Annotated in this window: 57 protein-coding genes, 2 tRNA genes and 3 pseudogenes (2 of these 62 running past the window's edge); 30 read left to right on the top strand and 32 right to left on the bottom strand. The window is 59.0% G+C overall.

Going from position 1 to position 55,275, the window contains the following annotated elements:
- The 5 genes from glnA to ntrC form a co-directional block, all read left to right on the top strand.
- Window positions 1-370, top strand: partial view of a glutamate--ammonia ligase gene (gene glnA / locus ACA070_RS01615; RefSeq protein WP_438658868.1) — the final stretch only. The gene continues 1,037 nt to the left of window position 1, outside the view; only the last 370 of its 1,407 coding nucleotides appear in the window; its start codon lies off the left edge, out of view; it ends in the stop codon at window positions 368-370.
- A 277-nt stretch (window positions 371-647) separates the two neighbouring features.
- Window positions 648-1,157, top strand: coding sequence for a DUF4124 domain-containing protein (locus ACA070_RS01610; RefSeq protein WP_497449776.1), 510 nt, complete (start codon window positions 648-650; stop codon window positions 1,155-1,157).
- The gene (locus tag ACA070_RS01605; RefSeq protein WP_497449775.1) at window positions 1,154-1,774 is read left to right on the top strand and encodes a DUF4124 domain-containing protein; all 621 of its coding nucleotides are present in this window, start codon (window positions 1,154-1,156) and stop codon (window positions 1,772-1,774) included. Before ACA070_RS01610 ends, ACA070_RS01605 begins: the two co-directional genes overlap by 4 nt.
- A gap of 230 nt (window positions 1,775-2,004) precedes the next feature.
- Window positions 2,005-3,090 (top strand): nitrogen regulation protein NR(II), encoded by a 1,086-nt coding sequence (gene glnL / locus ACA070_RS01600; RefSeq protein WP_109627482.1) that lies wholly within the window; start codon window positions 2,005-2,007, stop codon window positions 3,088-3,090.
- Window positions 3,087-4,523, top strand: a complete 1,437-nt coding sequence (ntrC, locus tag ACA070_RS01595) for a nitrogen regulation protein NR(I) (protein WP_010464563.1) — start codon at window positions 3,087-3,089, stop codon at window positions 4,521-4,523. The genes glnL and ntrC overlap by 4 nt, the downstream gene beginning before the upstream one ends.
- A gap of 613 nt (window positions 4,524-5,136) precedes the next feature.
- Here the strand turns inward: ntrC and ACA070_RS01590 are convergent.
- Complete coding sequence (locus tag ACA070_RS01590; RefSeq protein ID WP_462028963.1) at window positions 5,137-5,577, bottom strand: hypothetical protein; 441 nt, start codon at window positions 5,575-5,577, stop codon at window positions 5,137-5,139.
- Here ACA070_RS01590 and ACA070_RS01585 point away from each other — a divergent pair.
- On the top strand, window positions 5,576-6,031 hold the full coding sequence (locus ACA070_RS01585) for a tRNA (cytidine(34)-2'-O)-methyltransferase (protein ID WP_007949025.1): 456 nt from the start codon (window positions 5,576-5,578) through the stop codon (window positions 6,029-6,031). The two genes, ACA070_RS01590 and ACA070_RS01585, sit on opposite strands and share 2 nt — an antisense overlap.
- A 132-nt stretch (window positions 6,032-6,163) precedes the next feature.
- Here the strand turns inward: ACA070_RS01585 and secB are convergent, their stop codons facing one another.
- From secB to ACA070_RS01570, 3 genes are read right to left on the bottom strand one after another with little or no spacing between them, the layout of a single operon-like run.
- A complete protein-coding gene (gene secB, locus ACA070_RS01580) occupies window positions 6,164-6,649 on the bottom strand; it encodes a protein-export chaperone SecB (RefSeq protein WP_131061261.1) in 486 nt (161 codons plus the stop codon).
- Window positions 6,650-6,690: 41 nt separating this feature from the next.
- Window positions 6,691-6,945 (bottom strand): glutaredoxin 3, encoded by a 255-nt coding sequence (gene grxC, locus ACA070_RS01575; RefSeq protein ID WP_497449774.1) that lies wholly within the window; start codon window positions 6,943-6,945, stop codon window positions 6,691-6,693.
- A gap of 1 nt (window position 6,946) precedes the next feature.
- A complete protein-coding gene (locus ACA070_RS01570) occupies window positions 6,947-7,360 on the bottom strand; it encodes a rhodanese-like domain-containing protein (RefSeq protein ID WP_497449773.1) in 414 nt (137 codons plus the stop codon).
- A 154-nt stretch (window positions 7,361-7,514) separates the two neighbouring features.
- Between ACA070_RS01570 and gpmI the strand changes: the two genes are divergently transcribed.
- The 4 genes from gpmI (at window position 7,515) to ACA070_RS01550 (ending at window position 12,713) form a co-directional block, all read left to right on the top strand.
- A complete protein-coding gene (gene gpmI, locus ACA070_RS01565) occupies window positions 7,515-9,044 on the top strand; it encodes a 2,3-bisphosphoglycerate-independent phosphoglycerate mutase (RefSeq protein WP_497449772.1) in 1,530 nt (509 codons plus the stop codon).
- 241 nt (window positions 9,045-9,285) lie between these two features.
- Window positions 9,286-10,581 carry a murein hydrolase activator EnvC family protein gene (locus ACA070_RS01560; RefSeq protein WP_497449771.1) on the top strand — a complete coding sequence of 432 codons (1,296 nt, stop codon included), beginning with the start codon at window positions 9,286-9,288 and terminating at the stop codon, window positions 10,579-10,581.
- Window positions 10,582-10,615: 34 nt separating this feature from the next.
- A complete protein-coding gene (locus tag ACA070_RS01555) occupies window positions 10,616-11,935 on the top strand; it encodes a S41 family peptidase (protein WP_497449770.1) in 1,320 nt (439 codons plus the stop codon).
- 1 nt (window position 11,936) lies between these two features.
- Entirely contained in the window at window positions 11,937-12,713 is a 777-nt protein-coding gene (locus ACA070_RS01550; protein WP_497449769.1) for a divergent polysaccharide deacetylase family protein, read from the top strand.
- Between the two features lie 127 nt (window positions 12,714-12,840).
- Here ACA070_RS01550 and ACA070_RS01545 read toward each other — a convergent pair whose 3' ends face one another.
- From ACA070_RS01545 to ACA070_RS01515, 7 genes are all read right to left on the bottom strand, one after another.
- Window positions 12,841-13,596 (bottom strand): substrate-binding periplasmic protein, encoded by a 756-nt coding sequence (locus tag ACA070_RS01545; protein ID WP_461978608.1) that lies wholly within the window; start codon window positions 13,594-13,596, stop codon window positions 12,841-12,843.
- A gap of 78 nt (window positions 13,597-13,674) precedes the next feature.
- Window positions 13,675-14,445, bottom strand: a complete 771-nt coding sequence (gene hisF / locus ACA070_RS01540; RefSeq protein ID WP_007972752.1) for an imidazole glycerol phosphate synthase subunit HisF — start codon at window positions 14,443-14,445, stop codon at window positions 13,675-13,677.
- 9 nt (window positions 14,446-14,454) lie between these two features.
- Window positions 14,455-15,192: a 1-(5-phosphoribosyl)-5-[(5-phosphoribosylamino)methylideneamino]imidazole-4-carboxamide isomerase gene (gene hisA, locus ACA070_RS01535; RefSeq protein WP_033058290.1), complete on the bottom strand. Its 738-nt coding sequence runs from the start codon at window positions 15,190-15,192 to the stop codon at window positions 14,455-14,457.
- A 42-nt stretch (window positions 15,193-15,234) separates the two neighbouring features.
- A complete protein-coding gene (locus ACA070_RS01530) occupies window positions 15,235-15,492 on the bottom strand; it encodes a DUF2164 domain-containing protein (RefSeq protein WP_008005317.1) in 258 nt (85 codons plus the stop codon).
- Window positions 15,493-16,131: an imidazole glycerol phosphate synthase subunit HisH gene (gene hisH, locus ACA070_RS01525; RefSeq protein ID WP_461952287.1), complete on the bottom strand. Its 639-nt coding sequence runs from the start codon at window positions 16,129-16,131 to the stop codon at window positions 15,493-15,495.
- On the bottom strand, window positions 16,131-16,724 hold the full coding sequence (gene hisB, locus ACA070_RS01520) for an imidazoleglycerol-phosphate dehydratase HisB (protein WP_003218037.1): 594 nt from the start codon (window positions 16,722-16,724) through the stop codon (window positions 16,131-16,133). Before hisB ends, hisH begins: the two co-directional genes overlap by 1 nt.
- 263 nt (window positions 16,725-16,987) lie before the next feature.
- The gene (locus ACA070_RS01515; protein ID WP_462028971.1) at window positions 16,988-18,652 is read right to left on the bottom strand and encodes an OFA family MFS transporter; all 1,665 of its coding nucleotides are present in this window, start codon (window positions 18,650-18,652) and stop codon (window positions 16,988-16,990) included.
- Window positions 18,653-18,876: 224 nt separating this feature from the next.
- On the opposite strand from ACA070_RS01515, the gene ACA070_RS01510 reads away from it, so the two are divergent.
- From ACA070_RS01510 to ACA070_RS01490, 5 genes are all read left to right on the top strand, one after another.
- On the top strand, window positions 18,877-19,281 hold the full coding sequence (locus ACA070_RS01510; RefSeq protein WP_497449768.1) for an acetyl-CoA sensor PanZ family protein: 405 nt from the start codon (window positions 18,877-18,879) through the stop codon (window positions 19,279-19,281).
- 78 nt (window positions 19,282-19,359) lie between these two features.
- Window positions 19,360-21,579: an AsmA family protein gene (locus tag ACA070_RS01505; RefSeq protein WP_497449767.1), complete on the top strand. Its 2,220-nt coding sequence runs from the start codon at window positions 19,360-19,362 to the stop codon at window positions 21,577-21,579.
- Window positions 21,576-22,643, top strand: a complete 1,068-nt coding sequence (gene mutY, locus ACA070_RS01500; RefSeq protein WP_497449766.1) for an A/G-specific adenine glycosylase — start codon at window positions 21,576-21,578, stop codon at window positions 22,641-22,643. The genes ACA070_RS01505 and mutY overlap by 4 nt, the downstream gene beginning before the upstream one ends.
- On the top strand, window positions 22,640-22,912 hold the full coding sequence (locus ACA070_RS01495) for an oxidative damage protection protein (protein ID WP_497307127.1): 273 nt from the start codon (window positions 22,640-22,642) through the stop codon (window positions 22,910-22,912). Before mutY ends, ACA070_RS01495 begins: the two co-directional genes overlap by 4 nt.
- 103 nt (window positions 22,913-23,015) lie before the next feature.
- Window positions 23,016-23,091: transfer RNA gene (locus ACA070_RS01490), tRNA-Phe, on the top strand.
- A gap of 63 nt (window positions 23,092-23,154) precedes the next feature.
- On the opposite strand, the gene ACA070_RS01485 is transcribed toward ACA070_RS01490, so the two are convergent.
- Window positions 23,155-23,604, bottom strand: coding sequence for a carboxypeptidase regulatory-like domain-containing protein (locus ACA070_RS01485; protein ID WP_497449765.1), 450 nt, complete (start codon window positions 23,602-23,604; stop codon window positions 23,155-23,157).
- Between the two features lie 262 nt (window positions 23,605-23,866).
- On the opposite strand from ACA070_RS01485, the gene ACA070_RS01480 reads away from it, so the two are divergent.
- From ACA070_RS01480 to ACA070_RS01465, 4 genes and pseudogenes are all read left to right on the top strand, one after another.
- Window positions 23,867-24,922, top strand: a complete 1,056-nt coding sequence (locus tag ACA070_RS01480; RefSeq protein WP_497451896.1) for a PDDEXK nuclease domain-containing protein — start codon at window positions 23,867-23,869, stop codon at window positions 24,920-24,922.
- 72 nt (window positions 24,923-24,994) lie between these two features.
- Window positions 24,995-25,969, top strand: coding sequence for an alpha/beta hydrolase family protein (locus ACA070_RS01475; RefSeq protein WP_497449764.1), 975 nt, complete (start codon window positions 24,995-24,997; stop codon window positions 25,967-25,969).
- 38 nt (window positions 25,970-26,007) lie between these two features.
- Window positions 26,008-26,423 (top strand): annotated as a pseudogene (locus tag ACA070_RS01470) (hypothetical protein).
- 5 nt (window positions 26,424-26,428) lie between these two features.
- Window positions 26,429-26,881 (top strand): hypothetical protein, encoded by a 453-nt coding sequence (locus tag ACA070_RS01465; RefSeq protein WP_461978579.1) that lies wholly within the window; start codon window positions 26,429-26,431, stop codon window positions 26,879-26,881.
- 78 nt (window positions 26,882-26,959) lie between these two features.
- On the opposite strand, the gene ACA070_RS01460 is transcribed toward ACA070_RS01465, so the two are convergent.
- Together ACA070_RS01460 and gabP are read right to left on the bottom strand one after the other, a co-directional pair.
- The gene (locus tag ACA070_RS01460; protein ID WP_497449763.1) at window positions 26,960-27,286 is read right to left on the bottom strand and encodes a hypothetical protein; all 327 of its coding nucleotides are present in this window, start codon (window positions 27,284-27,286) and stop codon (window positions 26,960-26,962) included.
- A gap of 363 nt (window positions 27,287-27,649) precedes the next feature.
- Complete coding sequence (gabP, locus tag ACA070_RS01455; protein ID WP_497449762.1) at window positions 27,650-29,041, bottom strand: GABA permease; 1,392 nt, start codon at window positions 29,039-29,041, stop codon at window positions 27,650-27,652.
- Window positions 29,042-29,594: 553 nt separating this feature from the next.
- On the opposite strand from gabP, the gene ACA070_RS01450 reads away from it, so the two are divergent.
- The 8 genes and pseudogenes from ACA070_RS01450 (at window position 29,595) to ACA070_RS01415 (ending at window position 35,653) form a co-directional block, all read left to right on the top strand.
- Window positions 29,595-30,368 (top strand): ABC transporter ATP-binding protein, encoded by a 774-nt coding sequence (locus ACA070_RS01450; RefSeq protein ID WP_027922189.1) that lies wholly within the window; start codon window positions 29,595-29,597, stop codon window positions 30,366-30,368.
- Window positions 30,369-30,381: 13 nt separating this feature from the next.
- Window positions 30,382-31,128 carry an ABC transporter substrate-binding protein gene (locus ACA070_RS01445; RefSeq protein WP_497449761.1) on the top strand — a complete coding sequence of 249 codons (747 nt, stop codon included), beginning with the start codon at window positions 30,382-30,384 and terminating at the stop codon, window positions 31,126-31,128.
- Between the two features lie 78 nt (window positions 31,129-31,206).
- Complete coding sequence (locus ACA070_RS01440) at window positions 31,207-31,902, top strand: ABC transporter permease (RefSeq protein ID WP_010464638.1); 696 nt, start codon at window positions 31,207-31,209, stop codon at window positions 31,900-31,902.
- The gene (locus ACA070_RS01435; protein WP_461956719.1) at window positions 31,899-32,588 is read left to right on the top strand and encodes an ABC transporter permease; all 690 of its coding nucleotides are present in this window, start codon (window positions 31,899-31,901) and stop codon (window positions 32,586-32,588) included. Before ACA070_RS01440 ends, ACA070_RS01435 begins: the two co-directional genes overlap by 4 nt.
- The gene (locus ACA070_RS01430; protein ID WP_497449760.1) at window positions 32,569-33,798 is read left to right on the top strand and encodes a methyltransferase; all 1,230 of its coding nucleotides are present in this window, start codon (window positions 32,569-32,571) and stop codon (window positions 33,796-33,798) included. Before ACA070_RS01435 ends, ACA070_RS01430 begins: the two co-directional genes overlap by 20 nt.
- 343 nt (window positions 33,799-34,141) lie before the next feature.
- Window positions 34,142-34,966, top strand: a pseudogene (locus tag ACA070_RS01425) (FkbM family methyltransferase).
- Between the two features lie 78 nt (window positions 34,967-35,044).
- Window positions 35,045-35,120 (top strand) — tRNA-Thr (locus tag ACA070_RS01420).
- A 320-nt stretch (window positions 35,121-35,440) separates the two neighbouring features.
- Window positions 35,441-35,653 (top strand): hypothetical protein, encoded by a 213-nt coding sequence (locus ACA070_RS01415; protein WP_497451895.1) that lies wholly within the window; start codon window positions 35,441-35,443, stop codon window positions 35,651-35,653.
- Between the two features lie 134 nt (window positions 35,654-35,787).
- On the opposite strand, the gene ACA070_RS01410 is transcribed toward ACA070_RS01415, so the two are convergent.
- The 3 genes from ACA070_RS01410 to ACA070_RS01400 are packed head-to-tail and all read right to left on the bottom strand — an operon-like array spanning window position 35,788 to window position 37,415.
- Window positions 35,788-36,498 carry an SDR family NAD(P)-dependent oxidoreductase gene (locus ACA070_RS01410; protein ID WP_497449759.1) on the bottom strand — a complete coding sequence of 237 codons (711 nt, stop codon included), beginning with the start codon at window positions 36,496-36,498 and terminating at the stop codon, window positions 35,788-35,790.
- 42 nt (window positions 36,499-36,540) lie between these two features.
- A complete protein-coding gene (locus ACA070_RS01405) occupies window positions 36,541-37,197 on the bottom strand; it encodes a DsbA family oxidoreductase (RefSeq protein WP_497449758.1) in 657 nt (218 codons plus the stop codon).
- Entirely contained in the window at window positions 37,194-37,415 is a 222-nt protein-coding gene (locus ACA070_RS01400; RefSeq protein WP_056745525.1) for a tautomerase family protein, read from the bottom strand. The genes ACA070_RS01405 and ACA070_RS01400 overlap by 4 nt, the downstream gene beginning before the upstream one ends.
- A 221-nt stretch (window positions 37,416-37,636) precedes the next feature.
- Here ACA070_RS01400 and ACA070_RS01395 point away from each other — a divergent pair.
- Window positions 37,637-37,961, top strand: a pseudogene (locus ACA070_RS01395) (helix-turn-helix domain-containing protein).
- A 265-nt stretch (window positions 37,962-38,226) separates the two neighbouring features.
- On the opposite strand, the gene ACA070_RS01390 reads toward ACA070_RS01395, so the two are convergent.
- Genes ACA070_RS01390 through ACA070_RS01375 form a run of 4 tightly spaced genes read right to left on the bottom strand, consistent with a single transcriptional unit; the run spans window position 38,227 to window position 42,365 of the window.
- Window positions 38,227-39,000: a DeoR/GlpR family DNA-binding transcription regulator gene (locus ACA070_RS01390; protein WP_497449757.1), complete on the bottom strand. Its 774-nt coding sequence runs from the start codon at window positions 38,998-39,000 to the stop codon at window positions 38,227-38,229.
- A 55-nt stretch (window positions 39,001-39,055) separates the two neighbouring features.
- A complete protein-coding gene (gene pdxA, locus ACA070_RS01385) occupies window positions 39,056-40,057 on the bottom strand; it encodes a 4-hydroxythreonine-4-phosphate dehydrogenase PdxA (protein WP_497451894.1) in 1,002 nt (333 codons plus the stop codon).
- 5 nt (window positions 40,058-40,062) lie between these two features.
- Window positions 40,063-41,355 carry a four-carbon acid sugar kinase family protein gene (locus ACA070_RS01380; protein ID WP_497449756.1) on the bottom strand — a complete coding sequence of 431 codons (1,293 nt, stop codon included), beginning with the start codon at window positions 41,353-41,355 and terminating at the stop codon, window positions 40,063-40,065.
- The gene (locus tag ACA070_RS01375; RefSeq protein WP_077747522.1) at window positions 41,352-42,365 is read right to left on the bottom strand and encodes a 2-keto-3-deoxygluconate permease; all 1,014 of its coding nucleotides are present in this window, start codon (window positions 42,363-42,365) and stop codon (window positions 41,352-41,354) included. Before ACA070_RS01375 ends, ACA070_RS01380 begins: the two co-directional genes overlap by 4 nt.
- 789 nt (window positions 42,366-43,154) lie before the next feature.
- Here ACA070_RS01375 and ACA070_RS01370 point away from each other — a divergent pair.
- Window positions 43,155-44,081 (top strand): LysR family transcriptional regulator, encoded by a 927-nt coding sequence (locus ACA070_RS01370; protein WP_497449755.1) that lies wholly within the window; start codon window positions 43,155-43,157, stop codon window positions 44,079-44,081.
- On the opposite strand, the gene ACA070_RS01365 is transcribed toward ACA070_RS01370, so the two are convergent.
- From ACA070_RS01365 to ACA070_RS01335, 7 genes are all read right to left on the bottom strand, one after another.
- Complete coding sequence (locus tag ACA070_RS01365) at window positions 43,998-44,315, bottom strand: AzlD domain-containing protein (RefSeq protein WP_010464672.1); 318 nt, start codon at window positions 44,313-44,315, stop codon at window positions 43,998-44,000. The two genes, ACA070_RS01370 and ACA070_RS01365, sit on opposite strands and share 84 nt — an antisense overlap.
- Window positions 44,294-45,010, bottom strand: coding sequence for an AzlC family ABC transporter permease (locus ACA070_RS01360; RefSeq protein ID WP_462029006.1), 717 nt, complete (start codon window positions 45,008-45,010; stop codon window positions 44,294-44,296). The genes ACA070_RS01365 and ACA070_RS01360 overlap by 22 nt, the downstream gene beginning before the upstream one ends.
- Entirely contained in the window at window positions 45,007-45,420 is a 414-nt protein-coding gene (locus ACA070_RS01355; protein ID WP_497451893.1) for a GNAT family N-acetyltransferase, read from the bottom strand. The genes ACA070_RS01360 and ACA070_RS01355 overlap by 4 nt, the downstream gene beginning before the upstream one ends.
- A gap of 46 nt (window positions 45,421-45,466) precedes the next feature.
- Complete coding sequence (locus ACA070_RS01350) at window positions 45,467-46,216, bottom strand: 2OG-Fe dioxygenase family protein (RefSeq protein WP_497449754.1); 750 nt, start codon at window positions 46,214-46,216, stop codon at window positions 45,467-45,469.
- A gap of 234 nt (window positions 46,217-46,450) precedes the next feature.
- On the bottom strand, window positions 46,451-47,737 hold the full coding sequence (locus tag ACA070_RS01345; protein ID WP_497449753.1) for an OprD family porin: 1,287 nt from the start codon (window positions 47,735-47,737) through the stop codon (window positions 46,451-46,453).
- Between the two features lie 241 nt (window positions 47,738-47,978).
- Window positions 47,979-48,374, bottom strand: coding sequence for a nuclear transport factor 2 family protein (locus tag ACA070_RS01340; RefSeq protein WP_497449752.1), 396 nt, complete (start codon window positions 48,372-48,374; stop codon window positions 47,979-47,981).
- Window positions 48,375-48,391: 17 nt separating this feature from the next.
- Entirely contained in the window at window positions 48,392-49,063 is a 672-nt protein-coding gene (locus ACA070_RS01335) for a DsbA family protein (protein WP_497449751.1), read from the bottom strand.
- A gap of 243 nt (window positions 49,064-49,306) precedes the next feature.
- On the opposite strand from ACA070_RS01335, the gene ACA070_RS01330 reads away from it, so the two are divergent.
- Window positions 49,307-51,400: a TonB-dependent receptor gene (locus tag ACA070_RS01330; protein WP_497449750.1), complete on the top strand. Its 2,094-nt coding sequence runs from the start codon at window positions 49,307-49,309 to the stop codon at window positions 51,398-51,400.
- A gap of 210 nt (window positions 51,401-51,610) precedes the next feature.
- On the opposite strand, the gene ACA070_RS01325 is transcribed toward ACA070_RS01330, so the two are convergent.
- From ACA070_RS01325 to ACA070_RS01310, 4 genes are all read right to left on the bottom strand, one after another.
- Complete coding sequence (locus tag ACA070_RS01325; RefSeq protein WP_497449749.1) at window positions 51,611-51,823, bottom strand: hypothetical protein; 213 nt, start codon at window positions 51,821-51,823, stop codon at window positions 51,611-51,613.
- 245 nt (window positions 51,824-52,068) lie between these two features.
- Window positions 52,069-53,175: an agmatine deiminase gene (aguA, locus tag ACA070_RS01320; protein WP_497449748.1), complete on the bottom strand. Its 1,107-nt coding sequence runs from the start codon at window positions 53,173-53,175 to the stop codon at window positions 52,069-52,071.
- 4 nt (window positions 53,176-53,179) lie between these two features.
- Entirely contained in the window at window positions 53,180-54,058 is an 879-nt protein-coding gene (gene aguB / locus ACA070_RS01315) for an N-carbamoylputrescine amidase (RefSeq protein WP_497449747.1), read from the bottom strand.
- A 240-nt stretch (window positions 54,059-54,298) separates the two neighbouring features.
- A protein-coding gene (locus ACA070_RS01310) for an aminotransferase (protein ID WP_497449746.1) crosses the window boundary here: on the bottom strand, window positions 54,299-55,275 show its 3' portion. The gene runs 1,936 nt beyond the window's last position; only the last 977 of its 2,913 coding nucleotides appear in the window; its start codon lies off the right edge, out of view; its stop codon occupies window positions 54,299-54,301.

Genomic DNA, 55,275 nt, shown 5'->3' with positions numbered 1-55,275 from the left:
TTACGTGTCCAGCCCTCGCGCTCGCCGTATCGAAGCCCGCTTCCCGGATCCGGCAGCCAACCCGTACCTGGCCTTCGCTGCCCTGGTAATGGCTGGCCTGGACGGTATACAGAACAAGATCCACCCTGGCGACGCAGCTGACAAAAACCTGTATGACCTGCCGCCTGAAGAGGCGAAAGAGATCCCACAAGTTTGCGGCAGCCTGAAAGAAGCCCTGGAAGAGCTGGACAAAGGTCGTGCGTTCCTGACCAAAGGCGGCGTGTTCTCCGATGACTTCATCGACGCTTACATCGCTCTGAAAAGCGAAGAAGAAATCAAGGTACGCACCTTCGTACACCCACTGGAATATGAGCTGTACTACAGCTGCTGATCCGGTAGCGCCTGCGCAAGCGGCGGGACAAAAAAGAGGCCTCCTTCGGGAGGTCTTTTTTATGCCCGCGATCCAGCTGGTGTACATTTCCCCTGTAGGAGCCGGCTTGCTGGCGATAGCGCCCTTGAGAACGCCATCGCCAGCAAGCCGGCTCCTACAGGGGAATTTGCGGCGTTTGGGAAATCCGGAGTAATCATGCCCAAATGTTTACAACTTGGGACAACCGCCACCCCTGACCTATGCTGCAACCCAACGCTTTCGTTTTCTGGTCGATTTTATGGGTCGTGGTTTTCTTTTGATGTTGCTGCTGATCGCCCTGCCTGCCGCAGCGCAGATCTATAAGTACACCGACGCCTCCGGTAACACCGCCTACAGCAATCAACCGCCCGACGGCGTCAAGGCTCAGCCGGTCGAGTTGCCACCGCTTAACAGCGTTGAGCGCCAGCCCCCTCCTGCCCCGCCTGCCGAAGCCACCAACAACGAACAGCCCCGCAGCGCCTACGAGATGCTGGAGTTGACCGGCCTGCCCACCGACGAAGCCCTGCGCGCCAACAACGGCACATTCACGGTCAGCGTCATGATCAAACCGCGCCTTCAAGCGCCGCACTTGTTCAGGTTGTTGCTTGATGATCAGCCCTACGGGCAGTCGAGCAACGTGCCGATCCTGCAACTGGTGAACATTGACCGTGGCGAACACAGCCTGGCGGTGCAGGTGATCAATGGCGAGAACCTCGTTCAGCAGAGCCCGACGGTGACGTTCACCGTGCAACGGGTGCATAAGCCATGAAGTTGTGGCTGCTGATCGCCTGCCTGATCGCGCTGCCGGTGACGGCCGAGGTCTTCACCTACGTCGACGCTCACGGCAACCGGGTCTACACCGACAAGCCAGGCTCGGGCAACGCCAAGCGTGTGCCGCTGGCGACGAGCAATCGCATGTCTGCCAACCCGACCGGGGCGGCGCCGGTAATTGCTACGCAAAAAACCGAAGACAAACCCTTGTTCCACTACGACATGCTCCGTGTGCTGGTCCCGGAACCGGACGCTACGGTCCGTAGCAATGGCGGCGAGCTGATCGTCAGTGTCACCAACGAACCCGGCCTGCAAAAGGGCCATCGCTACCGATTGCTGCTCGATGGCCAACCCACTGCCGAGCCGGGCCTCAGCCCGGTATTTGCCCTGAGCAACATCGACCGTGGCAGCCACAACCTGTCCGTGGAAATCCTCGACGAACAGGGCCGCACCGTCGAACGCACAGCGAATCAACCCTTCCAGATGCTGCGCATATCCCTCGCACAGAAGCGCAAGGTCAAACCCTGCACCCTCACCGACTACGGTCAACGGCCGGAATGTCCGCTCAAAGACAAACCTCCCGAAGAAAAAAATCCGTTCCTGCATTTCTTCTAACCTCGTTCAGGTTTGCGCACTATGTTGGTGCGATAGACTGCACCGTTCCCACATCTCAACCCATTTTGGTTCGTAAGTACCCGCGAAAGCTGGCAGAACGCCACGCGAACGAGCGTCAAACGCCCGTTTCAGGCCTTAAACGCTTCTTTTCGGAGCCTTGGTTTGGTTTTTGCATTTTCCTCGTATCGGCGCGTCATCCACGCGCATGCCCTGCTCCAAAAGAGGTCCTAATGACCATCAGTGACGCACTGCATCGTCTGCTTCTCGACAATCTGACCACCGCCACCATTCTGCTCGACGCCGAACTGCGCCTCGAGTACATGAACCCGGCGGCGGAGATGCTCCTGGCCATCAGCGGTCAGCGCAGCCATGGGCAGTTCATCAGCGAGTTGTTCACCGAATCCACCGAAGCGCTGAATTCCCTGCGCCAGGCGGTTGAGCAGGCCCACCCGTTCACCAAGCGCGAAGCGATGCTCACCGCCCTCACCGGCCAGACGCTGACCGTCGACTACGCGGTAACACCGATCCTGGCCAACGGCGCCACCATGCTACTGCTCGAAGTCCACCCCCGTGACCGCTTGCTGCGGATCACCAAGGAGGAAGCGCAACTGTCGAAGCAGGAAACCAGCAAAATGCTGGTGCGCGGCCTCGCTCACGAGATCAAGAATCCATTGGGCGGAATTCGCGGCGCGGCGCAATTGCTCGCTCGCGAACTGCCGGAAGAAAGCCTGCGCGATTACACCAACGTCATCATTGAAGAAGCCGACCGCCTGCGAAACCTCGTGGACCGCATGCTCGGCTCCAACAAATTGCCGTCACTGGCCATGTGCAATATTCACGAAGTGCTCGAACGCGTCTGTCATCTGGTGGAAGCCGAAAGCCAGGGCTGCATCACTTTGGTGCGCGACTACGACCCAAGCATTCCCGACGTGTTGATCGATCGCGAACAAATGATTCAGGCGGTGCTGAATATCGTACGCAACGCGATGCAGGCCATCAGCAGCCAGAACGAGCTGCGTCTGGGCCGTATCAGCCTGCGCACCCGTGCCATGCGCCAGTTCACCATCGGTCACGTGCGTCATCGCCTGGTGACCAAGATCGAAATCATCGACAACGGCCCCGGCATTCCCGCGGACCTGCAAGAAACCATCTTCTTTCCCATGGTCAGCGGCCGCCCGGACGGTACCGGGCTGGGCCTGGCCATTACCCAGAACATCATCAGCCAGCACCAGGGCTTGATCGAATGTGACAGCCACCCAGGCCACACCACTTTCTCGATCTTTCTGCCACTGGAACAAGGAGCCACATCGACATGAGCCGTAGTGAAACCGTGTGGATCGTCGATGACGACCGTTCTATCCGTTGGGTCCTGGAAAAAGCCTTGCAGCAGGAAGGCATGACCACGCAAAGCTTCGACAGCGCCGATGGCGTGATGAGCCGCCTGGCGCGCCAGCAGCCGGACGTGATCATCTCTGACATCCGCATGCCGGGTGCCAGCGGTCTGGACCTTCTGGCGCGGATTCGCGAGCAACACCCACGGCTGCCAGTGATCATCATGACTGCGCACTCCGATCTGGACAGCGCTGTCGCGTCCTATCAGGGCGGCGCGTTTGAGTACCTGCCAAAACCGTTCGACGTCGACGAAGCCGTATCGCTGGTCAAGCGCGCCAACCAGCACGCTCAGGAGCAGCAAGGCCTGGAAGTCCCGGTCGCCTTGACCCGCACCCCGGAAATCATCGGCGAAGCGCCGGCGATGCAGGAAGTGTTTCGCGCCATCGGGCGCTTGAGCCACTCCAACATCACCGTGCTGATCAATGGCGAGTCCGGTACCGGCAAAGAACTGGTGGCCCACGCCCTGCACCGTCACAGTCCGCGGGCAGCGTCGCCATTCATTGCTCTGAACATGGCGGCGATTCCGAAAGACCTGATGGAATCCGAACTGTTCGGCCATGAGAAAGGCGCATTCACCGGCGCGGCCAACCTGCGTCGCGGGCGCTTTGAGCAGGCGGACGGCGGCACGCTGTTCCTCGATGAAATCGGCGACATGCCGGCGGACACTCAGACCCGCTTGCTGCGCGTACTGGCCGACGGCGAGTTCTACCGCGTCGGCGGTCATACGCCGGTGAAGGTTGATGTGCGCATCATCGCCGCGACTCACCAGAATCTGGAAACCCTGGTGCATGCCGGGAAATTCCGTGAGGACTTGTTCCATCGCCTCAACGTGATCCGCATCCACATTCCACGGCTGTCGGACCGTCGCGAAGACATCCCGACCCTGGCCAAGCACTTCCTCAGCCGCGCCGCGCAAGAACTGGCGGTGGAACCGAAGCTGCTGAAAAGCGAAACCGAGGAATACCTGAAGAACCTGCCGTGGGGCGGCAACGTGCGGCAGCTGGAGAACACCTGCCGCTGGATCACGGTGATGGCTTCGGGACGCGAAGTGCACATCAGCGACCTGCCGCCGGAGCTGCTGAGCCTGCCGCAGGATTCGGCGCCAGTGACCAACTGGGAGCAAGCGCTGCGTCAGTGGGCTGATCAGGCATTGGCTCGCGGTCAGTCGAGCCTGCTCGACAGCGCCGTGCCGGCATTCGAGCGGATCATGATCGAGACCGCCCTGAAACACACCGCCGGGCGTCGTCGCGATGCTGCGGTTTTGCTGGGCTGGGGGCGTAACACCCTGACGCGCAAGATCAAGGAATTGGGGATGAAGGTTGATGGTGGGGATGATGATGAAGGGGAAGAAGGCTAAGCAGCCTTCAGATCTTCGCTGACCGTTAGATCCAATCGCAAGCAAGCTCGCTCCCACAGTGGATTTTCAGTGTTTTCACTATCGAGTGAACACCAATGAACCCTGTGGGAGCGAGCCTGCTCGCGATGGGGCCATTACATCCAACATTGATGCTGGCTGAACCACCGCTTTCGCGAGCCGGCTCGCTCCTACATTTCGGGGTTCCGTGCACCGACTGAATGCACCGTGAACCGCAATCGCGCACAAGCACTGATCTCGAAGCCCGCCATTTTTCGCATTCGAACCTCTACCGAAAAAACACGAAAGCCCCGAATCCCGGGGCTTCCAGCTTTCCAAAGCAGCTTTCTGTTTCAACTTGTTAAAACCTGGCACGCCCCCTGCAATAGTCCATTCAGTGATTCAGTTCACTATCCGGTTTCGGGGACCTTGGTACAGGCAGGCCGGGGATTCCCCTCTTTACATCGGGCTCACACCGCACAGGCGACGAGCCCCCCAGTTTTGGGGCCCTTGATACAGGCAGGTCAGGGGTTCCTTCTTTACACCGGGCTCGACGCGATGCGCGAGCCCTGCCGTTTTGGGAACCTTGGTACAGGCAGGCCGGGGATTCCCTCTTTTATTGCTCCCGGAGATGGATCTCCAGCCGCCAGCGGTCATCAACCTCGCTACCGGTCCACTCGCCCTGCAGTGGCCGGGCCGCCACTACCGTCAGCAACAACCCTCCGTCACTCAAGCGCGTCCGCCAGTTCACGACCTTGTCGTTGAGTTTGAGCTGGCCTTTCTGCGCCTTGCCTTGCGCCTCAAACAGCAACGCGAGGCTGCCGTCGACGAACTCGCCATGGGTCTTGGGTTCGTTGTTGAACCACACCACCAGCCCATCGTCCGTCACTTCGACCTGTTGCAATTCACTGGGGTCAGGCGTGGTCAGGCGACCGATCATCAGGCCCACCATCAGTCCGACAATTGCCAGCGAACCCATTACGCGCGGTAATAGTTTCGAACGTGGATCGACGGGCGGCGTAGAATGCCCGCCATCATTACCTTCGGAGCCGTGCATGTTTCACGTCATCCTCTTCCAACCAGAAATTCCGCCGAATACCGGCAACGTTATCAGGCTGTGCGCCAACAGTGGCTGCCACCTGCATTTGATCGAACCGCTGGGCTTCGAGATGGACGACAAGCGCCTGCGCCGGGCCGGCCTCGACTACCACGAGTATGCCACCCTGCAACGCCACGCGGACCTCGCCAGTTGCCTGGAAAGCCTCGGTCATCCACGGCTGTTCGCCTTTACCACCAAGGGCTCGCGACCGTTCCACGATGCCAGTTTTGCCGAAGGCGACGCGTTCCTGTTCGGCCCGGAAAGCCGTGGCTTGCCGGCCGAGGTGCTCGATGCACTGCCCGGCGAACAACGCCTGCGCTTGCCGATGCGTGAAGGCTGCCGCAGCCTGAACCTGTCGAACACCGTGGCGGTCGCCGTCTACGAAGGCTGGCGCCAGCTCGGGTTCAAGTAACACCCCATAACAAATGTGGGAGTGAGCCTGCTCGCGATAGCGGTGTGTCAGACAACATTAATGTCGACTGACACACCGCTATCGCGAGCAGGCTCGCTCCCACATTGATATTGCTTTGCTGCTTGAGACCGCTTATTGAACGGTCGGAGTCTCGCCAGCCGCCTGCATGCGTTGCAGTTCTTGTGCGTACAGCGCGTCGAAGTTCACCGGAGCCAGCATCAGGGCCGGGAACGAGCCGCGGGTCACCAGGCTGTCCAGGGTTTCGCGAGCGTACGGGAACAGAATGTTCGGGCAGAACGCGCCCAGGGTGTGGCTCATCGAAGCGTCGTCCAGGTTCTTGATCAGGAAGATCCCGGCCTGTTGCACTTCAGCGATGAACGCCACTTCGTCGCCGTTTTTCACGGTCACGGACAAGGTCAGCACGACTTCATGGAAGTCGCCTTCCAGAGCCTTTTGACGGGTGTTCAGATCCAGACCGACGCTCGGTTCCCACTGCTGGCGGAAGATCGCCGGGCTTTTCGGGGCTTCGAACGACAAGTCACGTACGTAGATGCGCTGCAAGGAGAATTGCGGTGCGGTGTCTTCTTCGCTAGCTGCAGTGTTCTGTTGGTCAGTCATCTCAGATCCTTTCTGATCTTGGGGTCTTATAGGGAAGGTGTTCAGGCCTTGAGCATGGCGTCGAGCTTGCCGGCGCGCTCAAGGGCAAACAAATCATCACAGCCACCGATGTGGCGCTCGCCGATCCAGATCTGCGGCACGGACGTACGTCCGGCTTTCTGGGCCATGGCGGCCCGCACCTGCGGCTTGCCATCGACCTTGATCTCGTCGAAGGCCACGCCTTTGTTCTCGAGCAGTTGCTTGGCCCGGGAACAATAACCGCAGTAATCGCTGGAATAGACGACGACGTTGCTCATATCACTTCACCAGCGGCAGGTTGTCGCCTTTCCAGCTGGAAATACCGCCGGACAGCTTGGCGGCGGTGAAGCCGGATTTCATCAGTTCGCGGGCATGGGTGCCGGCGGTCTGGCCCATGGCGTCGACCAGGATGATGGTCTTGGCCTTGTGCTTTTCCAGTTCGGCGACACGAGCAGCCAGTTTGTCGTGAGGAATATTCAACGCGCCCACAATGTGACCGGCGGCGAAATCCTTGACCGGACGGATGTCGATCACAACGCCCGCATCCTTGTTGACCAGCCCGGTCAGTTCACCGGTGCTCAGGCTGCGGCCGCCGCCTTGCATCTGATAAGCGATCAGCAGCGCCAGCAGTACGACGAAGATACCGACGAGCAGATAGTGGTTAGTGGCGAATTGAATCAGGTTAGCAACCATCGAAGGAGGTTCCAGGGCGTTAAAATGTCGGCCAGTATACACAGCCACTATGGTGGGCCAAACCCCGTCCGGCGGTGACGCCGTCGGAACTTAGCTTTAAACTGCCACTCCCTTTTTCATTGCCCCTCTTTTCATTCAGCCACGAGCGGAATCCATGACTACCACGCCTAAACCTTTGGTCCTGATTATTCTCGACGGCTTCGGTCACAGTGAGAGCCCTGAATCCAACGCCGTGTTTGCGGCGAAGAAGCCCGTCCTGGACCGCTTGTGGGCCACTGTGCCGAACGGCCTGATCTCGGGCAGCGGCATGGATGTCGGCCTGCCGGACGGCCAGATGGGCAACTCCGAAGTCGGCCACATGAACCTGGGCGCCGGTCGCGTGGTGTATCAAGACTTCACACGCGTAACCAAATCGATCCGCGATGGCGAGTTTTTCGAGAACCCGACCATCTGCGCCGCAGTGGATAAAGCCGTTGCTGCGGGCAAAGCCGTGCACTTCATGGGCCTGCTGTCCGATGGCGGCGTTCACAGCCACCAGGATCACCTGATTGCCATGGCCGAACTGGCCTTCAAGCGCGGTGCCGAGAAAATCTACCTGCACGCCTTCCTTGATGGCCGCGACACGCCACCGAAAAGCGCCCAGTCGTCCATCGAACTGCTCGACGCGACCTTCCAGGCGTTGGGCAAAGGCCGGATCGCCAGTATCGTTGGCCGTTACTTCGCCATGGACCGCGACAACCGTTGGGACCGTGTGTCCCAGGCTTACAACCTGATTGTCGATGGCAACGGTGAATTCAACGCCGCCACCGCACAGGAAGGCCTGCAAGCCGCTTACGAGCGTGGCGAGAGCGACGAGTTTGTCAAAGCCACCTCCATCGGTGAGCCGGTTAAAGTCGAAGACGGCGACGCCGTGGTCTTCATGAACTTCCGCGCCGACCGCGCCCGTGAACTGACCCGCGTATTCGTCGAAGATGGTTTCAAGGAATTCGAACGTGCGCGCCAGCCGAAACTGGCCGGTTTCGTCATGCTGACCCAATACGCCGCCAGCATTCCCGCGCCATCGGCCTTCGCCGCTGGCAGCCTGGACAACGTGCTGGGCGATTACCTGGCGAAAAACGGCAAGACCCAACTGCGTATCGCGGAAACCGAGAAGTACGCCCACGTGACCTTCTTCTTCTCCGGTGGTCGCGAAGAACCGTTCCCGGGCGAAGAGCGCATCCTCATCCCGTCGCCGAAAGTCGCCACCTATGACTTGCAGCCCGAGATGAGCGCCCCGGAAGTCACCGACCGCATCGTCGACGCCATCGAAAACCAGCGTTACGACGTGATCGTGGTCAACTACGCCAACGGCGACATGGTCGGCCACAGCGGCGTGTTTGATGCGGCGGTGAAAGCCGTTGAATGCCTAGACCTGTGTGTTGGCCGTATCGTCGATGCGCTGGACAAGGTGGGTGGCGAAGCGCTGATCACCGCCGACCACGGTAACGTCGAGCAGATGTCCGATGAGTCCACTGGCCAGGCTCATACCGCTCACACCACCGAGCCGGTGCCGTTCATCTATGTCGGCAAGCGTGACCTGAAGGTGCGGGATGGCGGCGTGCTGGCGGATGTGGCGCCGACGATGCTGATGTTGCTGGGGATGGAAAAACCGTCTGAAATGACCGGCACTTCGATTCTGGTGTAACTCAACCTTCCAAACACCACCAAACCCTGTGGGAGCTAGCCTGCTAGCGAATGCGGAGTGTCAGCCAACATCGATGTTGCCTGACACTCCGCATTCGCTAGCAGGCTAGCTCCCACAGTGGTTTTGGGGTGTTTTCAGAGGCAACGCTGCTCCGGTTATCACACAACCCCAATTGGGCGTTTTTTTTGCGGCGCTTGGCGGGCATACTAGGCCGTCCCTTTCCCTGGTGTCGCCCGCCTCTATGCTTCGCGTCCTGATAGCCCTTGCTCTGACTTGCCTGCTCCAACCGGCCTTCGCTGACGAGCGCGCGCAAACTCAACAACAGTTGGACGCCACGCGTCAGGACATTGCCGAGCTGAAAAAACTGCTGGGCAAGCTGCAGGAAGAAAAATCCGGTGTGCAGAAAGACCTCAAAGGCACCGAGACCGAGATGGGCAAGCTCGAGAAGCAGGTCGATGCCCTGCAAAAAGAGCTGAAGAAAAGCGAATCCGAGCTGCAGCGACTCGATGGTGAGAAAAAAAAACTCCAGAGCGCGCGCACTGAACAGCAACGACTGATCGCCATTCAGGCCCGTGCGGCCTATCAGAACGGTCGTCAGGAGTACTTGAAGCTCCTGCTGAACCAGCAAAACCCGGAAAAATTCGCCCGCACCCTCACCTATTACGACTACCTGAGCCAGGCCCGCCTGGAGCAGCTGAAGAATTTCAACGAAACCCTGCGCCAACTGGCGAATGTCGAAAAAGACATCGCCCTGCAGCAGGCGCAATTGCTGGTGCAGAAGAGCAGCCTCGACAGCCAGCGCGATGAACTCGACAAGGTTCGCAAGGAGCGCCAGCAAGTCCTGGCCAAGCTGAGCGACGACGTGAAGGCCCGCGATCAGAAGCTGGCCGCCCGCGAGCAGGATCAGGCAGACCTGTCTAAAGTCCTTAAAACCATCGAAGAAACCCTGGCCCGCCAGGCTCGAGAGGCTGAAGAGGCGCGACAAAAAGCGCTCATCGCCCAGCAGGAAGCCGAAAAAAAGCGTTTACGTGAGGCTCAGGAACAGGCCGATGCCACGACTGATGCCCCACGCAAACCCGTTAAATCGTCACCCGGTGCACTGGTATCAAGTTCAGGCGAAACCTTCGGCGGTGCTTTTGCTTCAACTCGCGGCAAACTTCCGTGGCCAGTCGATGGTCGACTGCTTGCGCGCTTCGGTGAATCCCGTGGCGACGATACCCGCACCAAGTGGGACGGCGTGATGATCAGCGCCTCCGCCGGCAGCCAGGTGCACGCCGTGCATGGCGGTCGCGTGGTGTTCGCCGACTGGTTGCGTGGCGCCGGTCTGCTGGTGATTCTCGACCACGGCAACGGTTTTTTGAGTCTTTATGGTCACAACCAGACGCTGCTCAAGTCTGCGGGTGACGTGGTAAAAGCCGGTGAGTCCATCTCCACTGTCGGTAGCAGTGGCGGGCAGGACACACCAGCGCTGTATTTCGCTATTCGTCAGCAGGGTCACCCGAGTGATCCGGCGCAATGGTGCCGCGCGCAAGGATAGGCGTTGAGTCACCTACATTAGGAGTTCGTTCGACATGCTGCATTTGTCCCGCCTTACCTCGCTGGCCCTGACGATCGCCCTGGTGATCGGCGCGCCTCTGGCGTTCGCCGCTCAACCGGCCCCGGCTGTCGCGCCTGCGGGCACTGCTGCGACCACCAAGGCGCCGTTGCCTCTGGAAGAGTTGCGCACCTTTGCCGAGGTCATGGATCGGATCAAGGCAGCCTATGTCGAGCCGGTGGACGACAAGACCCTGCTGGAAAATGCCATCAAAGGCATGCTCAGCAACCTCGATCCGCACTCCGCCTACCTGGGCCCGGAAGATTTCGCTGAGCTGCAGGAAAGCACCAGCGGCGAATTCGGCGGCCTGGGCATCGAAGTCGGCGCCGAAGACGGTTTCATCAAAGTGGTTTCGCCCATCGATGACACTCCGGCATCCAAGGCTGGTATTCAGGCGGGCGATTTCATCGTCAAGATCAACGGCCAGCCGACTCGCGGCCAGAGCATGACCGAAGCCGTGGACAAGATGCGCGGCAAGATCGGCCAGAAAATCACCCTGACCCTGGTGCGCGACGGCGGCACCCCGTTCGACGTGACCCTGTCCCGCGCGATCATTCAAGTGAAGAGTGTGAAGGCGCAGTTGCTTGAGTCGGGCTACGGCTACATCCGCATCACCCAGTTCCAGGTCAAGACCGGCGAAGAAGTCTCCAAAGCCCTGGCCAAACTGCGCAAGGACAATGGCAAGAAGCTCAACGGCATCATTCTCGACCTGCGCAACAACCCGGGCGGCGTGCTGCAATCGGCAGTGGAAGTGGTCGACCACTTCATCACCAAGGGCCTGATCGTTTACACCAAGGGCCGCATCGCCAACTCCGAGCTGCGTTTCTCTGCCACCGGTAAAGACGAAAGCGAAGCCGTGCCGATGGTTGCGCTGATCAACGGCGGCAGCGCCTCGGCTTCGGAAATTGTCGCCGGCGCCTTGCAGGATCAGAAACGCGCAGTGGTCATGGGCACCACCAGTTTCGGCAAAGGCTCGGTACAAACCGTGCTGCCGCTGAACAACGAACGTGCATTGAAGATCACCACGGCGCTGTACTACACGCCGAACGGTCGCTCGATCCAGGCCCAGGGCATCGTCCCGGACATCGAAGTGCGCAAGGCCAAGATCACCAACGAGCAGGACGGCGAGTACTTCAAGGAAGCCGACCTGCAGGGTCACTTGGGCAATGGCAACGGCGGCGCCGACAAACCGACCACTTCCAGCGGCAAAGCCAAGGCAATGCCACAGGATGACGATTACCAACTGGCCCAGGCGCTGAGCCTGCTTAAAGGGCTGAGCATCACCTCCGGCCGCTGAGGTGCGCCTGCGGTTCTTGATCGGTCTGCTGTGCTGCCTGGCGGGTGTTGCCCACGCAACGCCCGCCACACCAGCGCCGCAAAAGGCCTACATCACTCTGATCATCGATGACCTGGGGCAGAACCTGCCTCGGGATCGTCGCGTGCTGGCCCTGCCCGGCCCGGTGACCGCAGCGATCATGCCCGACACGCCCCACGCCACCGAATTCGCCCGCGAGGCTCATCGCGCCGGCAAGATCGTCATCCTGCACATGCCCATGGACCCGGCCACCGGCCCGTTCGCCTGGCATCCCGACTTGCCCATCGACGAACTTGAGAAACGCCTGAACGCGGCGTTCAAGGTCGTGCCCTATACCGCTGGCATCAACAACCATATGGGTAGCCGCATGACGGCTCAGCGACCGGCCATGACCTGGCTGATGGCGGACTTGCAGCGCCGGCACAAGCTCTTCGTCGACAGCCGCACCAGCGCGCAGACGGTTGCGGCGGCCGAGGCGCAGAAGATCGGGTTGGCGAGCGTTTCGCGGGATGTGTTTCTGGATGATGAGCCTACCGAAGCAGCGATTTTCACGCAGCTACAGACGGCGATCAGTCTGGCGAGAAAGCAGGGCTCGGCGGTGATGATCGGGCATCCGTATCCGCAGACGTTGGCGGTGCTGGAGCGGGAGCTGCCCAAGCTCAAGGCTCAGGGGATTGAGTGGATCGACATCAAACAGATGATCAGCGTGCGCAGCAATCGCGCGACGGCTGCTCACGGGAAGGACGGCGTGTACCGGTAATCCGCAACAACACAAAACCACTGTGGGAGCGAGCTTGCTCGCGATGGCGGAATGCCAGGCAACATTGATGTCGACTGACACACCCTCATCGCGAGCAGGCTCACTCCCACATTTGAATGCAGTGGTATCAGAGATACCGCGCCATGATGTCATCCACCACGCCTTCCTTGCGCAGCTGATCCAGCGCGGCCTGGAGCTTGGCCACCACTTCATCCGGTACATCTTTGTTCAAGGCCAGATAGAGTTCGGCGCTGTTGAAGCGCAATACCGTTTTGAGGCCGTTAACGCCCTCTTGCCGCGCCAGGTAGCGACCGGCCGGATCGCCCGTGGCCCACAAATCAATCTGACCGCTGACCAGCTTCTTCGCGTTGTCTTGATCGCGCAGCACAACAATCGGCTTCAACCCCTGCTTGGCCAGCGTCTCGGCAATCGCATCGCCCTTGTACGCACCAATCTTGTATTTGCGCGCCTGCTCCAGCGACTCAATGCTGATCTTGCTGTCCGCCTTGGCTAGCATGATCCAGTCATCCGGGCCGATCGGGCCGACCCACTTGAAGAGCTTCTCGCGATCCGGCAATCGCGCCATCACGAATACGCCGTAACCGGGTTTCTCGAGGGCGAGTTTGTAGATTCGCTCCCAAGGGAAGCGCAGCGTCAGGCTGTAGGTGACGTCGGCACGCTTGAACATCTCGCGGACGATGTCCACGGCGATGCCGTTGATGTTCTCGTCCTGAGCGAAGTTCTTGCCGTTCTTCGCCATGTTGTATGGCGGGAAGTTTTCCGTCAGCAACACTAGGTCGGTATCGGGACTTTCTTCAGCGTGTACTCCATTGATGAGCAACAGAGAAGCGCTGGCGAGGACAAGAAGAAGGCGTTTGATCATGTCGGGCTACCGAAATCCATGGCGTGCCCAAGAGTGCCTTGAGCCCGCCATGCTGTCCACTGGCCTGCATGGATTTGTTTAGCGCATTACGATCCCGCGATGCGCCATGTAGGCCTTGGCTTCCTGCACGGTGTATTCGCCGAAGTGGAAAATACTCGCCGCCAATACCGCGCTGGCGTGGCCTTCGATGATGCCGTCGGCCAGATGCTGCAGGTTGCCGACGCCGCCGGAGGCAATCACCGGGATCCCCAGTGCATCGCTGATGGCGCGTGTGACGCCCAGGTCGAAGCCGTTTTTCATGCCGTCCTGGTCCATGCTGGTCAGCAGGATTTCACCGGCGCCGAGGCCTTCCATTTTCTTCGCCCACTCAACGGCGTCGAGACCCGTGGGTTTGCGACCGCCGTGGGTGAAGATTTCCCAGCGCGGGGTTTCGCCCGGGCCGGAGACTTTCTTGGCGTCGATGGCAACGACGATGCACTGCGAACCGAAATGCTGAGCCGCTTCGCCGACAAACTCCGGATTGAACACCGCTGCGGTGTTGATCGAGACCTTGTCCGCGCCGGCATTCAGCAGGTTGCGAATGTCCTGCACAGTGCGCACGCCGCCGCCCACGGTCAGCGGGATAAACACCTGGCTGGCCATGCGCTCGACGGTATGCAGCGTGGTGTCGCGGCCGTCGACGCTGGCGGTGATGTCGAGAAAGGTAATCTCGTCGGCGCCTTGCTCGTCGTAGCGACGGGCGATTTCCACCGGGTCGCCGGCATCGCGAATGTTCTCGAACTTCACACCTTTGACGACCCGGCCGTTATCGACGTCCAGGCAAGGGATGATGCGTTTGGCCAGCGCCATGGTCAGTCCTCAGCCTTTGTACGAATCGCAGAAAGCTTGCGCTTCAGCGACGTCGAGGGTGCCTTCGTAGATCGCCCGGCCGGTGATCGCGCCGATGATGCCTGGCGCCTTGGCGTCGAGCAGCGACTTGATGTCACCGAGGTTGTGGATGCCACCGGAGGCGATCACCGGGATCTTCGTTGCAGCGGCCAGCGCTGCGGTGAACGGTACGTTGCAGCCCTGCATCATGCCGTCTTTGGCGATGTCGGTATAAACGATCGCGGACACGCCATCGGCTTCAAACTGCTTGGCCAGGTCGATCACCTGAATGGTGCTGATCTCAGCCCAGCCGTCGGTGGCGACGAAACCGTCTTTGGCATCCAGACCGACAATCACCTTGCCCGGGAACGCGCGGCAGGCTTCAGCAACGAAGGCCGGATCTTTCACGGCTTTGGTGCCGATGATCACGTAGCTCACACCCGCCTTCACGTAGTGTTCGATGGTTTCCAGGGAACGGATACCGCCGCCGATCTGGATCGGCAAGTTCGGGTAGCGCTTGGCGATGGCGGTGACCACTTCGCCGTTGACCGGCTGGCCTTCGAAGGCGCCGTTCAGGTCGACCAGATGCAGACGGCGGCAACCGCCTTCCACCCACTTGGCAGCCATGCTCACCGGGTCATCGGAGAACACCGTGGAATCTTCCATGCGGCCCTGGCGCAGACGAACACAGGCACCGTCTTTAAGATCGATAGCGGGAATAATCAGCATCTGGCAAACCTTCAAATTCGATTGTTCAGCTTCGCTCGAAAATCAGTTTTTCTCGAGCGCCCACAGGTCGCTTTCGATGCTTTCGAACCTCTCTTTGAGGTGCGTCTGCACATCGAAAATCGCCCTGTTGTAATAGTGCGGAGCAATTTCACGGGTAAACAGCTCAAGGATTTCAGCCGCCTCGAACGAACCCAGGTCCAGTTCGAAGCGATCCTCCATGAAGCGTTTGATCTTGTGATTGGCCTCGCTCTCCTGTTCGGGAGTGAGGGTCAGGATCGGCGGCTTCTTCTTGACCGCCATTTACCAGCGACCATCCCACGCGGCGAAGTTCTGCAGCAATTGCAGGCCATGGGTATGGCTCTTTTCCGGGTGGAACTGCACGGCGAAACGCGAGCCTTCGGCCAGCGCTGCAGCGAAATCGACACCGTAATGACCGCCACCCACCACCTGCCGCGCATTGCCGGCAGCGATGTAGTAGCTGTGCACGAAGTAGAAACGCGCCAGGTCCGGAATGTTGTGCCACAGCGGGTGACTCACCGTCTGCTTCACTTCGTTCCAGCCCATGTGCGGGACTTTCAGGTGTTCGCCGTCTTCGTGCAGGTCTTTGCCGAAGAACTTCACCGCACCTGGAAACAGGCCGATGCAGTCGACGCCGTCGTTCTCTTCACTGCTGTCGAGCAAGGCTTGCATGCCGACGCAGATACCGAGGAACGGACGGTCCTGGCTGACTTCACGCACCAGCGAGTCGAAGCCCAGGCGACGGATCTCCGCCATGCAATCGCGAATCGCGCCGACGCCGGGGAAAACCACCCGGTCGGCTTCGCGAATCACGTCGGCATCGCTGGTGATCAGGACCTTGCCGGCACCAACGTGCTCGAGGGCCTTGGCCACCGAGTGCAGGTTGCCCATGCCGTAATCGATAACCGCGACCGTCTGCATTACAGAACGCCTTTGGTCGACGGCATCTGACCGGCCATGCGGTCATCGAGCTCTACGGCCATGCGCAGCGCGCGGCCGAATGCCTTGAACACGGTTTCGATCTGGTGGTGGGTGTTGGTGCCACGCAGGTTGTCGATGTGCAGGCTGACCAGCGCATGGTTGACGAAGCCCTGGAAGAATTCCTGGAAAAGGTCAACGTCGAAACCGCCGACGGTGGCGCGGGTGTAGGGAACATGCATTTGCAGGCCAGGACGGCCGGAGAAGTCGATCACCACGCGCGACAGCGCTTCATCGAGCGGCACGTAGGCGTGGCCATAGCGACGAATGCCTTTTTTGTCGCCGATGGCTTTGGCGAAGGCCTGACCCAGGGTGATACCGACGTCTTCCACGGTGTGGTGGTCGTCGATATGCAGGTCGCCCTTGCTGACAATATCCAGGTCGATCAGCCCGTGACGGGCGATCTGGTCCAGCATGTGCTCAAGAAAAGGAACACCGATATCAAATCGGGCCTTTCCGGTGCCATCCAGGTTGATCGAGGCTTTGATCTGGGTTTCCAGAGTGTCGCGCTCGACTGACGCCTTACGTTCGGCCATCACCAGCTCCGCAAAATCATTGGGCGAAAAAGGCAGCCATTATAGGGGCGCGGGCGCGAAACAGAAACACGGGAGGTGATATCGCTGACGGAGGGAATTCAGTGGCGTTGGGGATGTACATGTCAGTACAAGCCGGCATTCATTGCGAATGCACGGCTTTTTTTCTGTAGGAGCCGGCTTGCTGGCGATCCAGACACCGCGGCTTTTCAGGCATACCGCGTGATCGTTCATCGCCAGCAAGCCGGCTCCTACAAGGATTGGTGTTAGTGGAACAACACTGCCGTCTTCTGCAGCGTCACCCAAACACCCCACGCCAACGGAATACCCACCACCAGCCAGGCAGCAATCGCCAACGGCTTGGTGCCGGCATCCGCTTTCCACTCCAGCACGGTGCTGGCATCAGCCCCCTTGTCGTGGCCCAGCGCCTGTTCGGCGGCCAGTTCAGCGTCGGTCATGAAGTACTTGTCGGCCACCGGGCGAACCATGAGGTTGCACAGGAAACCCAGCACCAGCAGGCCCGCAAGGATGTACAGGGTGATGTCGTAAGCCGCGGCGCGTTCAACACCGATGCTCAGCTGATATTCACGCAGGTAGTTCACCAACACCGGCCCCAACACGCCCGCCGCCGCCCACGCCGTCAGCAGACGACCGTGGATCGCGCCGACCATTTGCGTACCGAACAGGTCCGCCAGGTAAGCCGGCACGGTCGCAAAACCACCGCCGTACATCGACAGGATGATGCAGAACGCCGCCACAAACAGCGCAACGTTGCCCAGGTGGCCGAGGTTCGGGATCAGTGCGTACAGTGCGAAACCGAGGGCGAAGAACACGAAATAGGTGTTTTTACGGCCCAGGTAATCCGAGAACGAAGCCCAGAAGAATCGACCACCGATGTTGAACAGGCTCAGCAAACCGGTGAAACCGGCAGCGATCGCAGCGATCGAAGCCAGTTGCCCGGCGTCCAGCTGACCGAATGGCAAGTCAACACCGATCAATTTACCGCCGAACACTTCCTGCAACAGCGGCGAAGCCATACCCAGGATGCCGATACCGGCCGATACGTTCAGGCACAGCACCAGCCACACCAGACGGAACTGCGGGGTTTTCCACGCCACATTCACGTGAACGTGACGGTGAGTGATCATCGCGTTCGCAGCTTTTTTCGCCGGAGCGGTCCAGCCTTCAGGCTTCCAGCCGGTTGGCGGCACGCGGTAGGACAGTGCGCCACCGATCATGAACACGAAGTAGATCGCGGCCATCACCAGGAAGCTCTGCCACACGCCGACGCTGTCTGCCGAAGCAAAGTGCCCCATCAGGGCTGCGGCCAGCGGAGCACCCACCATCGCGCCACCACCGAATCCCATGATCGCCATGCCGGTTGCCATGCCGCGCTTGTCCGGGAACCACTTGATCAAGGTCGACACCGGCGAGATGTAACCCAACCCCAGGCCGATACCGCCAATGACCCCGGAGCCGATCCACATCAGCCAGATCTGGTGGGTATAGACCCCCAGCGCTGAAATCAGCAGACCACCACACCAGCACAGCGCCGATACAACGCCAGCCTTGCGCGGCCCGGCGTGTTCCAGCCAGCCACCCCAGATCGCTGCCGAGCAGCCGAGGAAGATGAAGAACAGGGTGTAGATCCAGCCGAGCATCGAGATCGGCCAGTCACATTGCGAAGAGAATACCTGCGAGATGAAGCTCATGTCCGGCGCGCAAGCCACTGCCTTGGTCACGCCCAGGGCTTTGGACAGCGGCAGCCAGAACACCGAAAAGCCGTAGGCCATGCCGATGCAAAGGTGGATGGCCAGGGCGGCCGGTGGTACCAGCCAACGGTTGAAACCGGGCTTGGCGATGATGCGTTCCTTGGACAGGAACGCGGGCTGATCGGCTTTGAGGCCGTCCGCCGTGATGCTCGTGGTCATTGTGTATCCCCCAATTATTAGTATGGTTCGCCAGCCACTCTTCGCCCCCAGCCTTATGCGCACGCATGACTGTCTTTTTCAGGGTGAAGCTCCATTTTAGTGCGACATCACGCCGCAGAAGGACGGACGAACTGGCAGAGGTTACCATCTGTACGTGACAGAAAAACCAAAGTGATATCACCTTTATGCAAGTCGTCTGTTCTCGTACCACTGAAGGAGCCGCCATGCCGATCGTCGTCGAGCTGCTGCAAGAAGCCACTTACCAGGATCAGCAAGACCTGCAGAAAATTTACCGCGACGCCCCGGACTGGCTGTTCGCCCCGTTTTCCGGGGATGTGCAGCTGATCGAAGGCTGCCTGGGCGACGGTTCGCTGATCGCCGGGCGCTTCAATGATCGACTGCTTGGCGCCGCTCGTTTGCAGCGCCAGCCTGATGTTTGGCACTTGTCCCAAATATGCGTACGAAAAATTACCCGTCGTCGTGGCGTTGCCGAGCGCCTGGTGAACGAAGCGCAGAAAATGGCGTCGCAGTCGGGCGTGACATTGCGCCTGCTCGCGCCTGCCGGGCATCTTGAAGCGCAGGCACTGGCCGCCAAGCTGAAAGTGCCGCTGGATGTGCTGCCGACGTGATCGCTGGCCGGTCATTCGCTTCGGAGCGCTATACTCCCCGGCTAAATTTCGAATTCGACTAACTACAAGGACTCGCCCATGAAAGCGTTCGGCAAAATCCTGGGTCTGGTGCTTCTCGGGCTGTTGCTGATCATTGTGGCGCTGGGCTTTGCCCTGACCCACCTCTTTGATCCCAACGACTATAAAAACGAGATTCGCCAGATTGCCCGCGACAAGGCCCACATCGAGCTGACGCTCAATGGCGATATCGGCTGGAGCCTGTTCCCGTGGTTGGGCCTGGAATTGCACGATGCCAGTGTCGCGACCCTGGCCAAGCCCACCGAGCCGTTCGCCGACTTGCAGATGCTTGGCCTGTCAGTGCGCGTGCTGCCGCTGCTGCGCCGCGAAGTGCAGATGAGTGACGTGCGTGTCGAAGGCTTGAACCTGCGCCTGAACCGCGACAAGGACGGCCACGGCAACTGGGAAGACATCGGCAAAGTCCCGGCGTCAGCCACCCCGGCCACTCCTGGCGAACCTGCACCGGCACCAGAAACCACCGTTCAGGTGGAAAAACCGGCCCAGCCGATTCGCCTGGACATCGACAGCCTGACCGTCAACAACGCTCGCGTTGAATACAGCGACGAGAAGACCGGCAAGCAGTTCAGCGCCGAAAGCATCCAGCTGAGTACCGGCCCGGTTCACGACTCGACCAACATCCCGGTCAAACTCACGGCGTTCCTCGGCACCAACCAGCCGGTCCTGCGAGTGCGCACGGAGCTGAATGGCGAGCTGCGTTTTGAACGCGCACTGCAGCGCTACAAATTCGAAGACATGAAACTCTCCGGCGAAGTCGCCGGCGATCCGCTGCAAGGCAAGACCATGACCTTCGCCGCCCAGGGCCAGTTGCTGCTGGATAAAGCCGCGAACGTCGCCGAATGGACCGGCATCAAGATCTCCGCCAACCAATTGCGTGCATTGGGCGAACTGAAGGTCAACGACCTCGACAAGACGCCGCAAATCAGCGGCGGCATTTCGATCGCCCTGTTTGACCTGGCGAAATTCGTCGACAGCATCGGCCAGAAACTCCCGGCCATGGCGGAAGGCAGCCTGAGCAAAGTCGAGCTGGTCAGCCGGGTGGCCGGCACGCCGACCAGCGTATCGTTCGACAACATCAACTTGAAAGTCGATGAAAGCAGCTTCAGTGGCCGTATCGCCGTCGAGGACTTCGCCAAGCAATCGCTGCGCGCAACCCTCAAGGCTGACACCTTCAACGTCGACCGTTACCTGCCACCAAAATCCGCCGAAGCCAATAGCGCGACGCAAGTGCGTCAGGCCGAAGTCGCCAGCACCGAAGCCGATGCCATGGCAGGCGCCGGCAGCACACCGTTGCCCGCCGCACCGACCAAAACCGCGTGGAGTACTGAACGCCTGTTGCCGGTAGAACGCCTGAGCAAACTCGACGTGGACGCCGACCTGACCTTCGGCCTGCTGACCCTCGACAAACTGCCGATCCAGAACGCCGCACTCAAGGCCACCGGCCAGGGCGGCCTGCTGACCCTGGAGAACCTGCGTGGCGACCTGTACGAAGGCAACTTCGAAGCCAAGGGCACCCTGGACGTACGCCAGGAAGTACCGGCACTGAACATGCAGACGCGCATCACCAAAGTGCCGGTGGAAAAAATCCTCGAAAGCCAAGGGAAGAATCCACCGGTCAAAGGTCTGGTGACGCTCAACAGTGCGTTGACCGGCAGCGGCAATAGCCAGCAAGCACTGATCGACACGCTCAATGGCAACGCCAGTTTCGTCATCAACAACGGCGTGCTGCTCAATGCCAACCTTGAGCAACAACTGTGCAAAGGCATCGCCACCCTTAACCGCAAAACCCTCAGCGGCGAACCACGGGGCAAGGACACACCGTTCCAGGAGCTCAACGGCAACCTGACCTTCCGCAACGGCGTGGCCAGCAACCCGGACCTGAAAGTGCGTATCCCGGGCATGACCGTGAAGGGTGACGGCGACGTCGACCTGCGAGTGCTGGGCATGGATTACCGCGTGGGTGTGATCGTCGAAGGCGACAAGAGCGACATGCCGGACCCTGCCTGCCAGGTCGGCGAGAAATTCGTCGGCATCGAGTGGCCGCTGCGCTGCCGTGGTCCGCTGGAACTTGGCGCCAAGGCTTGCCGCCTCGATAACGAACGCATGGGCCAGGTCGCGAGCAAGCTGGCGGGCGAACAGATCAGCGAGAAAATCGACGAGAAGCTTGGCGACAAAGTCAGCCCTGAACTGAAAAACGCGCTGAAGGGGCTGTTCAAGCGATGAGAGCCGAGCAGTTTTCATCGGCGGTGCTGGACTGGTACGACCGCCACGGCCGCCACGACTTGCCTTGGCAACAAGGCATCACACCGTATCGGGTGTGGGTCTCGGAAATCATGTTGCAGCAAACCCAGGTCAGCACCGTGCTGAATTATTTCGACCGTTTCATGGCCTCGCTGCCGACGGTCGAAGCCCTGGCTGCTGCGCCGGAAGACGAAGTGCTGCACCTGTGGACCGGCCTCGGTTATTACACCCGCGCGCGCAATTTGCAGAAGACCGCGAAGATTGTCGTGGCCGAGTACGGCGGCGAGTTTCCCCGGGATGTCGAAAAGCTTGTCGAGTTGCCGGGCATCGGCCTGTCCACGGCCGGCGCCATCGCCAGCCTGAGCATGGGCCTGCGGGCGCCGATCCTCGATGGCAACGTCAAACGGGTCCTGGCGCGCTTTACCGCGCAGGAGGGTTATCCGGGGGAGCCTAAAGTCGCCAAACAGCTGTGGGCGAACGCTGAGCGCTTCACGCCGCATGATCGGGTCAACGCCTACACCCAGGCGATGATGGATCTGGGCGCCACGCTTTGCACCCGCAGCAAACCGAGTTGCCTGCTGTGCCCGCTGGAAAAGGGCTGCGAAGCCCACATGCTCGGCCTGGAAAGCCGCTACCCGATCCCCAAGCCGCGCAAAGCCGTGCCACAGAAGCGCACGTTGATGCCGATGCTCGCCAACGGCGAAGGCGCGATTCTGCTTTACCGCCGGCCTTCAACAGGCTTGTGGGGCGGCCTTTGGAGCCTGCCGGAACTCGACGACCTCGACGACCTGCAACACTTGGCCACGCAGCATTCGCTGGAACTGGGCAGCCAACAAGCGCTGCCGAGCCTGGTGCACACCTTCAGCCACTTTCAGTTGTCCATCGAACCCTGGCTGGTTCAGGTCCAGGAGGCCGGCCATCACGTGGCCGAGGCCGACTGGCTCTGGTATAACCTCGCCACCCCGCCGCGCCTGGGCCTTGCCGCCCCGGTCAAAACCTTGCTCGAACGCGCGGCCGCCGTATTGAACGCAGGAGAGTTGTCATGACCCGCACCATCATGTGCCGCAAGTACAAAGAAGAATTGCCCGCTCTGGAGAAAGCCCCATTCCCGGGCGCCAAAGGTCAGGACATTTTTGACCACGTCTCGGCCAAGGCCTGGGCCGACTGGCAGAAACACCAGACCCTGCTGATCAACGAAAAACGCCTCAACATGATGAATGCCGAAGACCGCAAATACCTTCAGGGCGAGATGGACAAGTTCTTTTCCGGCGAGGAATACGCCAAGGCTGACGGCTACGTTCCGCCAGCTGAATAATCCTGCTTTCTCGGGGGTCTGATCGTAAGCGACGGTAATAATTAAATATTTTTTGAAAACTTGCTTGACGACCCCCTGAAAAACCCGTTTAATGCGCCCCGTTGCCCAGATAGCTCAGTCGGTAGAGCAGGGGATTGAAAATCCCCGTGTCGGCGGTTCGATTCCGTCTCTGGGCACCAAATACCGAAAACCCTGAATCGCAAGATTCAGGGTTTTTTTATGCCTGGGATTTGATGGGACGACTATTCGTCACCGTTCCAGTGAAAGACCAGATTGCGTGCGGTGTCGCTTCCCACATCCGCTGCGTCCTGTCGCGCCTCACCATTGCGGGTCGCGACGACGGTGTACTTGCCGGGCGGCAACTGCACGTAAACCAGCGGGCCCGCCTGACTCAGCGTCAGCACGGTTTGCCCCGTCGCTTTCTGAATGACGACGTCCACGTCGGGAACGTATTTATTCTCCGGTCCGACCGAGAAGGTCATGTGCAGGTTGTATCCCGTGGCTTGCTGGATGGCCTTCGACTCATCCTCGCCAATACCGCCCGACACATAGGCGATGCCGTTTTGCTCTTGTCTCTGGACCTGCACGCCTGAGCTGTCTATGGGCTCAAGGTTGGCGGCCCACGACGTGGCTGGAAACATCAATACGCCGACGGCGACGATGGGCAACATGAGTGAATGGACGTACTTCATGATGGCGACTCCTGGGCTCCACAGTGCCCTCCTGGTCCTTCACTTTTGATTTCCCGGAGGATGGCCAAGTTTTAGATTGATTCGACCTTGAGCCCACTGCGAAATGGACTACGCCTTGTATTCATCAAGTCCTGGCCGCCGTTGGCACGATCCTGCAAAACGAATCCGGCATTTCCTGCGGTTTTCCCAGCCGCGCCCTGCATCGCCACCCTGCCCTCTCTTGCCATCCTCTTTCGCCTGTTCCTCCAGCTGCGGAAGACTCATGAGCATCGTCAAAACCGAAAACACTCAAGACCCACAACTCGCCTCCCTAGTGGGCAACCTTGGGGAATTGATACGTCAAGCACGCCACAAGGTGCTGCGAGCAGTCGATACCGTTCAGGTGCAAACCTGCTGGCAGATTGGAAGGCATATTGTCGAGTTTGAGCAGGAGGGAGCCCGGCGGGCGGCCTACGGCAAGCGCTTGTTGCCGACACTCGCCAAAGTTCTCACTAACCAGTTTGGAAAAGGTTTTGATGAACGCAACCTGCGATATATGCGGGATTTTTATCAGACCTTTTCAATTTGGGACGCAGTGCGTTCCGAATTGAGCTGGACCCACTATCGCCGATTGCTGCGAGTCGATAACGACCACGCTCGCCATTGGTATATGAATGAATCAGCTATCCAGAACTGGTCAAGCCGAGCACTGGAACGCCAGATCAACACCCTGTACTACGAACGCTTGTTAGCCAGCCGCGACCGCCCCGCCGTCAAACAGGAAGCCGCAACCAACATCCAGAAAATGAACGCGCACCCTCGGGACTTCATCAGGGATCCGGTGATGCTGGAGTTTCTGGGCCTGCCCGACGCGGGCCTGACCCAGGAAACCGATCTCGAACAAGCACTGATCCAGCAGCTTCAAGCCTTCCTGCTTGAACTGGGCAAAGGCTTTGCCTTCATCGCCCGCCAACAACGCATCAGCACCGACAGCAAAGACTTCTACATCGACCTGGTGTTCTACAACTACCTGCTCAAATGCTTCGTTATCTTCGATCTAAAGCGCGGCGAACTGACCCACCAGGATGTCGGCCAGATGGACATGTACGTGCGGATGTACGACGACCTCAAACGCAAAGCGGAGGACGGCCCCACCGTCGGCATCATTCTCTGCGCGCAGAAAGATGAATCGGTGGTGCGCTATTCAGTGCTGGAGGGCAACGAGCAACTGTTCGCCAGTAAGTACAAGCTGGTATTGCCGAGCGAAGAGGAACTTCGTGCGGAGCTGGATCGGGAACGCGCTGTGCTTGAGGAACGACAGCACAATCGGACGTTGTAAAAACGACGCGCGCATTGTTCACAAGCGGTGCGAGGACTATCGTTGGCAACTACCCGCAAAGGTCCAAAGCCGATGAATTTGCAGGACATGCCTTCACTGGCACCGACCCAAATCGAATTGTCGCTGGGCACCGACATTGCTGGCGAACCGTTCAAGGAGCCCGCCGCAGACGGCTTCATCCTCGGCGGCTTCACTTGGCGGCACGCCTCTCAGGACAGTGCGCGCCCGGTCGTCATCATCAACGCCGCCACCTCGGTTCGTTGCCGGCACTATTCGCGCTTCGCCGACTACCTGTTCGCCAACGATTTCGATGTCATCACCTATGACTACCGCGGCATCGGCGAGTCGCGGCCACCGTCGATGAAAGGGTTAGAGGCGTCATGGTCCGATTGGGGCGCGCTGGACTTCGAGGCGATGCTCAAGCGCGCACAGCGCGAATTCCCCGGCCAACCCATCGACGTTGTCGGCCACAGCTTTGGAGGCTGTGCAGCGGGCCTTGGAGCGTCCGGGCATTTGATTCGGCACTTGGTGACGGTCGGCGCGCAATTCGCTTACTGGCGCGACTATGCGCCCGCCCATCGCTGGCGGATGTTCGGCAAGTGGCATGTGGTGATGCCATTGATGACCCTACTGTGCGGCTACTTTCCGGGCAAACGCCTCGGTTGGCTGGAGGACACGCCCGCCGGCGTGGTTCGCGACTGGAGCACGCCCACTGCGCGCTACGAAACGCGGCCCAGCGGTCGCGTCATGCACGCAAACACCGGCCAGCTTCCCTTTGCATCCGTCAGCGCAAAAACGTTGGCCATCAGCATCAGTGACGATCCTTACGGTACGATTGCGGCCATTGAACGCCTGCTCGGCTACTTTACTGGCAGCGCAAACACCCATCTGCGAATCGCCCCCGAAGACATCGGCGAAGAAGAAGTCGGACATTTCGCCTTTTTTCGCAGCGCATACCAAGCCACACTATGGCCCATTGCATTGTCCTGGTTGCAGACCGGCGAACTGGCCCCCGATACACCCGGGCGGCGAGTGCCACGCAACTGATCGACCCGCCCCTCTCATCGAATTACGGAACGACACCCATGGCATCCGCCAACAAGCAGAACAAACGCGCCACCCGCGCCAAAGCCAGGCCAAGCAGAACCGCACCCAGCGGGCCGCAGCGCCGGTCGAGTTGGACCCGAACGACGATCGCATCGACTTCGAATCGGTGGACTTGACCGAACTGTTCAAGAAAATGATCGACGCCGAAAAAACCAGCCAGCAAGCGATGTGCGTGGCCTTCCTCGAAGACCCGCTGCTGGAACTGGTGTACGAGCAGGAAGGCGAAGAAGGCGCGATGGATTTCATCCTCGCGGCGCTGATCGAATATCGCCAATGGTCCACCGAAGTCGATGAAGCCGGCGCCCTGGCATGGATCGAATCACCAGCCTTCCAGGCTGACTACGTAGCGGCGTCCGACGTCATTGCGGCTCAAACTCAACAGAAAGCGAACTGAATTTAATGGCATCCCTGAACAAGCAGCAAAAACGCGCCAAACGCGCCAAGATCAAAGCCAAGCAAATCAACATCCACGGCCGAAAACCCGCTGCGCTGGACGATGACCTGGGTGAAATCGGCGAGCCGATCCCGGAATACACCCTGGCGATGTTCAGCAAAATGCGCGACGCCGAAGCCATCAGCCGCAACGACATGCTGCTGGCCCTGCTGTCGGACCTCGCCGGGATCATCAGCGACCATCCAGAACTGCTGGACATGGAAAACGCCGACAACGAAGCCATGGCCGCCACCCACCTGGCCGCCGACATGCTGATCGACTACCGCATGTGGGCCGACGGCATGGACCGCGATGCCGCACAGGCCTGGCTGACCGACCCGCAGTTCATCACTGATTTTGGCGATGCGCTGGACAGCTATCGTCAGTCGTTGGATGCGCAGGAAGAAAAGAGCGAATAAACACTTGCCCTTGAAAGCAAAAACGGCCGCTTGTCATCACTGACAGCGGCCGTTTTTTGCAAGCCTGAAAAACAACAATCAGGCAGCAACAGCTTCCAGACGCGGAATATCAATACCGATCTTGGCGCTGGCATAGCTCAGATCGCCTTTGGCGATGGATTGAGCCTTGTAACCCGCAGCGATCAGGTCCTGCACGTACAGCTTGTTGTAGATGAACATGAATACCAGGTTGCTCAGGCTGAACGTGAAGCAGGCCACGACGAACATGATCGCAGCCCACTTGAAATCGCCACGGAACAAGGCTGGGAAAAAGCCAAAGAAAAACACGGTCCACGAGAAGCCGATTGGCGCTTCTTTCATGGCACCGGTGTTAGGGTTTTTGAACACAACCGATGTAAACGCCATGCCTGTCTCCTTGATGCCCCAATGGGTTGGCTGAATGGCCGGGCTATCTCCATGCAGCTCTTTTAAACGGCAAGCACACGCAAACGCATCCGTGACTGACGTCAGATGAGGGAACAGGCAAGAAAGGGTCGGGGGGCTTTAGCCAGGAAGGCTGGGGGCGTCGAACAATCCGTGTCCTGAAACTCCATCGCATCCCGCAACAGCGAGATACACATTCGACGAGAAGGCTACTATCTCGCCATCATCGTGTCTATCAGATAGAGACGCTCGATCACTCGTCTGAATGAAAGCAAAAACGACCGCGATCATTTCTGATAGCGGTCGTTTCTGTGTTTCAGCAGCGTTTGGCTTGAGTCAAAACACTCAGCGCGCCACCGCTGCAATCAACTTCTCGTTGCGACGACGGCGCGCCACAAACAAGCCCGCAGCGACGACCAACAAGCTCAGCAGACCGGTCGCGAGGATTTCCACGCGATGGGCATCCTGGAACAGCATGATGGTCAGTGCCGCGACAATGAAGATGATCACCGCGTAGGTCAGGCCCGGGAAGAGCCACATGCTGAAGGCAATTTTTTCACCGCGTGCCATACGCTGTTTGCGCATACGCAGTTGCGAAATCGCGATCACCAGGTACACCAGGAGCGCGATGGCGCCGGAGCTGGCCAGCAGGAATTCGAATACCGCAGCCGGGGCCACGTAGTTGGCGAACACTGCGAGGAATGCCGCGCCGGTGGACAACATGACGGCCCAGTACGGCGTGCCGCTTTTGTTGGTGCGCTGGGAAACGGCCGGTGCATCACCGCGTTTGCCCAGGGAGAACATCATGCGCGATGCGGTATACAGCGCCGAGTTCAGGCAGCTGGTCACAGCAACCAACACCACGATGTCGACGATCAGCTTGGCATTCGGGATGCCCATGCGCTCAAGCACGGTCTGGTAGGAGCCGACAGCGGCCAGAACCGGGTCATTCCATGGCACCAGGGCGACAACGATGAAGATCGACACGAGGTAGAACAAGCCAATCCGCCAGATCACCGAGTTGGTGGCCTTGGAAATTTGCTGGCCAGGGTTCTTCGATTCGGCGGCCGCGATGGTCACGATCTCGGTGCCCATGAAGGAAAACATGGTAGTCAAAATGGCGCCCAGTACCGCGCCCATGCCGTTTGGCAGGAAGCCCTGGGTGTCGAACAGATGCGACACGCCGCTGACCTGACTGTTCGGCAGGAAGCCGAAGATCGCCATGATGCCAAGGCCGATGAAACCAATGATCGCGATGACTTTGACCAGGGCGAACCAGAACTCGAACTCACCGTAGTTCTTCACGCTGAACAGGTTGGTCACTGTCAGCAGCAAAGTGATGACCAGGGTGAAAGCCCAGATGGCCACGTTGGGAAACCAGGCGTGCAGGATGGTCGCGGCGGCGTTGGCCTCCAGCGGGATTACCAATACCCAGAACCACCAGTACAACCAGCCGATGGTGAAACCGGCCCAGTGACCGATCGCGCGATCGGCGTACGTCGAGAAGGAGCCTGTGTCTGGCGACGCGACGGCCATCTCGCCAAGCATGCGCATGACCAGCACCACCAGAGCACCGGCCGCGGCGTAAGCCAACAGAACAGCCGGGCCTGCGGCGGCGATGGCGTGGCCGGAGCCGACGAACAGACCGGCGCCGATAACCCCGGCGATCGACAACATGGTCACATGACGCGGTTTGAGCCCCTGTTCGAGGCCATTGGAGCTTGGGGTACTGCTCATTGAAACTACCTTTGTAAGGGAAAGCGATTTGCATCCATCCCGTCTGGCGTTCCTTCTCGTAAAAAAAAACCAACAGGGCGTTCCGGATTCTGCACGCAATAATTGCGCCAAAATGTTTCAAACTCCTCAGGCACGGGGCCTGTGGCGTGACCGGACAGTCATCGCAAGTCATTGAGATTAATGGCAATTCGCCAGAGCGTTACCCTGCGACCCACTTGAGGAACGAAAAAGCGCACCGGAAACACACCCATAAATGAGCCGATGCACAATAAAAGTGCAGATCAGGAACGTTTGGCCGGTTAGCGCTTCCAACACCCCGTCAAAGCTGGCAACATCGCGCCCTTTTTTACGCGACACCCGCGGGGCAGCTGGTTCAAACGGCTGTTCGGTTGATAGCAGCGCGACAGTCTGCTGTACCGATGCGACAACCTGCCACATGCCACCCGTTTACCGCCCGTAGCGCTGTTGGCTGCCATTCGAACGCTATGCTAGCTTGGCCGCCTCGCCAGGAAGGCCAACCAACAGCAGGAGCGAAACACTATGAGGAACGCACATGGCTGAGGCCACGCCCGCGCTTGAAATCCGCAACTTGCACAAACGCTACGGACAGCTTGAGGTGCTTAAAGGCATCTCGCTGACCGCCCGCGACGGCGACGTGATCTCGATCCTGGGTTCTTCCGGTTCCGGCAAGTCCACGTTCCTTCGCTGCATCAACCTGCTGGAAAACCCGCACCAGGGCCAGATCCTGGTGGCCGGCGAAGAACTCAAACTCAAAGCCGCCAAGAACGGCGAACTGGTCGCTGCCGACGGCAAGCAGATCAACCGCCTGCGCAGCGAGATTGGTTTTGTGTTTCAAAACTTTAATCTCTGGCCGCACATGAGCGTGCTCGACAACATCATCGAGGCCCCGCGCCGGGTGCTGGGTCAAAGCAAAGCCGAAGCCATCGAAGTCGCCGAAGCCTTGCTGGCCAAGGTCGGCATCGCTGACAAACGCCACGCCTATCCGGCGCAACTGTCCGGCGGCCAGCAACAACGCGCAGCCATCGCCCGTACATTGGCGATGCAGCCCAAGGTGATTCTGTTCGACGAACCCACCTCCGCCCTTGACCCGGAAATGGTCCAGGAAGTACTTAATGTCATCCGCGCACTGGCCGAAGAAGGCCGCACCATGCTGCTGGTCACCCATGAAATGGGTTTTGCCCGTCAGGTGTCCAGCGAAGTGGTGTTCCTCCACCAGGGCCTGGTAGAAGAGCAAGGATCGCCACAGCAGGTGTTCGACAACCCGCTTTCGGCGCGCTGCAAACAATTCATGTCCAGCAACCGCTAACGGAGCTACCCGCATGCAGAACTACAAAAAGGTCTTCCTGGCAGCCGCCGTCACATTGGCCTTCAGCGCCAGTGCCATGGCCGAAACCCTGAAGATGGGCATCGAAGCGGCCTACCCGCCGTTCAACAACAAAGATGCCAGTGGCAATGTCGTCGGCTTCGACAAGGAAATCGGCGACGCCCTGTGCGCCAAGATGAAAGTCGACTGCACCGTGGTCACATCCGACTGGGACGGCATCATTCCGGCCCTGAACGCCAAGAAGTTCGACTTCCTGATCTCCTCGATGTCGATCACCGACGAGCGCAAGCAAGCGGTGGACTTCACCGACCCGTACTACTCCAACAAACTGCAATTCATCGCCAAGAAAGACGTCGACTTCAAAACCGACAAGGCTTCCCTGCAAGGCAAAGTGATCGGCGCACAACGTGCGACCCTCGCCGGCACCTGGATGGAAGACAACATGGAAGGCGTTGAACTCAAACTCTACGACACCCAGGAAAACGCTTATCTGGACCTGACCTCCGGTCGTCTGGACGGCATCCTGGCGGACAAGTACGTCAACTACGAGTGGCTGAAAAGCGACGCCGGTCGTTCGTATGAATTCAAGGGCGACCCGGTGGAAGAAAGCGACAAGATCGGTATCGCTGTACGTAAAGGCGACACCCTGCGCGCGAAGCTGAACCTTGCCTTGAAAGAAATCGTCGAGGACGGCACTTACAAGAAGATCAACGACAAGTACTTCCCGTTCAGCATCTATTGATTCTGACTTGCCTGATTGGCGCCGTTCTCTAACGGCGCCAATCCCTGGCATTGCCTGCTGCAAAATGAAAAGAAATCCATGACTATCGATCTCTACGGATTCGGCCCGGCGCTCGCCGCTGGCGCGCTGATGACTGTGAAACTGGCACTCTCGGCCTTGTGCCTGGGGCTGGTGCTCGGTCTGCTCGGCGCCTTGGCCAAGACTTCCCCGTACAAGCCGTTGCAATGGCTTGGCGGCACTTATTCGACGCTGGTTCGCGGCATCCCGGAATTGCTCTGGGTGCTGTTGATCTACTTCGGCACGGTCAACCTGATGCGTGCCCTGGGCGAGTTCTTCGGCAATCCCGACCTAGAACTGAATGCCTTCGCCGCAGGCGTGATCGCGCTGGGGCTGTGCTTCGGCGCCTACGCCACGGAAGTGTTTCGTGGTGCGATTCTGGCGATTCCCAAAGGTCACCGTGAAGCCGGCGTGGCTTTGGGCCTGTCGAAGTTTCGCATCTTCACCCGGTTGATCATGCCGCAGATGTGGCGCATCGCCCTGCCCGGCCTGGGCAACCTGTTCATGATCCTGATGAAGGACACCGCGCTGGTGTCGGTCATCGGCCTGGAAGAAATCATGCGTCACGCACAGATCGGCGTGACCGTGTCCAAACAGCCGTTCACCTTCTATATGGTGGCCGCGTTCATGTACCTGGGCCTGACGATTCTCGCCATGACCGGCATGTACTTTATGGAAAAACGCGCCGCTCGCGGCTTCGCGAGGAGCACGCAATGAACTGGGAAGTCATCATCAAGTGGCTGCCGAAACTGGCTCAGGGCGCAACACTGACCCTGGAACTGGTGGCCATCGCCGTGATCGCGGGTTTGCTGCTGGCGATTCCACTGGGCATCGCTCGCTCGTCGCGCCTCTGGTACGTGCGGGCATTCCCCTACGGTTACATCTTCTTTTTCCGTGGCACGCCGTTGCTGGTTCAGCTGTTCCTGGTCTATTACGGTTTGGCGCAGTTCGACGCGATCCGTAACAGCTCGATGTGGCCGTACTTGCGCGATCCGTTCTGGTGCGCCACGGCAACCATGACCCTGCACACGGCGGCCTACATCGCCGAGATCCTGCGCGGCGCGATTCAGGCGATTCCACCGGGCGAGATCGAGGCGGCGCGCGCGTTGGGCATGTCCAAACCCAAAGCGCTGTTCTACATCATCCTGCCTCGTGCTGCGCGTATCGGCCTGCCGGCGTACAGCAACGAAGTGATCCTGATGCTCAAGGCCAGCGCACTGGCCAGCACCGTGACCCTGCTGGAACTGACCGGCATGGCCCGCACCATCATTGCCCGGACCTACTTGCCGGTGGAGATCTTCTTCGCCGCGGGCATGTTCTACCTGCTGATGGCTTACGTGCTGGTTCGCGGCTTCAAGCTTCTGGAGCGCTGGTTGCGCGTCGATGCCTGCCAAGGGCGTTGATTCCTTCGTGTTGACGGGCGACGCCTTGCTCGCCCGTTTCACGGCGCTGGATGCTTTTGTGACTGAGCATCAGGCGTTATGGAAACCTCGTCCGTTTACCCATCTGCAGCTTCCTTGGGAAGCGTCCTACCCGGAATTGGCATTATGGCTACGCGGGCGTTCGCTTGAGGAGGCGGAAAGCAGTCATAACCAACCGGGTTTGCTGGACGCGCCGGAGCCGTTTGCTTCATTGGCGGCGCTGTCCCTTGAGTTGAGTTCGGTGGGCGAGTTGCCTGCACATTCGCTGGAAGCGGCCGGGCATCGATTGAACGTCGACGTGCCGGGGCGCAAGTGGCAGCAGATTGAAGCGTTCGCCAGTCGCTTGGCGTTTGCCTCGCCTCCCAGGCATTGGCTGGATTGGTGTTCGGGCAAGGGCCACTTGGGTCGGGGTTTGCTACACCACGGACAACAACTGACGTGCCTGGAATACGACCCGGCGCTGGTTTCCAGCGGCCAGGCACTCAGCCAGCGTCATCAAATGCACGCGTTGCATGTCGAGCAGGATGTGCTCGCCTCGAGCGCTGCTACGTTATTGACTGCTGACCACACGCCAGTAGCACTGCACGCCTGCGGTGATCTGCATGTGCGGTTGATGCAGCTCGCCAGTGCGGCAGGCTGTAAACAACTGGCCATTGCACCGTGCTGCTATAACCGGACCCTTCTCCCTGCGTATCAGCCACTTTCCTCGGTCGGTATGCGATCCGGCCTACAACTGTCCCTCGACGATCTCTCGTTGCCGATGAGCGAAACTGTCACCGCCGGTGCTCGCGTCCGACGTCAGCGAGACACCTCGATGGCCCGGCGCTTGGGTTTCGACCTGCTGCAACGACAACTGCGCGGCGTTGATGACTACCTGCCAACCCCTTCCCTGCCGAGTGCCTGGCTGGAAAAATCCTTCGCCGACTACTGCCATCATTTGGCCGCACTGAAAGAGTTATCCACAATCGGCGCGCAAGATTGGCCCGCACTCGAGGCCGCTGGCTGGCAGCGACTCGCCGAAGTGCGCAATCTGGAGCTGCTGCGCGGCCTTTTCCGACGCCCGCTGGAGCTTTGGCTGGTACTCGATCGGGCACTTTTCCTCGCCGATCAGGGTTACACCGTTCGCCTCGGCACCTTCTGCGGAAGCCCGCTCACGCCGCGCAATTTGCTGCTCTTGGCGGAACGTCCATAAAAAGCCAGTGCCTGTGGATAACTCTGTTGATGAAATTATCATGGATCCAATATAAGCAGCTGTTTCAGGGGTGAAACGCGACTGTTCAATTTTCGTACACATGATAAAAAACCGAGAAAAACAGGCATTTGCGCACAAATGAGAACGAGTCCGCAAAAAAGACATGAGCGCCACTTCTGAGTACGCCCGTTGTGCATAAGCATCCGGCCAAAAGGACATAACCGCCGAAACCCGGTCGCACTCGGCGGACAATTGCACGTCACGGCCACCCTGGTTATACAGGCAGACAAGAGCGCCAAAGTGCGCCCACGAACAAGAAATCTCTGACAGACAGGAAGCCACAGTGACGTTCATTTCTTACGCACAGAATTTTGAAGACATACGCCTGTGGCGCGCCCTCAAAACAGTTGAAAACGGCTTCTACATCGACGTCGGCGCCAACCATTCCTACCCACGACTCCGTGACTAAAGCCTCTATGACCGTGGCCGGACCGGCATCAACGTCGAACCGATGCCCAATTATTACGACGCCCTGTGCCAGGAACGCCTCAAAGGCACCAACCTGCAATGCGTGGCCGGCGAAAGCGCCGACGACCTGACCCTCTATGGCATCGCCGGCACCGGTCTCTCCACCCTCGACCCGGCCATGGCGCAAATGCACAAAGACGCCGGCATGGACGTGCGCAGCCAAACCGTCAAATCCCGTACCCTGACCTCCATCTGCGAAGAACACGCCCAGGGTCGCGAAATTCACTTTCTGAAAATCGACGTCGAAGGCCACGAAGAAACCGTCCTGCGCGCCATGGACTTCACCCAATGGCGGCCGTGGGTCATCCTCATCGAAACCCCATGGAACCGCGACCAGGCCTGGGAAACCCTGGTCACCGACGCCGGCTACCACTCCATCCTGTTCGACGGCATCAACACCTACTACCTCGCCAACGAACACCTGAATCTCAAACCCGCCTTCGACATCCCGCCCTGCAACCTGGACGAGTTTCAGTTCTGCAAAGGCCACAACTTCAGCCACCCCGTCAGCGACGCCGAACACCAGCTCGCCGCCGCCCTGCAACGCGCCGAACAGGCCGAAGCGCAGCTGCGCGCGATGCAAAACAGCCGCACCTGGAAAGCTCTTCAGAAATTCAAGAAAACCCTGCTTCGAGCCTGACTTGAAGGCTGAGTAAAAATAGTCTGAATTCAGGGGTTTACAGAACCATCCCAATCGCTATAATCGTCGCCCTAACACGCCGGTATAGCTCAGTTGGTAGAGCAACTGACTTGTAATCAGTAGGTCCCGGGTTCGACTCCTGGTGCCGGCACCATACAAAACAAAGCCCCTGCAGAGATGCAGGGGCTTTGTTGTTTCTGGAACGTCCACTTTTCGTCCACATAGTGGAACCTGTGGGAGCGAGCCTGCTCGCGATGAGGCCGTCAAACCCAACGACGCTCTACTGACCAAGACAAAGGCTGTTTTTCCAAGACACTTGCGTGCTGAATCGATGCATCCAATTCTGGTACCGCACATCTACATACCTCACCAAAACGATGAGCGGTTAAGGCCGAAAATCAGTGAGGCGGCATAATGGCATCAGTGCTTATGCACAACCTGCCATTTCTCTCCGCCGTTGCGAGCCTCTTTGTAATGAACACCGAACGACGTTACTCGATCATCTTGGAGCACAGCGCCGAGGTGCTGCTTGAACATGCACTCATGGCGCAGATAGAGGCATTTTGGGACGCCAACGATAACCGCTACTTCGGGTTGCGTATGGAGGACGAGCACAGCGCGCACGCACGAGTGATTGTTACGGACGAAGTCCCCGACGAAGAAGATGTGGAGCTTTCCTGTCTGTAGCGGATGGGATCACTCGCCACCTCCGTGAGGTGGGGAGGCCGGCCAGATGATTCTCAGATTTATTTTCGACTCCAAAACAAAGCCCTCGTAAAAATACGAGGGCTTTGTTGTTTCTGCGGTTTGGACAAGCGGTCTTAGTGACCGGCGCTCTGGCCACCATCGACGTGCAGGATTTCGCCGGTAACAAAGTTCGCGCTATCCAGATAAACAACAGCCTGCGCAATGTCACTGATCTCACCCATATGCCCAACCGGATGCAGATTCCCCAGCGCCTCATGAGTTTCCTCACCATGCATCGGCGTCTTGATGATGCCCGGGGAAACCGCGTTCACTCGAATCCCGCGCTTGGCGTACTCAATCGCCAGGGACTTGGTTGCCGCGTTCAAACCACCTTTTGTCAGCGAAGCCAGCACCGACGGCACACCATCAATCGCGTGGTCCACCAGGCTGGTGGTGATGTTGACGACGTGGCCTTTGCCTTGTTTCTCCATCTCGGTGATCGCGAGTTGGGTGATGTAGAAGAAGCCGTTCAGGTTCACCGACAGTACCGCGGCGTAATCTTCAGGGGTGTAAGCGGTGAACGGCTTGGCCACGAAGATCCCGGCGTTGTTGACCAGGGTATCGATGCGGCCGAAACGTGCGATGGCTTCACGGATCACTTGCTGGGCGACCGCCGGGTCGCCGATGTCACCTGCCACGGTGAGGATGTCCGGGTCGGTGGACGGTTTGATCGAACGCGAAGTGGCGACAACTTTGTAATCCAGTTCGCGGAAGGCTTTAACCATGCCTGCGCCGAGGCCTTGGGATGCGCCGGTAATTACGATGACTTTTTTCGAATTGCTCATGATGAACCTCTACTAATAAATGATGGTTTGAAAAGTAAGTAATCAGGCTTCGGCGGGGGCGTTGGCCATTTGTCTCAACATCTGTTCGTAGTACTCGACCGACTGCGAACCGGACACCAGGTGGCGACCGTTCAGCACCATGGCCGGAACCGAGTTGATACCGTGCTGGCGGTAAAACGCTTCAAGCTCTCGCACTTCTTTGGCGAACGCTCCGGACGCCAACACCTCTTGAGCAGCCGCCGCATCCAGTCCCGCTTCAGCCGCCAGACGAACCAGCGTCTCGCGATTACTCGGGTTCTGGCCGTCGGCGAAATAGGCGCGAAGCAGGATTTTCTTCAGTGCGACCTGCCGCCCTTCCTGCAACGCCCACAACAACAGCCGATGCGCATCAAACGTGTTGTAGAAGTGAGTGCGCTTCTCCAAATCGAACTTGAAACCGATGGCCGCGCCGCGCTCGATCTGCATCGCTTTGCCGGCGGCGACGTCTTCGGCAGTCCTTCCATATTTGCGCATCAAATGCTCGACCGCTTTTTCGCCGACTGCCGGCATGTCCGGGTTCAGCTCGAAGGGCTTGTAGGTCAGCTCCACCGACACTTCACCGGCCACGTTCTCAATCGCCTGCTCCAGCGCCGTCGCACCCAATGCACACCACGGGCACACCACGTCGGAGATGAAATCGATGGAGACGGTCGCGGTCATGACTGACCCTCCGCCTCAGCCAGCTGCTTTCGGTACTGGGTGGTGGTGATGCCGGCGTAACCCCAGTTATCGGTGTCGACTTCTTCGATCACGATGTGGGTCAGGTGCGGATCCTTCTTCAGGACGCGTTCCAGGGTTTCAGTGATTTCGGCGATCACCTGAGCTTTCTGCTCAGAGGTAACGCCATCGCGGGTGATGCGTACGCTTACGAAAGGCATGAGGACTCTCCAGTGACCTTCCCTTCGGAATGAATGGGTCGGCGTTGGAGCTCAATGTATGGAGTTAGTTGGAGGGGATAAAGGTGGGGGCGGGAACATCATTAGTTACTTGGTGTAATGAGTTCCGTCGCGCAGACGCAGCACGTTTGCTTCCGAAAGGATCAATCAGCTAGCCTGCGCTTATCGAAAATTTTAGATAACTCAAAGGACGGGAGACGTACATGGCAGTTCAATTCTTCGACAGCCCATTCCAATGTCACGCACGAAAAAGAAGTCGCCAGCAAAATCGCGCTGAAGATGGAGTTATCGATATTCATCACGGACTGCATCAAAACTCAGGGTCTCAAACAGAGTGAAGCCGCAGTCAGGTTGAACGTGACCCAATCACGCGTTTCAGAGCTCACCACTGGCAAGATCGAGAAATTTACGATCGATGCAATGATGGACATGCTGGATAAACTCGGCTTTCGCACTACTTTTACATTGCCGTCCAACGATGTCGGGGCCACGCCTCAGATCGTTATTTCACATGCTCGCGACCGCTAGATGCTGTGGGACTTTGCGGTAGGACTTAGCTACTTCTGATGTAGTCCGCTTTGTTACGTGTCGCAATTTTCCACTTTTTGCGACACGTCTTTGGAACATGTCGCCGCGGACGACATGTTGGCCGAAATTGGATTTTCGCGACATGAGTCTTGTCGCGAGGGCGATTGCTACTGTATGAGTGCAAACTAACGGCGTTGTTTATCAGATTTTGGGGGCCGCTACGCAGCCCAACGCAAGCAAGCTCGCTCGCTACAGAGGTGAGCAATCAAGCGACGTCCACAGTTTCCACCGTGATCTGCTTAAGCGCATAAAACGGCGCAAGTGCCGCCTCATCCGCAGTGGCCCCGGTAATCAACCGCCACTCCCGCTCAATCGGCGTCCAGTGCTGTTGCCGGGCGCGCCCCAGCTTGTCGGTGTCGGCAAGCACAACAATCTGCGCAGCCCGCTTAATGATGCATTCCTTCAAATACGCCTGCTGCGCACTCGCCTCACACAAACCAAACTCCGCGACCACGCCATCCGCACCCAGAAAGGCCTTGTCGACACTCAACCGACTCAACGTCAACTCCGCCAACGGCCCCAACGTGCTCATGCTCGAACCGCGCAGATCGCCACCGATCAACGTCAACCGAACACCCGGCGCATTGGCCAGGGTCATCACGGCGAGCAGGTTGTTGGTCACCACATGTACGTCTTGTCGCGAACACAAATGATGGGCCAGCGCGGCACAGGTGGTGCCGCCATCAAGCAACACGGTATCGCCGTCCTGAACGTGGGCCGCCGCAGCCTGGGCGATGGCGTCTTTTTGCTCCCACTGCGACGTCTTGCGCTCTTCAAGCGAGGCTTCCGGCTCGTGAACGCCGACAACCGAAGTGGCGCCGCCATAGGTCCGCACCAGGTGCCGCTGTTTGGCGAGCATGGTCAGGTCGCGTCGCACCGTCGCTTCCGAGACCCCGAGCGCCGCGCTCAATTGCTCGACGTTGGCATCGCCAATGCGTACGAGATCGATGATGGCGCGGTGGCGGTCGGAGGCTTTCATGGCGGGTCTCGTTGTGTGGACGGTGGTCGATCTTACACGACAGCGCCCGCGCGGCTCATCCCCGTCGTGTGGCAAGCTCAGCGCCCTGGCGCAGCGCTTCGAGCAGGCTGCGTTCATCGGCGATGCCCTTGCCGGCGATGTCGAAAGCGGTGCCGTGGTCGACCGAGGTACGGATCACGTCGAGGCCGACGGTCACGTTTACGCCCGCTTCAAGTCCCAGCACTTTGACCGGGCCGTGGCCTTGGTCGTGATACATCGCCACCACGAGATCAAAGTCGCCGCGTCCGGCGCGGAAGAACAGCGTGTCGGCGGGCAGCGGGCCGGTGACGTCGAGGCCGCGTTCCTGCAGCAGCTTCACCGCTGGGATGATTTTTTCTTCTTCTTCGCCATAGCCGAACAAGCCGTTTTCACCGGCGTGGGGATTGATCCCGCACACGCCGATTCGTGGCTTGGCGATGCCGGCCTTGATCAACGTGTCATTGCCGCGTTCGATGGTGCGCTGGACCAGGCCCGGCTCGATCTTGCGGATCGCGTCGATGATGCCGATGTGGGTCGTGACGTGAATCACCCGCAGTTGCGGCGCGACCAGCATCATCGAGACTTCATCAACGTTGGTCAGGTGCGCGAGCATTTCGGTGTGGCCGGGGTACTTGTGGCCGCCGGCGTGCAGCGCTTCCTTGTTCAGCGGCGCGGTGCAAATCGCATCGATCTGTTTGGCCTCGGCGAGTTGCACCGCGCGGGCGATGTATTGGTAAGCAGCGTCACCGGCGATCGGCGACAGTTCGCCGAACGGCAGGTCGTCGGGGATCAGGTCGAGGTCGATGCAGTCAATGGTGCCGGCCTCGTACAAGGCCTGGGAGGCGTCCTCGATGCGACGTACTTTGGCGCTGCCGCCGACGATGACGTTGGCCTGTTCGAGGCGGCGGGCATCGCCGATCACCAGGGGCCGACATTGTTGGTAGACGATGTCGTGAGTCAGGCTCTTGACGATGATTTCCGGGCCGACACCCGTGGCGTCGCCCATGGTGATGCCGATGATGGGGAGGTAGTTGCTCATAGTGTTCATTCGAGTCCTTGGATTCGTGTGCGTTGGGGCGGGGAGCGATCGGCGCTGTCGCTCAGGTGTTGCCATGCCGCATACAAGGCGTTGTCGGTGCCGAACGCGCCGGCTTTGGTAACGATGCCGGGGCGGTGGCCCTGCCGGGAAACGGTTGGTCGGGCGAAGGCGACGCCGGCTTCGATTTCGGTCAGCAGTTGCAGGCTGTCGATGCCGACGGTGGTCAAGATGGCCCGCGCCGTCTCGCCACCCGTGGCGATCAGGCCGCCAACCTTGGCGAAGTGTGGTTCAACCAGCACGGCCAGCATGGTCGAAAGCTGTGCGCCCTCTTGGGGATCGAACGCTTCATCGCGACCGATGCGCAGCAGTAGGTCGCTCCAGCCGTCGAGTTGCTCGCCGATGCGCGATTGCCAGAGCGACCAATCGCCATGGGTTGTGCCCTGGCGAAGGACCTCGGGCGGGACGACCAATTCGCTGACGCCGCCGCGCTCCTTAAGCAAAGCGCACTGTCGCTCGCAGACGCCGGAGAGGCTGCCGACGAGTATCAGAATCGGCGCCTGACTTTTTTCGACGGCATCGGGTTCGATGGCCGTGAAACGGACTTCGGAGCTATCAGAAAGGCTGGTAGGAAGACTGGCGATTTCCCGCGCCAAGCCGCCCGAACCGATCCAGAACAACGGCTGCTCCATCGACGCGGTCAGGCGAGCGAGGGTCAGCAGGTCGTCTTCGGTTTGCGCATCGACGATCAATGCCTGCGTGCCATTGCCGGCAATTTCAGCAATGTGCCGCTTGAGCGCTTTTTCGTTGCCGCGCAAGGTATCGAGGTCCAGCTTCGCGGTGCTCAGGCCGGCGGCAACGAGCATCGCCTCGACATCGGCCGGACGGTCGGCGTTTTCCAGTTTCCAGGTATCGGTGGTTTCCAGCGGCTGGCCGTTCACGAACACCCGACCGCCGCGCAGCGTACGCCCGGTGGCGGGAAACGCCGGGGCGACGATGGCCAGGCCGGCCAACGGTTGCAGGGCGGCGACTTCGGCCGCCCAGTTGCCGCGCAGCGTCGAATCGATTTTCTTGTACAGCCGCTGCCCGGGTTGATGCAGTGCCTTGAACGCAGCGACGGTGCGCTCAGCGGCCCGCGCCGGGGAGAGACGCCGAGTGTCGGTATCGGCGGCGATCACCTGAGCGTCGGCCTTGTCATTCAAGGGGTCGAGCGTGACGACCGTTTGCATCCCCGCGCTCGCAAAGCCGATGGCGCAATCCGCCGCGCCCGACAGATCGTCTGCGATGATCAGAATCCTCATCGCAACGCCTCCTGCTTTTGAGGTTCGATCCCCGGCTCGGGTATGACGACCGGGTTGCGCTGCTGCACGCGTTTGGCGACGGCGGCGGTGAGCAGCGGCGCGAGGATCGCAGTGACCACGACGCAGGCAGCCACCAGAATGGTCGCGCTCTTGGCCGCTTCGGCGTACACCGGGTTGGCTGCTGCGATCAGCGCAGGGACTGCGGCGGCATTCCCGGCGGTGGTGGCGGCAGCGACACCGGCGACGCCTGTGCCACCCGTCAAACGATCGGCGAAGAACAGCGGAATGCCGGTCAGCACGACCACCGCAACGCCCATACCAAGACCCAGCAAACCGGCTTGCCAGACGTTATGCAAGTCCAGGCTGGCGCCGAGTGCCAGGGCGAAGAACGGGATCATCACCGGAACAGCCTTGGCCAGAAAGTCGCGCATGTCACGGTCGAGATTGCCCAACAGCATGCCGAGGGCCAGTGGCAGGATGCTACCCACCAGGGTCGGCCAAGGGAACGCCGACAGGCCGGCGATACCCAGGGTGACCATTGTCAGGAAAGGACCGGACTCCAGCGACATAACCGAGTAGGCGCCGACGTCTTCGGAGCGACCGTATTGCCCCATCAGCGCCATGTACAAGCCGCCATTGGTGTCGTTCATCGCGGCGACCACTGCAAGCGTCGATATACCGGCAAAGAGCCCAGACGAAATCGGCTGCTCGCCCAGGAAATGCCCGAGCACAATGCCGATGAGCACAGCGATGCCGACTTTCGTGATGAGCAGCGTGCCGCCCTTCTTCAGCAAGTACGGCGTGGCCTTGATATTGATGCTCGCGCCCATGCAAACGTAGAACACCGCGAGGATGGGTAACGCCCCAGTGAACAGCGCATTGGTGAAGGAGCCGAAAAACTTTGGTGTGTCGGGAAGGAATGTAGCCACCAACGAACCGATCAGCAGCGGGACAATCATCATGCCGCCAGGGATGCGTTCAATGGTGCGCTTGATAGGAATTTGGGCCACGAGGGTCTCCTTTTATAATTGTTTGGTAAGACGTTTATCACCTCGAAAAACTGACTGGATCGATCACTTTATGATTGAACCAGTCAAAATGATCTTAGGTGATCGTCCATAATTGCGCAAACCAATCATTCAAATGATCGTTTTGATCATTTGTGAAGGAAAAAAACCTCGGAATGACATGCCCTCGCTGGCACAACGCCCATTGAAAGCAATTTCCGCCGCAATGCAATTTTTGTAGCAGCTGGCGAAGCCTGCGTCCGGCTGCGCAGCAGTCGTAAAACCTGAATTTGCGGTCTTCCTGAAACACCCATTGTCTGATTTTACGACTGCTGCGCAGCCGGACGCAGGCTGCGCCAGCTGCTACCCATCGCGTTACGGCTTAATTGGCTGGCATTAGTCTCTCAGGCTGCTTTTTTATTGGCGAAAAAAAGCCCCGAACCAGTCAGGGCTTTGCCTCCCGTTTCGCTTTCACCTCTGCATGTCCTCAATCGAGTCGAACTGCTGGCAAAATTCTCGTGCTTCTTTCGCAGGAAAAAACCCCACAACGCAGTGAGTTTCAACAAAAAAAAATGCCCAAACCTCCCGGTCCGAGCATTTTTTTGACCCTAATCACCCACCCCTCCCCAAAAACCTCGACTCTATGTAAGCCTCCAGCCATCGGACGCAGCATCATTTCGCTACTAAACTCGGGACAAGCGTGTTCATGTGCAGGATTATAGCCAGCACGTATCGCCCAACCGGCGGCCAGGTACTCAACAATAGCCAGCCCACTTTAGAGGGCATTACCCAATGGATAGCAGAACCCTACGCAACCTGATGCGCATTGTGCAGACCGGCTCTTTGTCGGCAGCGGCAGAGCATTCCTGTTTAACCGTGCAGGCGTTGGCCGCTCAGTTGAACAAGGTCGAAGAGCAGTTCGGTTTTCGGTTGTTTCGTCGCTCCAACAAGGGGTTGACCCTGACCCCGCAAGGCACGGAACTCACGCCTTACATGGACAAGGTGTTGGTCGCCACGCGGCAACTGGAAGAAAAGGTGGCCGCGCTGAAGGTGCCTGGGCAGCGCACGCTCAAGGTGGCGCTGAACACCACTCTGTCGGCTGACTTCAATCGGCGAATGATCGGACGCCTGATTGAGGTGTTTCCCGACTATCAGCTGGAATTCAGCTACGCCGAGTCGATGGAAAACCTCAGCAAGCTGAAGAATGAAGACTTCGACCTGGCGGTGCTCATCGGCCCGCAGAAGCCGGGGTTGCCCAGCATCATCCTGCCCGATGTCCAGGTGCAGGTGGTCGGTGCGCATTGCGGCCAGGAACATGATCCGCTGGTGTTGCTCGGCAACAAGTTTCAGGTGCGTCCGGCGGACGATTGTCCGTATTCCCACAGCTTCCTGCGCTTTCTCGATGCCGGTCTTGGCAATTACGAGTCGGGCAAGCGGATGGTGTATTCGTGCAGCGAAACCCTGACGTTGTCGTTGATCACGCAAATGGACGGCCTCGGCATGGTCTCGCGGGATGCCGCCCAGCGTAACGGACTGACCATTTTCCCCGGCTTCGAAGATGCCCTCGAAGTGCGGCTGGCGATCAATAATCCGGAGTTGTCGGGTCAGGCCTTGCACGATGTGGTCGACCTCCCGCTACATGAACGAGCCGAGCGCAATGTACGCAGCCGTTCCCACCGCAACGGAGAGAAAGAGGTTTTTGCTGAAATACGCACATAACAACGTCGGAATCGCGGCATAAAATTCCGGGCGATCGAGCTGCACGTGCTGATCCTTGATCAACAACGGCGTGAGGCTGATTGCAGCGACGATCGCCACCGGCAGGTATTCCAGAGCCCGGGCGACGAAGGGCGGCCAATGGTCGGTGTTCACTTGCAGCGGCAACGCGCGCGGCAGGAAGGTCACGGCCATCATCAGTACGACGACCAGAATCAGGAACGTTTGGTCAGGCATACGCCCACCCCGCAGCCCACGAATGTGGCGATAAATACGTTGAAGGGCGAGCTGCCGACCAGGCTCAGCGCGCCCATACAGGCGACGGCGGCCAGTGCGGCGATGAGCTTGTTACGTGTGTTGCACAGCGACACCAGCACATAGAGCATCATCGCGGTCAGCGCGTAGTCGAGCTGATACTGGATCAAGTGCGCCGCGTACTGCGCGCAAATCGCCCCCAGCAAACCACCGAGTACCCACGAGGTGTGGCAATACAGATTGAAACCGATCAGGTAACGCACGTTGACGGGCGAGCCCTTGCCCAGTTTGACGCTGTGAAAGGCGAACGACTCATCGGTCAACCCGCCCGCGTAACACCAACGCTCAAACCGACTGAGACCCATCGCCTGCAACGCTTTGGCCATGTAGACCGACATCAGCATGTGCCGCGCATTGATCAGAAACGTGGTGAGGATGATGGTGGTGAGCGACGCGCCGCTGGAAATCAGCGCCAGGGCGGCAAACTGTGAAGCGCCGGCATATACGAACAGGCACATGGCGACCGGCAGCCACACGGGCAACCCGGCATTCACCGCCATCAAACCGAACACAAACGACACCGTGAAGTAACCCGCAACCACCGGGCTGGCTTCGGCGAAAGTGCGCGACGCGTGCGGCTCGACCATCAGCGGCTGGCTGCTGGACGTCTCATTCATAGGTCCCTCTCAAATGTTCTTTCGCCGCGCGGTTCGCAAAAACCCTGGGCACTCCAAAAGCGTTGGCCGGCAAGGTTAGCATCGTCGACAAACAGGAACATCCGCAGCACGCCCACGCGTTTCATGTCTGAGGACGCCGCTTCAACCAGACGTTGACCGACTCCCTGGCTGCGGTACTCCGGGCTCACTGCGAGGTGGTTGATCGTGCCGCGACTGCCGAGCATTCCGCCCAACACCGCGCCAACGATTTCGCCGCTGGCATCCAGTGCGATAAACGCAGTAGTGGTCTTCTGCACCAGCACACTGCGCAGGCATTTGGCGTCCTGCCATTCACAGAAAGATACTTCTTCGAACTGCCGAAAGAAGCGTTCCAGGCGCTGTGCATCCTTTGCCGTGGTGCGCCGCAGCATCACCGGTGCAGGGCACTCGGCGAGGCTGGTCACGGAGTTGTACTGTTCAGCGAACAATGTCGAAAGCGGTCCCGGGCCGCGAGAAAGAGATCGCCAGAATCTGCCGGTACGCCATGGCGTGAGAATGGGTATTGCGTGCCGGTGTCACGTAGTGACGCATGTCGCGATCAAGAAAGTAGGTGGTGTCGAGGATTTCCTCGTAGGTCGTCGATGCCACTTGCTCTTGATTTTGAGCTTCGTACAAACGGCTCTCCGCCCCTTCAACGTTATTGCGGCCCCAGAAGTGCACGCCACTGAACGGATAACCGTCGCAGTGAATACCTTCCGGGGTGATTTCCAGTTGTTTGCCGGGCTTGATCTCGATGCGGATCTGATGAATCTGACATTGCCAGATTTCGTCGTGCAACTCCTGCGGTAGCACGTTTTTATACACTTCGAAGTCGGTGTCGATGAGGCTGCGCATTACCGGCGAATTGATGACTTCATCAGAGAAATCCTGGAAGTGCCGAACCATTCCGCCCACGTAGCTGTTGTTCGCCTTGGACTGAACATAAGCGCGGTGTTCCAGCTGCTTAAGATCGCGGGTGACGGGGTTGTACTCGAAATCGCTGTAGCGACGGTAGCGCATGCCCGCTTCGGCCTGACCGTAGTAACTGTCCGGCTCCATGTTTTCCCAACTTCTGGTCAATCTGACGAAATCGTTGAAATGACCGAAGAGATTGAAGTCAGCACCCTGGACGTTGGCATATTTGTCACGCCGTAGAAACTCGCCCACTTCTTTGTTCAAAACGATCATTTTCAAAAATCTCCGTACATTTAGCAGCCTAATCTAGAGAGCGCAGGATTTACGTCCATGAGAAAGAATTTGAGGCATATCAAGCGCTGCTTGAAACGGAGCATGACGTTGCTTTAAATCGACTTTTCACGATCGAAAATGGCCGTTTTATGCGTTTTTCCTATGGTTCTCACGCGAAAAAAAACCCCGAACCATTCGGGGTTTTTTATCGAGTGTTGGACACTCAGTCGATCATCAGAAGATGTTGATCGGGTAATCCACGAACACACGCACTTCGTTGCCGCTGACGTTGTACTCGCTGGATTTCTGCGAGACGCGCAGGATCGAGCTGCGCAGTTTCACGCTCAGGTCTTTGGCCGGGCCGCTTTGCACGACGTACTTGAACTGGTTGAAGATTTCGCGCTCGGTGCCGCCTTCGCTGGTGGACGTGGTGATGTTGTCACCGCGCACGTAGGCGAAGTTGTAGCTCAGCCCCGGAATACCGAAGGTGCTGAAGTCCAGTCCGTAGCCCAACTGCCAGCTGCGCTCGTCTTCGGCGTTGAAGTCGGACCAGTAGGAGTTCGACAGGTAGATGGTATTGCCGCCGTCGCCGACGCGACCTTGACCCTTCTGGTAGCCGCCATAGGCGTAGCCCAGATTGCTGTCGCCGGTGCTGCGCTGGTGAGCGAGGGTGAACGAGTGCGGGCCGGTGGCGAAGGTCGCTGCCAGGCTCCAGATCTTGTTGTCGTCGCCGGTGAGACCGTTTTCGCGGACGTAGGAATCATCCAGCTTGGTGCGGTAGCCGTTGAAGTCCAGGGTCAGGGACTGATCCTTGTCGATCGGGAACACGTAGTTGGCGTTCACGTATTGCTTCTTCAGCACGTCTTCGACGTCGGATGCGTAGAGGGCAGCCTTGAATTGGTCGGTGAACTGGTAGCTACCGCCCAACACGTTGATCGACTTCAGGCCACCACTGTCACGGCCTTCAGCGCTTTTGCGCGACTCGGCGGTGAAGCGACCGGCGTTCAGTTCCAGGCCTTTGATCTCCTTGGAGGTGATCATGGTGCCGGTGTAGCTTTCTGGCAGCAGGCGTACGTTGTCGTAGCTCAGGACCGGCAGGGCCGGCATCTGGTCGCCGTAGGTCAGCGTGGTGCTGGAGAGACGGAATTTGACCGCTGCGCCGCCCTTGGACAGGTCGTCAGCCGCGTTGCCGCTGTCACCCTTTTTAAAGAAGTCGATGCCTTGTGCGCCGGTGCGACCCTTGCCGCCATCCAGACGCAATGCGTACAGACCGAAAGCATCCACACCGACACCGACGGTGCCTTGGGTGAAGCCGGACGAAAACGTACCGATGGCCGCTTGGCCCCATTCGGCTTTGTCCGGGTTACCGTCTTTGTAATCACGATTCATGTAGGCGTTGCGCAGTAGCACTTTGAGGCTGCTGTCTTCAACAAATCCCTTGGATTCGGCCTGGTCGTCAGCCATGGCCTGTGTAGCGCTCAACATCCCCAGAGCGATCAGGCTGATTCGCTTATTCAACATGTTGTTCTTTTCCTTATTACCGGTTGGTACGCGCTGTGTCGAACGGCTGAAATGGCGCTATCGCACTCTTTTTTCACCCCAAAACAAAAAGGCCCGCCCACGAGAAAATCGTGGCGGGCCTTTTTATTATTTTATTGAGTCATGGCGGTTAGCCACAGGCGTTGGGCGAATGCTAGCCGCGCCCTCAACGGCGTGTCAATTTCATGAATCGTCTATGAAAAGCTGAAAATCGTCTAAGCGATTACTTGCCAGTGATCGCCAGTTGCACCGTATGGCTGTCGACGAATTGTTCGAAGTGGGTGACCTTGCCATCGGCCAGGGTCCACAAATGCGCCACGCGAGCATTCATCGGCAGGCCAGTGGCCTTGTAGATTCCGCTGTAATTGCCGTAGGCAAACACCTTGTCGCCCTGTGCGACGTAGTCCTCGATCTTCAACTGAAAATCGTCCCATTCGGTGGCCAGACGCTTGAACACGTTCTCCACAATGGCATCGAAACCGACGTAGGTGCCGGCGTAGGGGAAACCTGCGGATTCGGTCCAGCGGGCATCCTCGGCCAGGGCCGCAGCGGTGTTGTGTGCATTTTCCTGGGAGTTGGCGCCTTCGTAAGTGCTTTTGATCAGGCTCAGGTTGTCCATGGTGACTCCGGATGAATTCAAGGGGCGCAGCCGTCGATGCCACAGGATTGCACGGGTGTTGACATCGCTTGTGCAGGAGTCGATTGGCTTAACCATTGCGCGAACGCTTGCGGCTTGCCGAGCCAGGGTCCGATATCGACCAAGGTAAATTGACCATCCTGTTCAAGGATGAAAGTCGGAAAACCCTGGCCGCCGACCTTGGCCAAGAGTGCGCGGCTCGCCCTGACATGGCGATCGGTTTCCACTGCTTTGAATGCCAGCCGGAAGGCTTGAGTGTCGAGGCCGATGTCGTTGGCAAGCTCCAGCAAAACCGCTTCGTCGGCGATGCGCCGACCTTCCACGTAATGAGCCGTCTGCAACTGCCCCAGCAACTCAAGTCCGCGGCCCGCAAGCTGTTCCGCTGCCATCACTGCCGCAATTGGCGGCGTGGAATCGAACAAAGCCGTCTCATCGCGCAGCAAACCTTCGAAATACGCGTCGCCGAATGGCTGGCCGGTGTACTCGGCGATGCGTCGGTCGTGGGGCATCACGTAGTTACGCAGTTGTGGGGAAACGGTTTGGCGGCTGGCGCCGCTCATCATCCCGCCACCGTGGGCGATCACCGGCAGCACGCCTTGGGCGGCTTGTACCAGCGGTTTGGCGCCGTAGCACCAGCCGCACAGAGGGTCGTAAATGTAGTGAAGGATCATAGGAAACTCCGGCAACTAATCAGGAAAATTCAATGCCAGCAGACTAATCCTCAGACCGTTTCGGAAAAACGCTGGAATGACTTTCAGTCTGTTTCAAGAATCGGTCGAATAACCTCTGTAGCAATTTCGACACAACTGGAAACAATCGAGCGTCGTAGCTTTACAAGAATAGTTAACGGAAGTAAATAACAAGCATTACCATTCGCGCCCTCGAATTCCTCCACCCTTTCGGATGCGCTTCAGATGCCTGCCCCCTTGCGCCTTACGCCCGTCACCCTTGGGCTTTCTGCTTTCCTTTCTGCTGGTTTCACCTGCGCCGCGACCACCGTTTTACCCGAAACCTCGATCAGTGCCGAAGCCGAAGCCGACGACCCGCGAGTGAAGGAAACCAGCACCGCAACCCGCACCGCGACACCGGTACGCTATGTGCCCCAAGCCATCGACTCGATTAAAACCTCGAATGTCTCGGATTACGGCACCAATGACCTGGGCACGGCGTTAAGCGGCATCCCCAACGTCAGCAGCGGCGCCGACACTCGTTTCGACAGCTTGCGCATTCGCGGTTTCGACGCCAGCAACGACTTCTACCTGGATGGTATTCGTGACGACAGCCAATACGTCCGCGACTTGCACAACATCGAGCGCATCGAAGTCCTAAAAGGTCCGGCGGCCGTTCTATACGGCCGTGGCAGCCAGGGCGGGATCGTCAACCGGGTCAGCAAACTGCCCGAGTTCGGCCGTCGTTCGACCATCGAAGCCCAAGGCGGCAGCGATGATTTGCGCAGCCTTTATGCCGACCTCAGCACCGATCCGTCCGAGAACATCAGCCTGCGCCTGAACATGGGCAACATGGATCAGAACAGCTTCCGCGATGGCGTCAGCGGCAATCGCCAGCTGTTCGCACCGTCGATGAGCTGGCAACTGACGCCGGACCTGAACTGGCTGGTGCAGTACGAATACAGCCGCTACAACCGTACGCCGGATCGCGGTATCCCCGGTGTCAACGGACGCCCGGCAGACGTGGGACGCGATACGACCTACGGCAGCGAGCACGATTTCATCGACGACAAGTCGCAATCCCTACGCTCCAAACTCAGCTATGAAATCAGCGACAACTGGCAACTGCGCCACACGCTGGGCGTGTTCAAGCTCGACAGCGATTTCGACAACACGTACCTGACCGGTTACACCCCGGCCACCAACAAGGTCACGCGCCAGCACTGGCAGCAGGATCTGACCACGCGCAACGTCTATAACAACGTCGAACTGGAGGGTGTTTTCAACACCTTCGGCCTGGAGCATCGCCTGCTGACCGGCATCGAGACTGGCAGCCAGCGCCGCGATCCGACCTTGTACACCGCGGCCACTTCCGGGCGGGGCAGCTCACCGGTGCCGGCGCTGGACCTGTACAACCCGAATCGCGATCTGCGCCATACCGGGCGCATGCAGGTGTCCAGCGACAACCACACCGAAGTCGAAAGCCGTGCGGTGTACGTGCAGGATCAATTGCGCCTGAACGATCAATGGCAACTGCTGGCCGGTTTGCGCTACGACACCTTCGACATCGAATCGACCAACAAGCTGCGCAACATTTCCGAAGACCGTGACAGTCACAGCACCAGCCCGCGTGTAGGCCTGGTCTGGACGCCGCTGCAGAATCATTCCTTCTATGCGTCCTGGACCAAGACGTTTTCGCCGGTGGGCGGCGGTTTGATCGGCATCACCCCAGGCGTTGCCGGTAACAGCAACGATTTGAGCCCGGAGCTGACCAAGCAGAAGGAAATCGGGGTGAAGAGCGACTGGCTCGACGACCGCCTGAGCACCACGCTGGCGATCTACGAACTGGAACTCTACAACCGCCGCACCAGCGATCCGCTCAACCCGACCATCACGTTGCTCTCGGGCCTGCAACGTTCCCGCGGGATCGAGCTGACCGGCACCGGCAGAATCGCCGGCAACTGGTATGTGCGCGGTGGCGTGGGCGTGCAGGACGCGACGGTCGAGAAGGACAACAACGGTTTTGAAGGCAAACGCATCAGCAACGTGGCCAAGCACAACGGCAGCCTGTTCCTGACCTGGAAACCGGAAATGGGCTGGTATGCGGAAACCGGGTTGACCCTGGTGGGCCAGCGTTATGCCGATAACCTCAACACCGTCGTGCTGCCGGGTTATGGCCGTTGGGATGCACTGGCCGGGTTCCGGCAGAAAGATTGGGACTTGCGCGCGGCGCTGAACAACATCAGCGACAAGACCTATTACTCGTCGGCTACCAGCGCCGCGCAGATTCAACCTGGCGAACCGCGTAGCCTGGTCGTGACCGGCACTTACAGCTTCTAAACGCGCCAAAACCGGCGTGATCGACACCAATCCCCTGTGGGAGCGAGCCTGCTCGCGATAGCGGTGGATCAATCAACATCGATGTTGACTGTCCAGCCGCTATCGCGAGCAGGCTCACTCCCACAGTGATTGTGTTGTTCATAAAACCACCACCCATAAAAAAGCGCCGCCATCCCGGCAGCGCTTTTATCAATCCTTTGTTTTTTCTTCTTATCCTTCCATCACATCCCACAACGCTTCCAGTTCCGCCTCGCTGAACAAACCAGCGGGGTAACGCTCGATCATCATCCGGCGCGGATCAGGTTCTCTGATCTGACGCGTTCCATTGGACTTCAACCAGTGCGCCAGGACCTGGAGCGATTCGCTGTTTACTGCCAGGGGATGCAACGCCCGCTCGCTCACTACGTTCAATTCGGCGTTCATTTCAGCGCTCTCTCCTGGTTCGTGAGCGGCTAACTTATCCAAGGTTTATGACAGAACATCGCAGTTCTCCCCCTCCCTGATTTACACCTGGAGAGATACAAGAGCTGTGCCAACGTTTCTGAACTGTCGACAAGCGGATACAAAGAAGCCCGCAGTCCTTTGGGGCTGCGGGCTTCTTGATGAACAGCGGGGATAAACTTGAGCCTCAGTGGTTTTTCAACCGGTTCAGGCTGTTACAACCTCACTCAATCGTTGTGCGGTGCCGGTTGCTGTTGGGTAAGGCAGTGGATGTTACCGCCTCCCAGTAACAGTTCGCGGCCTGGCACCATCACCACTTCGTGCTGCGGGAACAGGCCCTGCAAAATTTCTTTCGCCGGACCGTCCAGCGGGTCGTCGAAACTTGGCGCGATAATGCCGCCATTGACGATCAGGAAGTTCACGTAGGAACCCGCCAGACGAACGGTCGGATTACGCTCCTGAGTCCCATCCACCGGGTCCACACCAGCGCACTCTTCCTCGGTCGCATACAACGGCCCCGGGATCGGCATCTTGTGCACCGTGAATGGGCGACCCTTGGCATCGGTGCTGCTTTCCAGCACTTTCATTGCCGCCTGGCAGCGCGGGTAGTTCGGGTCCTGTGGATCATCGGTCCAGGCCAGCAATACTTCACCCGGACGCACGTAGCAGCAGAAGTTATCCACATGGCCGTCGGTTTCGTCGTTGAACAAACCGTCCGGCAGCCAGATGATTTTATCCACCGCCAGGTTGGCGCTGAGTACCGCTTCGATTTCCCCACGGTTCATGTGTGGGTTGCGATTGCGGTTGAGCAAGCATTCTTCGGTGGTGATCAGCGTGCCTTCGCCATCGACGTGGATCGAACCGCCTTCGAGCACGAAACCCTCGGTGCGGTAACGCTGGCTGCGCTCGATCTCGAGGATCTTGCCGCCCACCTGCGAATCGCGATTCCACGGCGAATACAGACCACCGTCGAAACCGCCCCACGAATTGAAGTCCCAGTTCACACCACGGACTTCGCCACTGTTATTGATGACGAACGTCGGACCCGTGTCGCGAACCCAGGCGTCATCGCTGGACATCTCGACCACACGAATATTCGGTACGTCGAGACGGGCGCGGGCGTTTTCGTATTGGCCGGCGGAGACCGCCACGGTCACCGGTTCGAAACGGGCGATGGCTTTTGCCACGGCCACGTGCGCGGCTTGCGCGGGTTTGCCGCCCAGGCGCCAGTTGTCCGGGCGCTCCGGCCAGATCATCCAGGTTTGGGTCTGTGGCGCCCACTCGGCGGGCATGTAGAAGCCGTCGGCGCGCGGGGTGCTGTTTAAAGTGGTCATGCGATCAGGACTCCAGGGAACCGTCGAGGGTTTTGATCGCATTGTATAGGTTCGGGCGACGATCGCGGAACGAACCCCACGCACTGCGAATGTGCTCCAGTTCATCGAGGTCGAAGCTCTGAACCAGCACGCCTTCTTCGGTCTTGTCGAGCTCCTGAACCTTCTCGCCGAACTGGTTGGCAATGAACGACGAACCGTAGAACGTGATGTCGTAGCCGTCCTGTTCTTCGTTGCCGATGCGGTTGCTGGCGACCAGCGGCATCAGGTTGGCCCCGGCATGGCCTTGTTGCACGCGTTGCCAATGGTCACGGGAGGAAATGGTTTTGTCGTGCGGCTCGCTGCCGATGGCCGTCGGGTAGAACAGAATTTCTGCACCCATCAACGCCATGCTGCGCGCGCACTCTGGAAACCACTGATCCCAGCAGATGCCCACGCCAATTTTTGCGTAACGGGTGTTCCAGACTTTGAAGCCGGTGTCGCCCGGGTTGAAATAGTACTTTTCGTGGTAGCCAGGGCCGTCCGGGATGTGGCTTTTACGATAAATCCCGAGGTTGCTGCCGTCGGCATCGATGATCGCGATGCTGTTGAAACGCGCGCGGCCGGCCAGCTCATAGAAGCTGATCGGCAGCACCACTTGCAGTTCCCTGGCGACTTTCTGGAAGTGCTTGATGGCGACGTTGTCTTCGACCGTCGTGGCCAGTTGCAGGTAATCCGCGTTCGGCTTCTGGCAGAAGTACGGCGCCTCGAACAGTTCCTGGATCAGGATGATCTGCGCGCCTTTGGCCGCGGCCTCACGGACCAGCCTTTCAGCGGTCTCGATATTGGCTTCAAGGTCCCAGGAACAGGCCATCTGGGTGGCGGCGACGGTAACGATACGGCTCATGAATCATCTCCGGGCAAGTGCTTAACGTTGGCAGTGACGACTTTATAGCCGATAAATATCGGCTTTAAAAGCAATCAATCTTCCATCCGTCTAATTTTACGTAATTAAACCCGATAACAATCGAACTAACATATTACCCCTGTGAGAGCGAGCCTGCTCGCGATAGCGGTTGAACATTCAACATGTGAATAGACTGATCACCGCTATCGCGAGCAGGCTCGCTCCCACAGGAATAGGTGTTTACAGGCCTTCCGCGAGCACTTTCGAGAGCATGTCCACAAAGAAATCCACGCTCCGGCGCGAGGTGACCATCGGCGGTTTGATCTTCAGCACGTTCAAATAATCCCCCGTCGGCTGCATGAAAATCCCCAGCTCCCGCAACCGATCACACAGCACCGCAGTTTCTTCAGTCGCCGGTTCCAGAGTGTCGCGATTGCGGACCAGCTCGACCCCCAGATAGAACCCGGAACCATGCACCGCGCCCACCAGCGGATGAATATCGATCAGCGCTTCAAGCCGCTCCTTGAAATACCCACCCACGACCTGAGCGTTTTCCCAGAGTTTTTCTTCTTCCATCACATCCAGCACCGCCATGCCGATCTGGCAACTGACCGGGCTGCCACCCGCCGACGAGAAGAAATAGCCCTCGGCCTCCAGTGCCTCGGCGATTTCCCGGCGAGTGATCACCGCGCCCAACGGCTGGCCGTTGCCCATGCCCTTGGCCATGGTGATGATGTCCGGCACCACGCCTTGCTCTTCGAAGCCCCAGAAGAAATGGCCCATGCGCCCGTAACCGACCTGCACTTCGTCGGCGATACACACGCCGCCCTGCGCTCGAACCAGCGCATAGACCTGTTTCAGATAACCCGGTGGCAACGAGATCCCGCCGGCATTGCCGTACACCGGTTCGCAGATGAACCCGGCCAACTGGCGTTTCTGCCCGGCGATTTTCGCCAGGTTGTGTTCCACGCTGCGCACGTAGTCCGGCGCGCTGTCGAGGCCACGGAATTCACCGCGATAGATATTCGGCGCGGTCACCGGGTGCACCCAATCGGGACGACTGCTCAAGGCTTTCGGGTTATCGGCAATCGAGGTCGACACCGCGTCCGCACCCACCGTCCAGCCGTGATAGCCCTCAAGTACGCTTAGCATGTCGCGACCGCCGCTGTAGGCCCACGCCAAACGGATCGCCAAGTCGTTGGCCTCGCTGCCGCTGT

The sequence above is a fragment of the Pseudomonas sp. LBUM1678 genome, assembly GCF_059695575.1.
Note: the sequence above shows the minus strand (reverse complement) of the source record. Positions and strands in the feature narration are given on the sequence as shown.

Bases quoted from the DNA above. Each gene is read 5' to 3' on its own strand.
- pdxA (WP_497451894.1), bottom strand. From the start codon at position 40,057: ATGAGCAACTACCTCCCCATCATCGGCATCACCATGGGCGACGCCACG.
- hisF (WP_007972752.1), bottom strand. From the start codon at position 14,445: ATGGCGCTGGCCAAACGCATCATCCCTTGCCTGGACGTCGATAACGGC.
- ACA070_RS01325 (WP_497449749.1), bottom strand. From the start codon at position 51,823: ATGAACGCCGAATTGAACGTAGTGAGCGAGCGGGCGTTGCATCCCCTG.
- ACA070_RS01355 (WP_497451893.1), bottom strand. From the start codon at position 45,420: ATGCTGCGGCGCACCACGGCAAAGGATGCACAGCGCCTGGAACGCTTC.
- ACA070_RS01485 (WP_497449765.1), bottom strand. From the start codon at position 23,604: ATGAAGTACGTCCATTCACTCATGTTGCCCATCGTCGCCGTCGGCGTA.
- ACA070_RS01530 (WP_008005317.1), bottom strand. From the start codon at position 15,492: ATGGCGGTCAAGAAGAAGCCGCCGATCCTGACCCTCACTCCCGAACAG.
- ACA070_RS01545 (WP_461978608.1), bottom strand. From the start codon at position 13,596: ATGATCAAACGCCTTCTTCTTGTCCTCGCCAGCGCTTCTCTGTTGCTC.
- ACA070_RS01330 (WP_497449750.1), top strand. From the start codon at position 49,307: ATGCCTGCCCCCTTGCGCCTTACGCCCGTCACCCTTGGGCTTTCTGCT.
- mutY (WP_497449766.1), top strand. From the start codon at position 21,576: ATGAGAGCCGAGCAGTTTTCATCGGCGGTGCTGGACTGGTACGACCGC.
- ACA070_RS01450 (WP_027922189.1), top strand. From the start codon at position 29,595: ATGGCTGAGGCCACGCCCGCGCTTGAAATCCGCAACTTGCACAAACGC.
- ACA070_RS01345 (WP_497449753.1), bottom strand. From the start codon at position 47,737: ATGTTGAATAAGCGAATCAGCCTGATCGCTCTGGGGATGTTGAGCGCT.
- ACA070_RS01605 (WP_497449775.1), top strand. From the start codon at position 1,154: ATGAAGTTGTGGCTGCTGATCGCCTGCCTGATCGCGCTGCCGGTGACG.
- ACA070_RS01370 (WP_497449755.1), top strand. From the start codon at position 43,155: ATGGATAGCAGAACCCTACGCAACCTGATGCGCATTGTGCAGACCGGC.
- ACA070_RS01460 (WP_497449763.1), bottom strand. From the start codon at position 27,286: ATGGCGTTTACATCGGTTGTGTTCAAAAACCCTAACACCGGTGCCATG.
- ACA070_RS01505 (WP_497449767.1), top strand. From the start codon at position 19,360: ATGAAAGCGTTCGGCAAAATCCTGGGTCTGGTGCTTCTCGGGCTGTTG.
- hisB (WP_003218037.1), bottom strand. From the start codon at position 16,724: ATGGCCGAACGTAAGGCGTCAGTCGAGCGCGACACTCTGGAAACCCAG.
- ACA070_RS01365 (WP_010464672.1), bottom strand. From the start codon at position 44,315: ATGCCTGACCAAACGTTCCTGATTCTGGTCGTCGTACTGATGATGGCC.
- ACA070_RS01440 (WP_010464638.1), top strand. From the start codon at position 31,207: ATGACTATCGATCTCTACGGATTCGGCCCGGCGCTCGCCGCTGGCGCG.
- ACA070_RS01515 (WP_462028971.1), bottom strand. From the start codon at position 18,652: ATGACCACGAGCATCACGGCGGACGGCCTCAAAGCCGATCAGCCCGCG.
- ACA070_RS01335 (WP_497449751.1), bottom strand. From the start codon at position 49,063: ATGATCCTTCACTACATTTACGACCCTCTGTGCGGCTGGTGCTACGGC.
- ACA070_RS01445 (WP_497449761.1), top strand. From the start codon at position 30,382: ATGCAGAACTACAAAAAGGTCTTCCTGGCAGCCGCCGTCACATTGGCC.
- ACA070_RS01340 (WP_497449752.1), bottom strand. From the start codon at position 48,374: ATGGACAACCTGAGCCTGATCAAAAGCACTTACGAAGGCGCCAACTCC.
- ACA070_RS01350 (WP_497449754.1), bottom strand. From the start codon at position 46,216: ATGATCGTTTTGAACAAAGAAGTGGGCGAGTTTCTACGGCGTGACAAA.
- ACA070_RS01510 (WP_497449768.1), top strand. From the start codon at position 18,877: ATGCCGATCGTCGTCGAGCTGCTGCAAGAAGCCACTTACCAGGATCAG.
- ACA070_RS01465 (WP_461978579.1), top strand. From the start codon at position 26,429: ATGGCATCCCTGAACAAGCAGCAAAAACGCGCCAAACGCGCCAAGATC.
- ACA070_RS01400 (WP_056745525.1), bottom strand. From the start codon at position 37,415: ATGCCTTTCGTAAGCGTACGCATCACCCGCGATGGCGTTACCTCTGAG.
- ACA070_RS01495 (WP_497307127.1), top strand. From the start codon at position 22,640: ATGACCCGCACCATCATGTGCCGCAAGTACAAAGAAGAATTGCCCGCT.
- ACA070_RS01560 (WP_497449771.1), top strand. From the start codon at position 9,286: ATGCTTCGCGTCCTGATAGCCCTTGCTCTGACTTGCCTGCTCCAACCG.
- ACA070_RS01415 (WP_497451895.1), top strand. From the start codon at position 35,441: ATGAACACCGAACGACGTTACTCGATCATCTTGGAGCACAGCGCCGAG.
- ACA070_RS01555 (WP_497449770.1), top strand. From the start codon at position 10,616: ATGCTGCATTTGTCCCGCCTTACCTCGCTGGCCCTGACGATCGCCCTG.
- ACA070_RS01360 (WP_462029006.1), bottom strand. From the start codon at position 45,010: ATGAATGAGACGTCCAGCAGCCAGCCGCTGATGGTCGAGCCGCACGCG.
- ACA070_RS01380 (WP_497449756.1), bottom strand. From the start codon at position 41,355: ATGAGGATTCTGATCATCGCAGACGATCTGTCGGGCGCGGCGGATTGC.
- ACA070_RS01410 (WP_497449759.1), bottom strand. From the start codon at position 36,498: ATGAGCAATTCGAAAAAAGTCATCGTAATTACCGGCGCATCCCAAGGC.
- ACA070_RS01390 (WP_497449757.1), bottom strand. From the start codon at position 39,000: ATGAAAGCCTCCGACCGCCACCGCGCCATCATCGATCTCGTACGCATT.
- ACA070_RS01610 (WP_497449776.1), top strand. From the start codon at position 648: ATGGGTCGTGGTTTTCTTTTGATGTTGCTGCTGATCGCCCTGCCTGCC.
- ACA070_RS01435 (WP_461956719.1), top strand. From the start codon at position 31,899: ATGAACTGGGAAGTCATCATCAAGTGGCTGCCGAAACTGGCTCAGGGC.
- aguB (WP_497449747.1), bottom strand. From the start codon at position 54,058: ATGAGCCGTATCGTTACCGTCGCCGCCACCCAGATGGCCTGTTCCTGG.
- ACA070_RS01570 (WP_497449773.1), bottom strand. From the start codon at position 7,360: ATGGTTGCTAACCTGATTCAATTCGCCACTAACCACTATCTGCTCGTC.
- ACA070_RS01590 (WP_462028963.1), bottom strand. From the start codon at position 5,577: ATGCACGGCTCCGAAGGTAATGATGGCGGGCATTCTACGCCGCCCGTC.
- aguA (WP_497449748.1), bottom strand. From the start codon at position 53,175: ATGACCACTTTAAACAGCACCCCGCGCGCCGACGGCTTCTACATGCCC.
- gpmI (WP_497449772.1), top strand. From the start codon at position 7,515: ATGACTACCACGCCTAAACCTTTGGTCCTGATTATTCTCGACGGCTTC.
- grxC (WP_497449774.1), bottom strand. From the start codon at position 6,945: ATGAGCAACGTCGTCGTCTATTCCAGCGATTACTGCGGTTATTGTTCC.
- ACA070_RS01585 (WP_007949025.1), top strand. From the start codon at position 5,576: ATGTTTCACGTCATCCTCTTCCAACCAGAAATTCCGCCGAATACCGGC.
- hisA (WP_033058290.1), bottom strand. From the start codon at position 15,192: ATGCTGATTATTCCCGCTATCGATCTTAAAGACGGTGCCTGTGTTCGT.
- ACA070_RS01480 (WP_497451896.1), top strand. From the start codon at position 23,867: ATGAGCATCGTCAAAACCGAAAACACTCAAGACCCACAACTCGCCTCC.
- glnL (WP_109627482.1), top strand. From the start codon at position 2,005: ATGACCATCAGTGACGCACTGCATCGTCTGCTTCTCGACAATCTGACC.
- ACA070_RS01475 (WP_497449764.1), top strand. From the start codon at position 24,995: ATGAATTTGCAGGACATGCCTTCACTGGCACCGACCCAAATCGAATTG.
- secB (WP_131061261.1), bottom strand. From the start codon at position 6,649: ATGACTGACCAACAGAACACTGCAGCTAGCGAAGAAGACACCGCACCG.
- hisH (WP_461952287.1), bottom strand. From the start codon at position 16,131: ATGCAGACGGTCGCGGTTATCGATTACGGCATGGGCAACCTGCACTCG.
- gabP (WP_497449762.1), bottom strand. From the start codon at position 29,041: ATGAGCAGTACCCCAAGCTCCAATGGCCTCGAACAGGGGCTCAAACCG.
- ntrC (WP_010464563.1), top strand. From the start codon at position 3,087: ATGAGCCGTAGTGAAACCGTGTGGATCGTCGATGACGACCGTTCTATC.
- ACA070_RS01405 (WP_497449758.1), bottom strand. From the start codon at position 37,197: ATGACCGCGACCGTCTCCATCGATTTCATCTCCGACGTGGTGTGCCCG.
- ACA070_RS01430 (WP_497449760.1), top strand. From the start codon at position 32,569: ATGCCTGCCAAGGGCGTTGATTCCTTCGTGTTGACGGGCGACGCCTTG.